The following is a 45,041-nucleotide window of genomic DNA, read 5'->3' as shown; positions in this document are numbered from 1 at the left end:
TTGCCGGCCTTCGAGGCGGTGCCTCTCGCGTCGACCATGCGGCGCCACTTGTGGACGAGGTTGGCGTTGAGGCCATGGGCCAGCGCCACTTGAGCCACAGACGCCCCGGGCTCTGCGCACGCCGCCAACACTTGCCGCTTCAGTTCGGCCGCGTGGCGCCGCCGGCTCACGCGCTTGGAGTCTTCCATAGGTGTCCACCTAAATCCTTGGTGGACACCATCGTCATAGACACCGGGGCCAAGCTCAAGACGGGATCACCGCGCGCTTACCGATAGCGGCCATCGTTGCCGACTCAGAGATGGGTGAGCCAACGGCGAATTCGTGGCTGTGACTGTGAAGCGGGCAACGTCCTGCGAATGACAGCAACCGCTGCAATGCGGAAGCCGCATTGATTCTTAGCTGAAATTACTCCGCTTTGGAAGTTCTGGTCGAATACAGGTTCCGAAATTCACTGAGCTCTGCGCGCAGGACGTGCGCTTGTATCAGCAAAGCGCCGTCTGCAACTCGGCTCCCACCAAGACTGGCTATCAAGCTTTCGCCTGCCCTCTGGAGGAATTCCGTGGGGTGCACATAAGGCACCTGCCCTCGCGGCAATCGAGACAGAAGTTTTCCTACGAAGCATGGAGCAGATTGCTCGGTTGACGCGCTACAACACGAAGATCTAGCATCTTCCTCTCACCTGCCCTGGGCGGGTGGTGTTCGCCTGTCAGAGGTGATGAGGAGTCCGCATGGCAGCCCGTTCAATCGCGTCGCTCACGCTCAGCTTCGGCCTGGTTTCGATCCCCGTGCGCCTCTACTCCGCCACGGAAAGCGCCAGCGAGATCCGTTTCAACATGCTCACCAAGAGCGGCGAGCGTGTGAAGCAGCAGTACATCTCCGAGAAAACCCGCAAGGTGGTCGAGCGATCGGAAATGGTCAAGGGCTACGAGTTCGAGAAGGACCATTTCGTCCTCTTCACCCCGGAGGAGCTGAAGGCCCTCGAGGAAGGCAGCAGCCACGTCATCGAGATCGTGGCCTTCGTTCCGATCAAGAACATTGACCCGGTGTTCTACGACAAGGCCTATCTCCTGGCCCCGGACAAGCGGGGCGGCAAGCCCTATGCATTGCTGGCCGAAGCAATGCGCAAGAGCGGCCGCTGCGCGCTGGCGAAGTGGGCATGGAAGGCCAAACAGCATGTGGTCCAGGTCCGCCCTGTCGAGGACGGCCTCATCCTGCAGCAGCTCCTGTATGCGGACGAGGTCCGCTCCCTGCAGGACCTGGGCATCGAAAAGGTCACCGTCGCGCCGGCCGAGTTGCAGCTCGCGCTTCAACTCATCGACCAGATCTCCCAGGACACCTTCGATCCCACCCAGTTCGAGGACGAGGAGAAGCAACGGGTTCTTGCGGCCATTGACGAAAAGATCGCCGGCAAGCAGATCGTGGCTTCCGCCCACAGCGAGGATGCCGCCACCGGCCAGGTCATCGACCTGATGGACGCACTGAAGGCCAGCCTCGGCAGCAAGGCTGCGTCGTCAGCCGCCCGGTCGAACAAGCCGACCGACAAGTCGGCGCGCAGCAACGTCACCCCGATGCTCGAGGCAAAGGAACGCAAGTCGGCACGGCGCGCGCCGGCGAGGGCCCCGGCACCCGCACCTGCCCCGGCGCCGTCCCGAGCACGAGCGAAGAAGTGAACGCCAAGGCGGCGGAAGGCTACACCGTTCGGAAGGTCCAGCAGATGCTCGGCATCTCGAGGGCCATCATCGACCGGCTCGTGCGTGCAGGCTTCGTGTCGCCGACGCGCGGGCGCCGCAACGAGCATCGCTTCGCGTTCCAGGACGTCATGCTCTTGCGCACTGCCTACGACCTCCAGCGAGCACACATTCCCCCTCGCAAGATCCTGCGATCCCTGCAAAGTCTCAGGGCCTCCCTGCCCCGAGAGCTGCCTCTCACGGGCCTGCGCATTTCCGCCGTGGGTGAGGAGGTCGCCGTTCGAACCAGGGACAGCACCTGGGAAGCGACGTCGGGGCAACTGCTGATGGATTTCGAAGTGACGTCGAACGACGGAGAGCTCGCGTTCATCGATCCGATGAACGCCGCGCGCACCACCAACCCGTCGCCGGCGGATCTCGTGAACCTCGGTGCGTCGCTGGAAGAAACAGACCCGGTGGGTGCCGAGGCGGCGTACAGGTCAGCTCTCGAGACAGCACCGGACTTCGTGGACGCCATCCTGAACCTGGGCGCACTGCTGTGCGAGCGCGGGCGTTGCGCCGAGGCGGTTCAGCTGTACGAAAAGGCGCTTCCGGCTGTCACCGCATCGGCGCCCGTGCACTTCAACTACGCCATCGCGCTGGAAGATGCAGGCCAACTCACGGCCGCGGCGCAGGCGTACGCCCGCGCGCTCGAACTCGACCCGGGGTTGGCGGATGCCCACTACAACCTCGGGCGGCTGCACGAGCAGCTTCGCAATCCCCAGGCCGCCCTGCGGCATTTCAGCGCCTACAGGCGCCTGACGCGCGAACCGCCGGCGCAAATGGATGACGAAGGTGTCTAGCCGCCTCAGCTACCTGCCCTTGAGATGCTTTTCGACCGCTTCGGCACTGGTGCCGACGACCTTCACCGCGGCCTTCAACTGTTCCGGTGTGACCTTGAGCTTCTTCGACCAATCCCGCAGCTCGTAGTCTTCGTTCGCGTTGATCCGCGTGCGGTCCTGGCCGCCCGGTTTGCTCTTGTCGTCTGCCATGGGGGTCTCCTGCTCATGGGCTGTTCGCCGACCATCAGGTCGACGGCGAGCCGCAAAGATCCCTCGGCCGCCGCAAGCGCAACGACGGACGGGGTCGAGTCCGGTTGGAAGGCAAGTCCCACAGCCGGATGCGCCGACGACCGTCCCCCGGATCATCGGCACATGCCCACAGTCCAGCGATGGCCGCCCGCGACACCACCGCCGACCCCCTCTCCCGGTACTGGGCCAAGCGGGACTTCGCGATCACCTCGGAGCCGCGCGGTCAGCGCGCCAGGCCCGGCAAGGCCTTGTCCTTCGTGATCCAGAAGCACGATGCGTCACGCCTCCATTACGATTTCCGGCTGGAACTCGACGGCGTCCTCGTCTCCTGGGCCGTGCCGAAAGGGCCCAGCTACGACCCTGCCGACAAGCGGATGGCGATTCACGTGGAGGACCACCCGCTGTCCTACGGCTCGTTCGAGGGGACCATTCCTCCGAAGCAGTACGGCGCGGGCACGGTCATCGTCTGGGATCACGGGACCTGGGAGCCCGTCGGCGATCCCCACGAGGGCCTCGCCAAGGGAAAACTGGTCTTCCGACTGCATGGCCAGAAGATGGAAGGACTCTGGGAACTCGTGAAGATCGCCAAGGGCGGCGAGAAGCAGGAGCCCTGGCTGCTGTTCAAGAAACGCGACGAGTTCGCCCGCGCCAAGGCGGACTACGACGTCGTGTCCGCGCTGCCGGACAGCGTCATCGCGAAACCCTTGCGTGCCCCGGCGCCGCCGGCGCCCGCACCGCGCACCAAGGACAAGACCGGCGCTCCCACGCCGACCTCGAAGAAAAGTGCCAAGGCACAGGCTGCCGTTCCCGGCGCGAAGAAGGCGCCCATGCCGGCCACGATGTCGCCCCAGCTTGCGACGCTGGCGTCCGGCGTACCGGCCGACGGCGAGTGGGTCTACGAGATCAAGTTCGACGGCTATCGTGTCATGGCCCGGATCCAGGGGGGCAAAGCCTCGCTCATCACCCGCGGCGGCCATGACTGGTCCGCCAAGATGCCGCGGCTGGTTCAGGAACTGGGGCAGCTGGGCCTCAAGTCGGCCTGGCTCGACGGCGAGATCGTGGTGCTGAACGAGGCGGGCCTGCCGAGTTTCAACGCCCTGCAAAAAGCCTTTGACCGTGGCGCAGGCAGCGACGCGATCGTGCTGTTCCTGTTCGACGTCCCGTACTTCGAAGGCCACGACCTGCGAGAGGTGGCGCTCGGCGCCCGGCGGCAACTCCTGAAGGCGCTGCTGGACGAACGGGCGACGGAACATGTCCGCTACAGCGCCGATTTCGAATCCGACCCGTCCTCCATCCTCAGCTCGGCCTGCCAGATGAACCTCGAGGGCGTGATCGCCAAGCGCCTCGACGCGCCTTACGTGTCCAGGCGCTCGGAGACGTGGCTCAAGCTCAAGTGCAAGCAGCGCCAGGAGTTCGTGGTGTGCGGCTACACCGACCGAACCGACGGATCGCCGCAGATCGGCAGCCTGCTGCTTGGCGTGCATGGTCCGAACGGCGAGCTGGTTTCCGTCGGCAGCGTGGGCACGGGCTGGGACTCCACGGAGGCGCAGGACCTCAAGCGCAAGCTCGCCAGGCTCGAAGTGCCCGAGCCGCCGTTCGCCGCCGGCGCCACCAAGCCGGGCCGGTGGTCGAAACGGGTGGCCGGCAGCGAACGATGGGTGAAGCCGGTCACGGTCGCCGAGGTCGAGTTCGCCGAGTGGACCCCCGAAGGGCAGATCCGGCATGCGTCGTACGTCGCCCTGCGTACCGACAAGCCCGCCAGCACCATCGTGCGCGAGACGGCGAAGCAGATGGGCCCCCGACCGTCGAAGCCTGCCCGCAAGGCGGCGGAGGGCAGCGTCAAGGTCAGCAACGCCGAGCGTGTCATCGACCCGAGCACGGGCCTCACGAAGCTCGACCTGGTGCGCTACTACGAGTCGGTGGCCGAATGGATGCTGCCGCATCTCCAAGGCCGCCCCTGTTCGCTGGTCCGAGGACCCACCGGTATTCAAGGAGAGCTGTTCTTCCAGAAGCACGATGACAAGCTGAGCATCCCCGGGGTCAAGGCGCTTGACGAGAAGCTGTGGCCCGGGCACGCGGGGCTGCTCGAAGTGGGCACGATGCAGGCGCTGGCGAATGCGGCGCAGATGAACGTCATCGAGTTCCACACGTGGAACTCGCTCGCCAAGAACATCGACAAGCCGGACCGGATGATCTTTGATCTGGATCCCGGCGAGGGCACCACCTGGCAGCATGTGCAGGAGGCCGCGATGCTCGTTCGCACGCTCCTCTCGGAGCTGGGCCTCGAGTCCTGGTTGAAGACCAGCGGGGGCAAGGGGCTCCACGTCGTCGTGCCGCTGGCGCCAAGACTCGACTACGACACGGTCAGGGCGTTCTCGCAAGCGGTCGTGCAGCATCTCGCGAGGGCCATACCGTCGCGCTTTGTCGCAAAGAGCGGTCCGTCCAACCGGGTCGGCAAGCTCTTCGTCGATTACCTGCGCAATGGGCACGGCGCGACGACCGCTGCCGCGTTCTCGGCGCGTGCCCGCCCGGGCCTTGGCGTCTCCGTCCCTGTCAGTTGGAATGACCTCGCCACCCTGAAAAGCGGTGCGCAATGGACGATCGCCACCGCGCGCGAACACCTGTCGTTCCAGGCCAGTGACCCATGGGAGGGGTACTGGAAAGCCAAGCAGACGCTCACCAAGCCGATGAAGGTGCTTGGCTTCACAAAGAAGGTATGAACGCGCTGTCCAAACGCCTCGAACTTGGAACCTCGAAACACACGAGGTCGTGATCGGCCCCGAGATCGCGAAGATGCGCCGCAAGACGGAAGCACATGCAGTATCTCGCCCGGCGATTCGCCGAGGGTCCGGCAGCCAATGCTCTGACCGGATCCGACGCCGACCAGCCGGCAGGACAAAGGTTGCCAGACTACCCTGCCCTCATAGCCGCACAAGGACTTTGCCTTCGAAGTTTCAGTCGTCCAGCGACCGCCGCCTCCAGGGCTGTCGGAACCGACATCCATCCCATTCGCACAGCGAGCCCACAGCCGCTGCATGAATTTCCTCACGGCGCCATCAAGCAGAAGACCTCCGCTGTTGATAACGTTCGAGATTTTTCTCGGTGTTCGGCATGCCGAACACCGAGAAATAGAGCCGGACAGAGAGGTGAATTCGGCACCCAGCGAATTCGCGGGGGAACCATCGATGGGCATCCGCGTCACCGCGCGCTGCGCGGCAGGGCCGCCAAGAGTAGCCTACTCCCGCAGCGTGAACACCACCGACAGGTAAGAGACCGGCTGGGTCTGAATGGCCTCGATCCCATGCAGTGCGGTCGCATCGAACAGCAGCGAGTCCCCTGCCCTCACCTCCGCAGTCCTGCCGCCATAGCGGTAGCGGACCTCCCCGGACAGGAAGTACAGGAACTTGAGTCCCGGATGCTGGAAGGTCACGTAGGGATCGGCGCCGGGCAGCAGCGTGACCAGGTAGGGCTCGACGAACAGGTTGCCCGACAGGAGGTGACCCAGCAGCTCGTAGCGGTAGTCCGCCACGGCGCCGATCCGATCGACCAAGACACCATGTCCTGCACGCACATGGCAGAAGTCAGTGCGCCGCGCCTGATCACTGAAGAAACGTGAGGTCGGCACATGCAGCCCCTGCGCGAGGCGCTCCAAGGTCTCCACCGAAGGCGAGACCAAACCGCGCTCGATGCGAGAAAGCATCGAAGCAGAAATCCCAGAGGCCTTCGCCAGCGAACCAGCAGACATCTCAGCCGCCATGCGAAGCGCCCTCACCTGCGTCCCAATGCGTACCGCGGACAGGCTGCGCACAACATGCGCCGGCTGCCGCGGTCGGGCTCGCGTGACCGAGACCGGCAACCGCAGAGGTCGGGTCGTTGGCAGAGGCGAGGCGACTTGTCGACGCGTCATTGGAATTGGCTGGCAAACCGCGATGTGGATCGCAAATTAAGAGATCTGCACCAAGAGAAGAAGTGATGAGTTAAAGATAACGTGGTTTTAATTGTCTCTAAATCCGAGCCTTCTGTCCATGCAGAAGCAAGTTACTCGGAGAGGAAGGCCACTTGGGGCAACAACATTTGAGGCCGAGCCCGCTCTTGCGTTTGGCGCCGTTGTGAGAGCGCTGCGGACGGCGGATGGCGTCGGACAGGAAGCATTGGCCTACCAGGCAGGCATCGAACGGTCGCACATGGGAAAAATCGAGCGTGGTGAACACATGCCAACACTCGCCATGATCCTGCGCATCGCGAACGCTCTCGGCCGTACAGCTGGCGAACTGCTGCTCGAGACCGAGTCCGTTTTGACCGAGCAGCAAAATGCCAGGCAGCAGTCGCAAGCAACGGACTCTTAATCCGTTGGTCGAGTGTTCAAGCCACTCACGGCCTACCACCAGGCATCGCTTCTGCTCGCATTTCGACCGACTCTTAGACGTCAGACTCTGTCGCGAATTCCGGTGTAACTGAGGCTTCGCCCGTCGACACAGCGTCAGGTATTTTCGCGCTAGGCAAAGATGAAGGAATTCCTTCCGCCCCGCGCGTAGGCTGCCGTTCGAAGCGGCAGACAACTTGGATAGCCTTCGGTTTGGCGGTACTCCATAGCCGGTATAAGAGGGGAAGGCCGGATCAGAGAAGTGGACGTTCGTTCCGCCCTCTGCTTTCCCCCGAACGTTGAGACGTTTCTGCCAAAGAAGTTAGGCACAAATGCCCATTGCTCGCGACCGACGACGATGGGATGCTCCAGACATCGCGTTCGCGAGTCCTGAGGTTCAAATTGGATAGAGTTCACGACATGGCACATCTCAGCCTCACAGAAGCATTCGCCCGATACGGAGCCACCCTCAAGAATCCGATGTGGTCAGTCTCTGCCTGGACGATGCAGGGAGAGCTAGTGGTGAGCCAATGGGCGCACCACTACCGGAAGGGGCCGGAGAATTCGGCCGAGTATTGGGGCCGCACCACGCGTTGGGAGGGTCCTGGGAAGAACGAATTCAAGGCCAATCTCGAAAGAGCGAAGGCACACGGAAGTCAGGTCCGCCTTGTGATCGTGAGCACAAAGGAGGTCGCGCGAGTCGAGGCTGGCGAGGACGCGAGCAAGTTGAAGAAGGAATTTGACGCTCGCCCTGAGTTGGTCGGAGAAGTGGCGGAGCTAGATGGGGATGACTATGTCATCCGCTTCCGTCGGGCGTGACCCCTTTGGGGTTCGGCGATCAACTGCCACCCCACCCCCCTCGATACTAGGCCAGCACCGGAGGGCAAACGAGTACACAACCTAGTCGAGCGGGGCGCGACAGGCTACCGTCGGCCAAAGGCGGTCCTCCGCGGCTAGGCTACCGTGGGTACCCTGTCAGAAGGAATCTAGGATGCTTGGTGCGTTCAAGGCGAATCCGGCCAAGCGTGTTGGCAGGCGCTCGTCATGGCTCGATCTTTGGATGAACTTGCTACCTCGTCGATAGGCAATGGACATTTCGATTGGGTGAGCATCCGCGCGACCAACTGTCCGTCTCACTTGCAAGTATTCAACGCGCTTGATAGAAATGCTGTGGGCCTCTAGAAACCGGAGGGCATATGTTAGACGACACCAAGAAGTGCAGCACCTGCGGCAGCATTTTCCCGCTAACACGGGAGTTCTACGGGCAGCAGGCCTCGACTGGTGGTTTCCGCGGCAGATGCCGGGTTTGTGACAGGGATGCGAAGGCGCGATATGCCGAGAACAACCCAGACCAAATTCAGGAAAAGTGGCGGCGCCAGAACGCCAGACGAAAGGCCGCCGGGCTGCCTTGGTCACAGGACGATGTGACTGTCATTCGCGCAAGACTGCGGGACCGATGCTTCTACTGTGGAGTAACCCTATTCGGTGGCGGGGAGGTCGATCACATGACCTCTCTTGCGGAAGGCGGTACCAACGAATTCCGTAACCTCACCCTGGCGTGCTTGCCTTGCAACAGAGCAAAAGGAAGCCTCGACGCCAGGGCGTACATCGAGTGGAGGAAGTCTCGTGGAGAGTATTGCCGGGACATTTTTTGGCCCACCCAGGAGGACTTGGGCGATATTCAGCAGGCCATCGAGACTCTGAGGCTGACCCTTGAGTGCAAGACTGACAAGCGGCCAACAGGCGCAAAGATTTTGGCGTTCAAACGCCGATAGAGCAACGACGATCGTCTCAAATTCAAAGATAGGGCGCCGCGCTTTCTACGCCGCGCCTCAGAGGATAGCGGGGACGATCGCCGCGTGCAGTAACCATGGAAGGGCTGTTGGCGGCGCCTTTCCAGCCAAGCATCAAAGTCCCCTGCTAACCACTGCGTGCCGCTTTGGCCAGCGCATCTCTCCGACGCGGCAACTGATCAGCGGATATCGGTCGACAACGAAAAGACCGGGATCGTTCCGATCTTGCCGGCCGACGAAGAACAGCCAAGCCTTCTCGCGGATACCTTTCTTTCCAACGACCTCCTTGCGCGCACGTTGAAGCTCGTGTCGCAGCGTGGCGCGTTGCAAGCCGGTCCAGCCCGACCAGTCGATGCGCACGCGGTACTGCACACTCGGCCGCTTGGCTCCTTTCGGCCACGCGCCAGCGTTGAGCGTCCATTCCTCGAGACCAGCGCCTTTGGTCGCGATGAACTCACGAGCAGCGGCACAATGGCCGACATAAGGAGAAGAGGATGAAAGATAAGAGATTCTGGCTTGGAGTGACTGCGTCGGCCATTTGGCTTGGCGTTGCCGCCTACGTTCTTTGCACTACCACGACGCGCCCAGACAAGTTGAATGAATGGGGCGATTTCATTGCCGGTTTTTCGGCGCCGCTGGCGTTCTTCTGGCTGGTTCTCGGCTACATGCAGCAAGGGGAAGAACTGAAGAACAACACTGAGATGTTGCGACTGCAAGCCGAAGAATTGAAGCACAGCACGGATGCTCTGCGACTGCAGGCCGAGGAGCTTAAGAACTCGGTCGAACAACAAAGCAGACTAGTTGACGTTTCCCGCGAGCAGGTTCAATTAGAAATCGATGCGAAAACCGAAGAGAGGCAGCGTCGTCGCGAAGCAGCTCGTCCAAAATTCGCAGCAGCACGCAACGGCAGTGCCGAGTCGAGCGGGGTTAAAACCCATGGGTTGAAGATCGTGAACATAGGCAACCTCGCCACGGATGTCAGCTTTAAGCTGTCGCCTCAAGCGAATGCTCTCGATGGCAATTTCCCAGTGTTCGAGAACGGACGAGAATTCAGAGCGACTATCACCTACGCAACTGATTTCGACTGCGAGGTGCGGATCAGTTTCAATGATGCAGATGGGTTCCCGGGAGAAGTGATCTTTCCTATTGCGGTCTCTCGGCAAAGAATAGATATCGGTGCAATCGAAAGAGTTACGTGATCAGGTTTTCGCCAAGGAAGGAGCATCCATGGAATTTTCAGAATACGAACTGTCGGCAATGCTGCAAGAAGTAGTTGATGCCGGCCATGTGACAGAGGGTTCGCGTGAGCATGGCATCGCGAAACTGGTCATCGACAAAGGCGAGGCCGCCCTAACGGATGCTCAGAAGACGATCTACCAAAGACACGTGCTCCCGTTCTTGAAAGCAATCGCGCACAGGCACGATAAAGAAGATCGCGTGTCGCGCTGGCCGGACTAGTTCGTGGGCGGACCGCTGGTCAGCGGGCTCGCGAGTCGAGCACGACACGAGCGGTACGCCTCGTTCAGTTCGTCGGCATCGAAGTCATCGACTTCCTCGTCCGCCTCTCGATCAGACACTGCTAGAAATAGCCCACTGTCTTCGGCTCCACCTGCTGCACGATGGTCGGCACCGGCGCCTGCGCGCACCTGGGGCGCTACCACCACCGCCCCACCTCCGGCTGCTTCGGCGGAGCGCTGCAGGCGCTCGCGGCGTAGGCGATCGCGCAGATCAGCGACAGTCGCAAGATTCGTTGCATCGGTCTTATCCTGGGCCAAGTAGGCCTCATCGACCCGTTTCTGTTGGGCCAGCACGGAAGCCTGCCGGGTGCAGCGTCGCGGCCGCCTCTGCTTTCTGCGCAGTCACAGCGTCGGCCAGGGTGTTGCGCTGGCCGACGCGCGGTGTCGCGCTCGCGCCGGGCCTCATCTCGCTGATTGGTCGCCAGGCCAGCGCGCGCTCGGCGCACCCCATGCCCCAGCCGGCTACAACCACGGCCAGCCGCAGGCAGATAAACGGAGTCTTCATATCTGGGAGCGTGTCTCGGCCTCATCTGCCCTTCGATTGGCAAGGCCCAGCACGAAGGTGCATTGCCGTCCGCCGCGCACCGTCTTGCAGGTGTAAAACCGACCAGCGTGCCATCGTCGCCGCGCGCGAGGCGCTGGCACCCTAAGGTCCACAGTTCCCGGTTCCACGCTGCCATCGCGCCGCTTCCGCACGTCGCAGCCGGGCCGCGGTTCCACGCGAGCGAGATCGCCATGTCGAAGACCATCTGCGACGGCGGTCGCTTGACGCATGGCGCCACGCGCAGATGCATGGCGACGACGGCAGTGCGTTCCTCGGTCTCGCACTTTGCCTCGCTCCAGCGCTCGCCCACGATGATCAGCGTCGTGGTGACGTGCTTGGTCAGGCCGTTGCAGACGGTGGGCAGGCCGCAGCATAGCTGTGCCGCCAAGAACAGCTTACTCTCTCAGCGTGAACACCACGGACAGGTAAGAGACCGGCTGGGTCTGAATGGCCTCGACCCCATGCAGTGCGGTCGCATCGAACAGCAGCGAGTCCCCTGCCCCAACCGCAACCGACTTGGCCCCGTAGCGGTAGGTGACCTCCCCGGACAGAAAGTGCAGGAACTTCAGGCCTGGATGCTGGAAGGTCACATAGGGGTCGGCACCGGGCAGCAACGTGACCATGTACGGCTCGACGAACAGGTTGCCCGACAGCAGGTGGCCCAGCAGCTCGTAGCGGTAGTCCGCCACCGCGCCGATGCGATCGACCAAGACACCATGTCCGGCGCGCACATGGCAGAAGTCCGTGCGCCGCGCCTGGTCCCCGAAGAACCGCGACGTCGGCACGCCCAAACCATTCGAGAGACGCTCCAGGGTCTCCACCGAAGGCGAGACCAGGCCGCGCTCGATGCGCGAGAGCATCGAGGAAGAAATCCCAGAGGCCTTCGCCAGAGCCCCGGCAGACACATCAGCCGCCATGCGCAGCGCCCTCACCTGCGCACCAATGCGAGCCGCGGACAGGCTGCGCAGGACAGGTGCGAGTTGCCGTGGTCGGGCTCGCGTGACCGAGACTGGCAACCTCAGGGGCCGGGCCGTTGGCAGAGGCGAAGCGACTTGTCGGCGCGTCATTTGAATCTCACTCCGCTCCAGATAGTTGAGCTGACGAAGAAGGAAATTTGATAGAAGCAAAACACACTTTGCGTTTTGTTTTCGGTAGTTTGCCAGAATCCGCCTCATAACCAAACTGATAGTTTGTGTACTCTTAGTGTTGGAGATTGAAAACTTGGGCGCATGCCCCGAGTCGTTGCAAACAAGCCCCAGCCACTGGACTCTGTGTCCGGCAAAGAGCTGGAGCGTCTGCAACAGGCATTTGGCGAGCATCTGCGCGCCTTACGGCACGACCGTCTCATCACCATCGAGCAACTTGCGGAGTTGGCCGGCTTGCACCCCAATTACGTTGGTTCTGTTGAACGCGGCGAGCGCAACTTGTCGCTCTTCAACATTTGGAGGCTGGCCGGCGCCCTGGAGGTCTCGGTCTCGCAACTTGTGGAAACGCTGCCCGCGCGGGTGGTCAAGCGTGTCCGCCGAGCCGGCTAGCTGCCCCAGTCCCACTCAGACAAAGTACCTCGCCGAGCCGAGTAATCCTCCGACGATCGACAGACAACGCAGGCATCTATTGACCGACCTTCTCACCCGCCTGCTGTGAAGGTGTTGAAGCGAGGGAGCTGCCATTGCTTCGGTGCAGAGGCGACATTGCCATCGACCTGCGCCGCAGTGTCTTCACTGTCAAGGTCAGCTGGCAGTCTGTGCCTCCAGAGAAGTGACGTGCGCTGGGTCAAGGCGTGTTCGCCAGACGCTTACTATCCAAAACCTGACTTCCCGCCCGCGAAACCGACATGAGCAGATTCAACCCGCACTTTCCTAACGCCGCCCAGGTCTTTGAGGCGGCCGACAAGTTCAAACAACGCTGCCTGCTCGACCAGAAGTCGCTGTTCTTGGACGGCCAGACCCTGTGGACGGCCGAGCACTTCCAGGCCCTGATCGACAACTACGTCAAGCAGCCCGACGTGGGTGATGGTGGTTTTTACGACAAGCTGGCCAGCCAGTTGGCCACCTGCCAGGCGCTGGACGTGGCGCTGATGGCCGAGGTGTTCTGGATCGTGCAGCTTAGCCCGACCAACCTGCGCGCGCCGACGAAGGCGAAGACGTTGGAACGCATTTGGAACATGAAGCCGGCTGCGCCGTTCCCTTCGACCTCGCCTTTCTTGGCGACGCCAGTGTTGTCCGGCTTAGGCAGCGCAGGCCCTGGCTACAACCAATATTTGCCAAATGAGATTGCGTTTGCCGTGGAGGCTTTCGCCGCCTTCGTGACCAAGTCACGCAGCGAGCGCGAAGCATTGTTGGATGACTCTCAGGACTTCGCGTTGTGGCTGGACAGCATCCCCTCGGGCAAAGGGCGTCAGCTCTATCACACGCTATGCCATGTACTTTTTCCTGATGCCTTTGAACGCATCTTCAGCCAGGGCAACAAGTACCAGGTGGCGCGGGCGCACAAGATTTGGACGCCTGCGCTGGGCGAGAGCCGCACGGCCATGGACACTGCCCTGCACGACCTGCGCAAGCGCCTGGAGGTACAGCACCCCGGTACGGTGGACTATTACGAGTTGCCAGTGGGCACGCTCGTCAAGCAACAGGGTCTCCAACCTGGCAAGGTCTCGAAAAAGGCTGCTGTCGGCGACGGCGAGACTGCAGGGGCCGCCCCGCTGTTTGCGCACGAGCCAGACCCGGAGTACGACGTCGAATCCGCAACCAACGCCAAGCCGACGCTGCGCTTGGCCGACAACCTCGTCCTGTTTGGCCCACCTGGCACCGGCAAGACCTACGAGATGCAGGTCCGTATGAAGGCGGCCTTCGACAGGGGCGAGGATTTCGCGTTCGTGGCGTTCCATCCCAGCTACGCCTACGAGGACTTCATCGGCGGCTTGCGGCCGGTGGCCGTCAAAGATGGCTCGGGCGTGGCGGTTGTCTTTCAGAAAGGTCCGTTCGTTATCCTCTGTGAAAAGGCCCATGCCAATCCGACGCAGCAGTTCACCCTTTTCATCGACGAGATCAACCGCGCCAACGTGGCGAAGGTCTTCGGCGAGCTGATAACGCTGATCGAGCCCAGCAAGCGCGTGATCGCCGGCAGCGAGGCCAACGACGCAGGTGCCTGGGTCACTCTGCCGGGCCTGTCGGCACCCTTCGGCGTGCCCGACAACCTGAACCTGGTAGCCACGATGAACACGGCTGACCGATCCATTGCAATGATGGACATCGCCCTTCGGCGGCGCTTCCGCTTCAAGGAGTGCCCACCTGAGCCCGAACGCATCGAGCCAGCGATGGTCGGGGCCGTAGATCTATCTGCGTTGCTCCAGCGCCTGAACGACCGGCTTGAATACTTGCTGGACCGCGACCACGCCATCGGGCACGCGGTCTTTATGGGAATCACATCGCTGGCTGGGTTGCAACAAGTGTTGGCGCAGCGTGTGATCCCTCTGCTCCAGGAATACTTCTTCGAGGACATGGAAAAGGTGCGCCTTGTCTTGACCGGCAATGGAAAGGAAAGCGTGTTTTTCAAGTCCCGGTCGCTTTCGCCGTCGGAACTATTTCCTGGCGCAAAGCAGGCGGTAGGCACCGAAGCACGGCCAACTTTTTTGGTGGGAGAGCCCAGTACCTGGAGTGAGGCCCACATCATGGGCTTGTACGGAGCGGTGCCGGTCGTTGCGCCGCCGCCAGAGTCTGCCCTCGATAGTTCGGGAGAAGGTGCTGGCACCACCCAGAACGCGGGGTGATGCAATGGGCGGCCTTCGCACCATCACCGTCTTGGAGCATGAAGTCATCCCTGTCATCGACGGTGGCGAGATGCCGAGCATGTCGACGGACGCCGCTCCGTGGCTTTCAGAGGCTGAGGCTCAGGCGCTTCTGCAACTTAACGAGCTGCGCCGGGGTTTCTGCCAGCGACTGTCGGGCGGCATCAAGCTCACGCAACACTGCGGGATCGTTCGCCTGCCGAGCTGCGTGGTGGAAGTACTGCCCAAGGTCGGCATGGTAGATGCCCGGGGGCCCGATGAACTGGAGCGCTCGCGCGGTGCGCTTCTGACCATGCTGCACAGCGCCCGGCAGGTGGCGATCACGAAAATCGGCCCTGTGCCGCAGCAGGCCGTGCACGCGCCGCTTCTAGACATCTTCATCGAGGCATTCCTGCAATGCGCGCTCGATCAGGCCCGGCGAGGACTGTTGAGCCGCTACGTGGCGCATGCAGACGACCTTCCCGTCATCAAGGGACGCTTCCAGGCCCATGGACATGTCCGGCGCAACCTGGCACGGCCGCACCTGCTGCACTGCGAGTACGACGAGTTCTCCGCCGATAACGCCTACAACCGGGCCGTCCGTGCCACGCTGGAGGCGTGCCGCACGTGGGTCAGCAGAGCCAGCACCCAGCGCATGTGGTTCGAGACCCATACCAGGTATGCCAGCATTTCGGCCGTGAAGATGTCGGCGGCCAATGTGGCGCGCTTACCGCGCGACCGCACGACACACCGTTACGGACCTTTGCTGACCTGGTGCGAATGGCTGTTGGCCATGGCCAGCCCGGCTTTAAGCGCGGGGGCATCGCAGGCGCCGGGGTTGCTGTTTGACATGAACAAGCTCTTCGAGGCCCACACTGCCAGGCTGGAGCAAGCCGGTGCCGGGCTTGAGCACATGGTGCTCACGCAAGGGCCCCCTCGGCACCTGGCAACAAACGGGCAGGCCGATGCGTTCCTGTTGAAGCCTGACATCACTGTCTGGCGCGTCGGCCACGATGGCGCCGCCGCAGGCATTGACCGCGTCATCGATGCGAAATGGAAGCGGTTGAAACCTCAAGCGTCGGACTTCGGCGTAGATGGAGGGGACGTGTACCAGCTGCTGGCCTATGCCATGCGCTACGGTTGCAGCTCGCTCGAACTGGCGTATCCGCAGCCCGTCGACACGGAAAACTTGATGAGACTTCCGGTATTCAAGCTCCAGGCTGCAGGACTGGTCGGCAGCGTCACGATCAAAGTGAAGCTGGTGCCCCTATGGTCGGCTATGGCGCTGGAGCACGACCGTGAGACCGCGCATTTAGTAGAGGCGAAGGCCGCATAACTGGGCAGCCCTCAACCCTCGCGTGATCCGGCATCTGCGATGCCGCCTGGCCCCCCGCACCGGCATGGCTTGGGTCACAGGATCAACAGGGGCCGCAGAATGAGTAGGGTGGCCGACGGGAGGCCCGCCAGCACCTGCGCCACTCGAAACCGTGATTGCAAACCACGCGAAGTGTCGCAGCGCGCTGGAGCGCTGCCGGCGGGTGCGACGCAGCCCACGATTAGCTGATTACTTTAGGGACACTTGGGTACTTTAGCTATCTGGTTGTCTTCCCCGTCGCAGCAGTATTCGGCTTCATCCCTCTGTTCATCTACGGGGCGTGGCTTGGCGCACAACTTAGAGCGATCTGACGGCGATGGCGACAAGGACAACAACTTATGAAAAAGGTTGGGCGAAACGAACCTTGCCCGTGCGGTAGCGGCAAGAAGTACAAAAAGTGCCACGGTGACCTCGCGCAGCAGGACCGCATGTCCGCCGTGATGGCGGACTTGTCATTTGTGCGAGCGCGCCATGAAGCGAGGGAAGTCCAACGCTCCAACCAGCAGGGTCTCGGGAGGCCGATCATCTCTACAAAGACCGACAGCGGGCATCAGTTTGTCGCGGTCAACAACCGTCTGTTCCAGTCAACGAAGTGGAGGACCTTCCACGATTTTCTGGGCGAATACTTAACACATGTTTTGGGCCCGGAGTGGGGCAACGCTGAGTTCCAAAAACCACAGGACCAGCGGCACCCGATCCTGGTCTGGTATCACATGCTCTGCCATCAGCAGCGCGCGATCCTCCAAGAACCTGGGCAGGTTTCGTCAAGCCGGATGACAGGAGCAGTCGCCGCATACATGCACTTGGCATATGACTTGTACGCGCTCGACCACAACGCAGAACTGCAGGCAAAGCTGATCGCACGACTTCGGAATCACGATAATTTTTTCGGGGCTCGGTACGAAGTCAAGGTTGCCGCCATTCTTGTGCGCGCGGGGTTCTCTCTCAAGTTCGTGAACGAGGACGACCGGAACTCGTCTCACTGCGAATTCACGGCGACACACCCTCGCAGCGGCAAGCAATTTTCAGTCGAAGCAAAGCGTTCAGAAAGCAAACGTCGTTTCAATCGCCAGATTGTCCGAGCCTTGGAAAAGGCAGCGGACCATACCCGCATCGTCTTCGTTGACTTGAACATGCCGGACTCGTCGAAAAGCGAGGAGCTTCCCGACTTCTTCAAGCGCGCCTTCAATCTACTGCGTCGATTTGAGGCTTTGGACCCCATGGCCCAACGGTTGCCGCCAGCGTACATGTTTATAACCAACGCTCCCTTCGAGCACCACCTCGACAGCGTCGACTTTCGCGTGCTGGCGATGGGCGACGGTTTCCACATAGACGAGTTCAAGCTCGATCATGAATTTCCCTCCTTGCGCGCGGCCATTGATGGTCGACGGGCGCATGCTGAAATGCATGACCTGCTCAACTCCATGAAGGCGCATTCGGACATTCCGGTGACCTTTGATGGCGAGAGCCCGGAACTGGCGTTTGGCGCCGCTGAGGCTTGGTTAAAGGTCGGTAGTCGCTATGTCGTCCCTGGCCCAGATGGCACCGACATCGAAGGAGTCCTTGCATCGGCCACAGTTATCGAAAAAGACATGGTTGCCGTTTGCGCGATCAACGCCCCTGACGGGCAAGGGATGATCTTTCATGCCGCGCTGTCGGACGCAGAACTGGCTGCATGGAAACGGCACCCGGACACATTCTTCGGTGAGGTCTCGCGCAACAGGACGGCTAACACGGTGCTGGACCTGTACGACATTTTCATGGAATCTCAAATCGGAACGCCGAAAGCCAAGCTCTTGGAGTTCCTGGCAAATGCGCCTGACATGGTGCACCTGGCCACGCTCGATCAGCCAGAGCTAGCCAGCGTGTACTGTGAGCGCATCGCCACAAGCGTATTCTCCAGAATGGGACCTGCGCCGGAGCCGGTTTTGCGGTCTAGATTGCGGCCTCGTCCGGGCGGACCACGCTCTCCCGCAGGTTAGAGCACGGCGCTTGCGGCACCGCCTCCAGCGGAACAGGTGCATGCAGGTGCGATGCCATCAGGCCTTGGAGGGCTGCCTTGGTATACGAAAGCGGGCACGCCTCGCAGTTCCAGGCGCCGCATCAGCCGCTCGACCGTGCAGCGCACCACCGCCGTGCCCTCGCGTGCCAGTTGCCGCCAGACCTTGTCGGCACCGTAGACCTGCATCTTGGCCTGCCAGACGCGGTGTATCTCTGGCACGAGGGCATCGTGGGGTCGCCCCCTGGCGCAGCGCCTGTGCGGCTCGCGCAGCAGTGCTGCGTGCCGCCGATAGCCCGACGAGGCGACCTGCAGGACCTTGCAGATTGGCTCGACCCCGAAGGTGGCGCGATGCTTGAGGTAGGAGTTGAACCGCTCGACCTTACCCGTCTTGGCGCGATAGGGGCGACACAGCCGAGGCTTGAAGCCGCAGCTCTGCGCAAGTTCGCGCAGTTCGGCGCTCCAGCGATGTTGACTCTCGCCGTAAGCGCCAGCTCGATGACGACGGCCTTCGTGTAGTCGAAGAGCACGTGTTCGGGCACGCCGCCGAAGTAATCGAACGCCTCGCGCAGTCCGGTGCAGAGGGTAGCGACGTCCTCGCCCGAGCAGGCCACGAACTTCGCGTAGCTCGCTCGGCTGTAGGCCAGGGTGGCCACCAGCGCGAGCAACGGGTCGACGACTCAAATTCCAAAGTATGGCTTGTGCGACGCGGCGACGCGGCGACGCGGCGACGGAATTATTGACACAGCAAAACCGAAGTCAGGACTGATGCACCGAAGAACTCTACTGCTTGCCGAGTTGCCGCACCTTCGCTATACTTCTGGCTAGTTGCAGTAGAACTCTTCAGCAAATGTCATCCAAACTCTCTGATCTCGCCCAGATTCACACAGCCGTGATCTTTCGCGAGGAGGCACCTCAGCAAGATCCAGAGGGCAACGTGCGCGCCTTGGCCATCCGCAATTTGGCAGCGACCAAGCCGCTGAACTGGCAAGAACTGCCGCGAATCCTGGTTCAGGACAAATATCTTGCTTATTGCCTGCAACCGGGCGACGTGGTGATCCCGTCCAGAGGTGACTACTACAAAGCATGGCTGTTCGAGGGTGCGGACGAGCCCGTATTTCCACTGGGGCAACTGAACGTCATTCGAACCCAGGTGCCGTTGGACGCTCGATACCTCGTTTGGTTTCTCAACCAGAAGTCGGCACAGGTGAAGATTGCATCGACGCTGACCGGCACTGGCATCAAGGCGTTGACGAAGACCGCCCTGCTCTCGTTGAGCATCGAAGTGCCTCCGATGACCACGCAGCGGCGAATCGCGGAACTGGACCAAACTACGCGGCGGATCGTGGCCATCCGGCACCGCATGAACCAGCTGGACATGGAAGAAATCGCCTATCTGACCCAACAGGTGCTGCGCGAAGGAGACGTCCATGCTTGATCGACAAGCCCGAGACGCAATCAGCGCAGCCATTTGGCGTGTATGCGACGTACTCCGGGGCGCATATGACCTGGGTGAGAGCAAAAACCTCGTGGTGGCGATGCTGCTGTTGAAATACGTTTCGGACCTCGCCCAACGGCGCCCGTTCTCCCTTCACGAACTCGGCGAGCGCATTCATTACACCGTGCCCGAGGGTGCCAGCTTCGATGAGCTGCTTGCAGCCCGCCATGAAGGCGACAGTGGCCTGCGGATCAACAACGCGTTGCGTGCCATCGAAGCATCCAACATCTCCCTGCGCGGGACCTTCCAAGGAATCGATTTCGACGCGACCCGCCTGGGGAGCGCTGAACAGAGAGAACGCCTTCTGGGCGCCTTGCTCGAGGCCTTCACGACACCGGCGCTGAGCTTTGGCGGCCCGCCGGACAACGCGGCTGCCGCAGCTGCCGCCGCCTGCGATGCCCTCATCGAATATGTGGCGGCCAGCGGCGGCCGATGGGCGGCAGAGTCATTCACTCCCTCCGAAATTTCGCAGTTGATCGCTCGGCTGATGCAGCCCGTGGGAGGGGACACCGTGGGCGATCCCTGTTGCGGCTCGGGCTCGATGTTGGTCACCTGCAGCCAGGTAGCCCGCGAAACATCGAACGGTCAAGGCTGCGTTCTGTACGGCCAGGAGGTCAATGGCAGCACATGGGCCCTGGCGAAGATGAACATGATTCTGCACAGCGAAAACCGGCACCAACTGGAATGGGGCGACACCCTGCGCAACCCCAGGCTGCTTGCTGCGGACGGCAGCCTCAGGAAGTTCGACATCGTCGTGTCCAGTCCGCCGTTCTCCCTACGGGACTGGGGGCACGAAACGGCTGAGCAAGACATTCATCAACGTTACTGGAGAGGGATACCCCCGCGCACGGCAGGCGACTATGCGTTCATCAGTCACATGGTGCAAACGCTCAAGCCCGGGATCGGCCGCATGGCCGTGGTCGTATCTCACGGTGTGCTGTTTCGGGGGGGCGCTGAGCGCCCGATCCGAGAACATCTGATCAAGGAGAACCTGATCGATACCGTGATCGCTCTGCCGGTCAAGATGTTCACCCACACCGGCATCCCGGTGGCGATCCTGGTATTGCGCAAGCACAAGACGGATGACAACGTGCTGTTCATCGACGCCAGTCGTTCGTTCCAACCCGGCAAGATCCAGAACGTCTTGCGCCAGACGGATCTGGATCTCATCGAGAAGACATCGCGTACACGCCAACATGTTCATCGGTACGCGCAATTGGTGCCTCAGGCCGAAATCGCTGCAAGCGACTACAACCTGACCGTGGCTCGCTACGTCGACGCCACCGAAGACGACGCCGGCATCGACCTGGCTGCACTGCGCGCCGAGCGCGACGTGCTCAAAGCCGAAATGGCGAACTTGGAGGCCAAGCTTGCCTCCCTGCTTCAGGAAATAGGCCATGTCTAGCACAAAGGAAAACGGCCGCTTACGCGGCCGCTCCCTCTTTTGCGTCTTGGAGCCCGGCGTCCGTCCGAAGAGGGACCAGCCAAGCCATGTTGCCCAAGCGCTTACGCCTCAATCATAACACGCATGCTCAAACAGATCAAAACCGACCCTGCGGGGAACCATGCGCGTATCCAGGCGCTGTCGCATGCCCGCTTGAGCAACTACCGCCGCTTCTTCGGCGCAGCGGACGATGCGGAGGCACTCGGACTCTACCAATGGAACGAGGACCTGACCTCCGTGCTATTTCGCACCATCTCCCAGGTCGAGGTGGTACTCCGCAATCAGTTTCACCAGGCCATGAGCCTCCGATATGGCGTGATGGGAGCCCACGGCGCCAAGGACTGGTATGAGCACGTCGCACTCGACGCCTATGCCAAGTTCAAGATAGAAGGAATCACCCATTACAAACGAGGCCGGCAAATGGTGCCCCGGATCCCGGCCCCCTCGCCGGACGACGTGGTCTCCGGCCTGACATTCGGCTTCTGGCCCCACCTTCTGGACCTGACGCACGATCTCAATCACCGTCCCGTCAATTGGGGCGACATCCTCGTCGACGTCTTGCCCGGTCATCGGCAGCGCCAGGCGACGCATTGGGCCAAGCTCAAGCACCGCGACGGCCTGTTTGCTCGCCTGGACCTGTGCAACGAGTTACGCAACCGCATCGCCCACCACGAACCAATCTGGAAGCTTGGCGCGCTACTTCGGGAAGCCCGACCGCGCAGCGGCGCGCCACTCCCGACAGAGGCGCCGGCACCCACCACACCTGCCGACGCATTGGCCCGCCTGCGATTGTTGTACGGTCGCGTGATCGAATTGCTGGGCTGGCTTTCGCCGGCGATCGCTGCTCAGCACGCAGCCAGCGAAATGCACCTGCGCTGCCTCAACCTCCTGCATCCGGACGCACTGGATACCTATCGTCGCGCGCTGCGACCCGCCGAAATCAACTTCGCCACGGAGAATGGTTGGCGCACCTTTCGAAAAGCACTGCGCTATGCCGCGCGCCGCAAGCAGCCCGTGCTCATCAAGGACGGCAACCGCCTGATCGGTTATCTGAACTGCAGCTTGGCTTGAGCTGGCACATTGGTCCTCGATGGCGTTTGCAGTTCTTGCCGCCCAACAACTCTGATCCGTCGTGGAGCGACTTGGACAGCCCCGCGCTGAGGTTACGGCGCTCTACGGGAACTCGGGCGGCGCATCCATGACCGTCAGTCTTCGGGAAAACGGCAGCGAGTAGGCAAGTGCCAATCCGACGAAGGACGAGCTTGCGCTGTTCAAGTCGCGAGGCGACGGCCTGCATGCGGCCAGATCATCAGAACGACGCGGAGCATTTCGGTCCGCATTGCCTCGCTAGTTGAGGCATACCCACGGTCCCAACCTCTGAACAGGCGTGTCGGGCATGTTGCCGTCCCGCTGCAGAGAGTTCAACCCAACCTTGGCCAGGGATCCTCGGCACAAGCTCGGGCCATCTCGTGACGCGCGTCCGCGTTATCGAGCCTTTTGGAAGAACTTCCCCAGTTCGTCCTTGCTCCTATTTACCAAGCACGGAAATTAGCGGCAGAGTTGATCCTTCGCCGTTTTGTAAGCCTGGAACGGTTTCGTTCGCCTTCAGAAGTTTTAACTATGCAGTCTCAGCTTCTTCATTGGAATTTTCAAACGGAAGATAGCCCTTATATACCAGCTGATTGCGCACCACGGAAGGGTGTACACCAAACCTCCGAGCCGCTTTTTCCATCATTTCGCGCGAAGGGTCGCTCACATCGATAACACTTTGCAGATCCTCGAAAGGGCAAAGAAGATTGTGGGCAAAGGCACGCTGAAACTTCTGCCGATCACTTTTTGAGCGGCTCACAATCCCAAAACCAGTGTCTTTATGCCATACGGCATCTCCGAACTGCCGGGCTAGCTCGAAGCGACGATCATATGGCTTTGAGGTCTGTAAAGCCACGCGGGATATTTTTTTGTCGGCTATCCTGGCCCCATATGGTAGCTTTCTCGCGGTAGCAGTGGCGGACTTTAAAGTATCCCAGCGTGTCCTGAAAATATCCGCAAACACTTTGTGTGTCAGCAAACCTCGTTCTATTCCAACGATGGCTCTAAGATTTCGTGCAGCCGCTTCTGCCATCTCCCACGGACTTGCGTAGCTCGGCAAATTTCTGTGAGCTTCGAGGGATGCCGCCAAACTCAGATCGACCTCTACACTCGACTCCCGCGAGGCCTCGATCGCCAAACTTAACGACTCCGCTGCACCTGTTCCGGGATGCGCGTGCGCCGCCTCCTCAACGCCATCCTCACCGGCGACATCTTCCAGATTGGACAAAGCGCCGATAACGTCATCCGGCGCGGCGTCTGGATCGAACCCCAAGCAGGCCTCTAAACGTCGCCAAGCTGCCAACTCCGGGTCATTTCGCTCGGTTGTAATTTGATGGAGTAATGTACGTAGAGCTTTGCCGTCTTGTGATCTAGCACAGTGCTCAATAACAGCACTGAAAAACTCGTCCAACTCCCGCTCGTATTCGTTGGCCGCAACCAATCCTATCTTAAATTCAAAATAAGACTGAGGACCATCGACTACCTTTTTTCCGACACTTGGCGCAAATGCAATGCGATCCCCGACGCTGAAAATCATCACTGGGGGCCAGAGCGCACCGCCGCTGGCGGAATTTAATTCATGGCGCAGGCGCCAGTCGACGGAAGGAAACCTAGAATCCGCAACGGTTTCCCAGCGCAACCGCCACCAATTGTCGGCCATCCACAATGCCAGACCAGTCGAGGAGGCGCGGAAGAAATCTCTCACCGTTCGCTTTTCAGTATCAGCAAGCCGAGAGATGACCCGGTCTCCAACACGAAGTGAAACTTCGGCCACGTCACCGCTGTCCGTCGGCCAATTGGCAGTGAATTGGAAAAATTTTGGGCTGATCATCTATAAAAGGCTTCGGCTGCCGCTATAGCGACGTGTGTGCTTGAGGCAAGGCTCACCGGGAATTCGCCTTCGTCAAAGGCAACCGCTCTAGCTCGGACCAAAACATGTCTTGCAAAGGCATCACCGGGGAGAACAGGGTAACCGTGATATTGCGACAGGCCCGGATTAGTGATCCGTAGCTCAAAAATCCATCCACTTTCGTCAAGAGTCCAGATCAGGCTCGGCGCGCCGCCGTTTAGTTGTTCTGACCAGAGGCCCAGCATCACGCCGCGTTCTAGGAGACCGGGAATCCGGTCGAACTGTTCCTTGCCAAAGTGGGCGTGCGCGTCGCAGTACGTTCGCTCCTCATCCAGCCCAGCATACGGTGCAAGCTTGTAGGCAGTTGGGTTAAATTTGTGCTTCGAGTACGCACCATATGCCACGACCGCGGCTAGCTGCAACCGTGCATCGGCGTCTGGTAAGGCGGCGATCAGCTTTCGCTTGGCGTTGTTTCGCGAGCGTTGCTCCACAATCCGGGGCGCCGGCTTCTTTCTGGGCATCAGAGTTCTTAATCCGTTCGAAGCACACTATGGCTCGCCGCTCGGTGATTGAGCGGCCAAGCGCACCGGACTAGCAAGGTGTCCTGCATTTCTATGGTACCTCACGCCTGCACGCAGGCGTGCCTGTCTGCGGGCTTCCCGCCACTAACCCTTGAGCGCCCGCAGGCGAGAAATCGTGCCAAATCAACACCCTTGGCGATCTGCGTCGGCATCGGTCCTCATTACATCGGGTGCGGGTAGAACGGCTGCCGGAATCCGACGCTCTGAAGCCGTTCGATTTTAGGCGGCACACTCCTCGGCTGACCAGCGAGGTCATCTACTCGGTCAGCCTCAGATCAGTGAATGCTTGCGACGCAAGTGTTCATCAAGGTCGGCGATACGTGCCTGATAGACATCGCGCTTTCGCGGCGGAATGTTGTCGACATTGCTATCGATCTCCCATCGAACACCTTCGGCCAGCGCCATCTGATACAGCGCGTGCCCATTCACTTCAACGCGGTGACCGCCTGGATAGATCACCTCCAGAACCCCACCGTCATCCTCAGGATCGGACAGGTCACCGAGCGGCAATACCCGCACTCCTGTCATCACATGAGTCAGGGGCCCTCGGTAATCTAGATTGTTGAAGTACTGCGGCAACTGCCGCATTGCGTTGATGTATCGAGCTGCAAGGTTCACCGTGTTCTCCAGACTAATTTCATCAAGGTAGGCGGCCAGGGATAGCTGAGATCGCAGCCACTCCGCCCCACCGAGATCGTCCAATTTGGCGCGTAGCTCGGCTGGAAGAAGAAGCTTGTACGGGCGAGCATCGTCGGAGATTGGCTTTCGCCCTTGACCTCTGCCTGCGCCTCCTCGCCCAATGAGTTCGTTAGGTGACATGATTTCATTATGCATTTGATTTAATGTCCTATCAATCAATCATCATCCGGACAAACATCATCTTGCCTAAAATTGATTTACAGGGCATGAATTCAAAGCTCACATCTTTCGTGAGACAACATGTTGAGCAAAGAATCCAAGGCGTCGTCCGACCTCAACGGAGCTGAGTGGCCAGACAGGTCATTCGCTAACCAGATCGCCCCAACAGCAGCTCAGGGTCGCCGAGCACGCGTTTGCCGGTGACCTGCCCCTCCCGGCCGTACCAGCGTGTTGGCGCCGACCGGAAATTGAGCCGGTCGCCCGGTTTTACTTCGGCGCGGACGTGTCGGGCACTTACTCAGTAGTCGATAATTTAGGCTACAAAATTCACCGCGGCGATCGGTTTGATGATCCAATAGTGCATGAAGCGAGATGGCCGCACGCTGGATCACAAAACGCTTGAAGAGATTCGCCTGATGGCGGTGGAGCGAGTTCGCGACGGGGAGAAGCCCTCTGCAGTGATTGCCGCCTACGGTTTCAGCCGCACAACCATCTACAAATGGCTGAAGGCCTCGTCGGGTCGAGGCAAGGGACTCAAGGCATTGCGCGGCACGCGCGGCACCGGGCGACCACGGACGCTGAGTGCCGCGCAAGAGCGCCAAATATTTCGTTGGATCAATGGGCGCGACCCGCGACAGTACGGACTGGACTTTGGGCTGTGGACACGCGCCATTGTCGTGGCGCTGATCGAGCAGAAGTTCGGCGTGAATATGGGGGTGACCGCAGTCGGTGCGTTGCTGGCCAAGCTCGGACTGACCCCGCAAAAGCCGCTGCAACGCGCCTACCAACGCGATCCTCAAGCCATCGAGCGCTGGCAGCGTGAAACCTACCCCGGCATCGCCACGGCTGCGAGGCAAAGTGGTGCCGACGTCTACTTCTGGGACGAATCGGGCTTTCGGGCTGACACCGTGCACGGCAAGACCTGGGCGCCCATGGGCAAGACCCCGGTTATCGAGCGGCCCGGCCAACGCCAGTCGATCTCCGCGGCATCGGCCGTCAACGCCAGGGGTGGATTCTGGTTTGCGACTTACCAGGGTGCGCTCAATGCCGAACTGTTCATCGAATTGCTCAAGAAGATGATGAAGGGTCGCAGCAAGCCGGTGCACTTGGTGGTCGACGGATTGCCGGCCCACAAGAAAGCCAACGTGCGCGAGTACATCGAATCCACTCAGGGCAAGCTGAGCATGCACATTCTGCCGGGCTACGCACCGGACCTGAACCCGGACGAACTGGTCTGGAGTCACGTCAAACGTACCGGCGTGGCTCGCAACCCATTGCGAGCTGGCGAGAAACTCGAAATCCGCGTCGACCAGCAACTGCGCAACATGCAGAAGAATCGCCGGCTTGTTCGATCATTCTTCGAAGCGCCCTCTGTCGCCTATATTTCCGACTGCTGAGTAGGTAGCTCGGGCGCCGAGCGACCGTCCAACCGAAGCCCCTTCCCCCAAGAGCTCAGGGCCTGGGTTTGACGCCTTGCGCGGCCCCTGTACGGGCAACCGCGCGATTTGGCGGGCAGAATGCAACAGAACGTGCCGTGATGCTGAATCGGCTCCCGCAAGAATAGATTTATGAATCAAGTCGAACAACAGTTTTTCAACGACCTCGAAAAGAAGCTCTGGACATCCGCCGATAAATTGCGCTCCAACCTAGACGCCGCCGTCTACAAGCACATCGCGCTCGGCCTACTGTTCCTCAAGTTTGTGTCTGACGCCTTCGACGAGCGGCGGAAGCAGCTGGTTGCTCAGTTCCGCGACCCATTCCATGACTACTACATGGATCCGGCGGACTTTCCCGAAGACTATGAGGCGAACGTCGCGGCCGAGCTGGAATTGCGCGACTACTACACCGAGAAGAACGTGTTCTGGGTACCACTCGAAGCCCGCTGGCAGACCCTGGTGGCCTGCGCTCAACTGCCACCCAAGACCCCTTTGTCGTGGAACAAGCCCGGCAAGGACGAACCCGAAGAGATGCGCAGCGTCGGATGGCTGATCGACAACGCCATGGAAGCGATCGAGCGCGAGAACGCAAAGCTCAAGAATGTGCTGAACAAGAACTTCGCCAGCACTGAACTGGCATCGGCCAAGCTGGCCGACCTGATCGCCTTGTTCTCGGACACGAATTTCCACGCCACCGAGTACAAGGGCCAACCGCTGAACCTGCAGGCCAAGGACATCCTGGGCCACATCTACGAGTACTTCCTGGGCGAGTTCGCGCTGGCCGAAGGCAAGAAGGGCGGCCAGTACTACACGCCTAAAAGCATCGTCAGTCTGATCGTGATCATGCTAGAGCCCTTCAAGGGCCGGGTGTATGACCCGGCAATGGGCTCGGGCGGCTTCTTCGTGCAAAGCGAAGACTTCATTGAGCAGCACGCCGGCAAGAGCGCCAACGGCCAGGGCAATAAGGCCAGCGGCCAGATCAGTGTCTACGGCCAGGAGAGCAACCCCACCACCTGGAAGCTGGCCGCCATGAACATGGCCATCCGCGGGATCGACTTCAATTTTGGTGGCGGCCCCGGCGATACGTTGCAGAACGACCTTCACCCCGACCTGCGCGCCGACTACGTGATGGCCAACCCGCCCTTCAACATGAAAGAGTGGTGGAGCGAGAAGTTGGCGAACGACCCGCGCTGGCTAGCCGGCACACCGCCGCAGGGCAACGCCAACTTCGCCTGGCTGCAGCACATGCTGTACCACCTGGCGCCCACCGGCAGCATGGCCCTGCTTCTGGCCAATGGCTCAATGAGCAGCAACACCAACAACGAAGGCGAGATCCGCAAGCGGCTGGTGGAAGACGACTACGTGGAATGCATGGTGGCCCTGCCCGGCCAGCTGTTCACCAATACGCAGATCCCAGCCTGCATCTGGTTCCTCACTCGCGACAAAGTCAACGGCATCAACCTCAGCAAAAAGAAGCGTGATCGGCGCCGGCAATTCCTCTTCATCGATGCCCGTCAGATGGGCTACCTGAAAGACCGCGTGCTGCGTGACTTCACTGCGCAGGACATTCAAAAGATCGCCGACACCTTCCATGCCTGGCAGCAGGGCGAGGGCTACAAAGACATCAAGGGCTTCTGCGCGTCAGTCTCTTTGGGCGATATCCGCAAGCACGAACATGTGCTGACCCCTGGTCGCTATGTGGGAGCTGAAGAGCAAGATGATGATGGCGAAGCCTTCGCCGACAAGATGGCGCGTTTGACGGCGCAACTGGCAGAACAGTTCGCGGAGAGCGCGGAACTGGAAGTCGAGATCAAGAAGAATCTTGCGGGGTTGGGGTATGCCATCTAACGCACCGGCAGGGATCACAACCTCGTGGCCGACAGTGCGGATAGGAGACGTGGCAGAAGTCTTCGACGGTCCGCACGCGACACCCACCAAGACATTGGACGGGCCAGTTTTTCTCGGCATTAGCTCGCTGAACCACGGCCGGCTCGACTTGTCAAACACTGAGCACCTTTCTGAAGAAGAGTTCGTCAAGTGGACAAGACGGGTCACCCCTCGGGCTGGAGATGTCGTTTTTTCTTATGAAACCCGTATCGGCGAAGTCGCAATCATTCCGGAGGGGCTTCGCTGTTGTCTCGGGCGCCGTATGGGACTCGTCAGGACTGAGCCCTCCAAGTTAGACCCTCACTTCTTCCTGTACCAGTATCTTTCCCCAAAGTTTCAAGAGTTTTTGAGCTCGCGAACTATTCACGGCAGTACCGTGGACAGACTTGCACTGAAGGAGTTTCCGGACTTCGAGATAGCTCTGCCCCCACTTCCGTTGCAACGGGAAATTGCCAAAGAAATGCATGACGTCGACGCAAAGATCGACGTGAACCGCCGCATCAACCAAACCCTCGAAGCTATGGCCCAAGCCATCTTCAAGTCGTGGTTTGTGGACTTCGATCCTGTCAAAGCCAAGATCGCCGCCAAGGCCGAAGGCCGTGACCCACTGCGCGCGGCCATGAGCGCCATCAGCGGCAAGCCCGATGCTGAACTCGATGCTCTGCCCGAGGACCAGCAAGTCCAGCTCGCCACCACCGCCACGCTGTTTCCCGATGAGCTCGTTCAATTGCCATCCGGTGAAGCGCCTGCAGGCTGGTCCGTGAAGCCACTCGCGGAGTTGACCGACAAGATCGGAAGTGGCGCGACCCCGCGCGGTGGCAAAGAGGTGTACCAGGACGAGGGCGTCGCCCTCATTCGCAGCCAGAACGTGTACGACAGCCGGTTTGTGTGGGAGGGCTTGGCACGGATCACAGATGGGGCCGCCGACCAACTCAGGGGCGTCAGCGTGCAAGAGGGCGATGTGCTCTTGAACATTACCGGTGCGTCCATCCTGCGCACCTGCGTCGTGGTACCTGATGTCCTGCCCGCGCGCGTCAACCAACACGTAGCCATCATCCGCGCCAAGACCGCAGTTCCGCCACGATTTCTGCATCAACATCTGCTTCTGTCCGAGACCAAGAATTATCTGCTTGGCTTAAATGCGGGGGCATCACGCGAAGCAATCACCAAAGGCCACATCGAGTCACTCGAAGTGCTGGTTTCGTCTCCCGAGCTGCTGGCTTTGTTTCAGACATTCACCGACCCGCTGTTCCGTAAAGTCGAGTGTGGCGCGCAACAGATGAGGGCGCTGGCCGAGATGCGCGACACGCTTCTGCCAAAGCTGCTCTCTGCCGAACTGCTTGTCAATTCGGTTTCTGACGCAACTGAAATCTTGGAAGCGACCTGATGGACATTCAGAAGCTCCGGGATAGCAAGCTCATCGTCGACAAGGTCGAGGAGGCCTTGCAGGCGGCCTACAACTCCAAGGTCGAATTCAATGAACTGCTGGATCAGGCGGACCCGGTCGTGCTCAAGAGTTTAAGAGACCCTGATCACGAGTACGTAGTCAAAGTCAGCGACGTCCTGTACTGGGCAGAGCGCGACGCCTACCTGGATGAGCTGGACCATTGGGAGGGTAAGCGGCAAGCCGATGAGCATGAAAGCGCCGTCGATTTCATCCGCGATTCGGACCAGCGCGCGGTGTTGCTGGACTTGGTTGATGCGGTCCGGGGTGGGCGGGTTGCGCCCTTTGTCGGTGCAGGCTTGTCCAAGGCCTGCGGCTATCCCATGTGGGGGGAGGCGCTGCACAAGATGGCACTCAAGCCCTGGAGCCTGGGTGCGCAAGACATCGAGCCGTTGATGGCGCAGTACGACTACCTGCAGGCCGCGCAGGTGTTGCACGATTTGGCTGCCGATCAGGTGCGGCACTTCATCAAAACTGAGTTCCGTCAACGTGGTGCCATCGTCGGCCCGGTCGGGTTGCTCCCGGATCTGGCAAAGGGGTGCATCGTCACCACCAACTTCGACACCGTCATCGAAGACCTGTTCCGTGACCGCGGTCAGCCATTGGATGGCTACATGCACGGCACACAGGCCGGGAACAACTTCGTGCAGCGCCTGCTGCGCGGAGAGCGGTGCATCCTCAAGCTGCATGGTGATGCGGGGCAGGACAACACACATGTGTTTACCCGATCGCAGTACGAAGTGGCGTATGGTGAGCCGCTCGCATTTCAGAACCAGCTCCCTAGGGCGCTGCGGCAGATCTTCATCAGCCACTCGCTCCTATTCATCGGATGCAGCTTGGAGCAGGACAAGACTCTGGAATTGTTCCAGCGGGTAGTGGACGAGGCCGCTTTCGAGATTCCGGATCACTTTGCCGTATTGAACGAGCCCGAAGAAGCTGCACTGAAGGCGCAGAAGGAGGCCCGCCTCTTGCACCTCAAGGTGCGCCCGATCTGGTACCCCACCCCGCTGTCAAGCGACGGCAAACCGGATCACGGTATGTTGGAGCAGATCCTTCGCCTTGTGGTTGCGGTGTCGCGTCGGCAGGTTGTGTTCGATTGACGAGAAGTTGAAGCGACCCATGATGCTGAACGAACATCAACTCGAAGAGCAATGCATCCGCTGGTTTGAAGAGTCCGGCTGGCGGTATGTGCACGGCCCGGACATTGCGCCTGAGGGGGTGAACGCCGAGCGGGCCGACTATCGGCAGATGGTGCTACTTGGCCGTCTGCTGGCAGCCCTGGCGCGCATCAACCCGCACATTCCGCCGCAGGCGCTGGAAGAGGCAGTCGATGCCATCGCCAGGGTGAGCGAGCCGCTGCTAGTGGTGCGCAACCGCGCTGTGCATAGGCTCTTGCTGAGCGGCGTGGAGGTGAGCTTCCCCAAGCCTGACGGCGAAGGCAAGGCCACGGATCTGGCCAGCCTGATCGACTTCAACAACCTGTCGAACAACGAGTTCCTGGTGGTAAATCAGTTCACCGTTCAAGGTAGCAAGCAGCCGCTGCGGCCCGATCTGGTGGCCTTCATCAACGGCCTGCCAGTGGCGGTGATCGAGTTGAAGAACCCGGCCAACGAGCAGGTGGACATCTGGGATGCCTTCAACCAACTGCAGACCTATAAGGCAGAGGCCGGCGACCTATTCAATTGCAATGCGGCGCTGGTCATTACCGATGGCTTCACGGCCCGCGTGGGCTCGCTGACTGCAGACGCCGAGCGAATGCTGCCCTGGCGAACCATCGCTCGCGAGGACGATCGGCCGCGGCTGCAGATGGAGCTGGAAACGATGGTGCGCGGCTTCTTCAAGCCGGAGCTGTTGCTGGACTATCTGCGGCACTTCGTGCTGTTCGAGCAGGATGGAGACATCCTGATCAAGAAGGTGGCAGGCTACCACCAGTTCCACGCAGTGCGCGAGGCAGTGGCCGCCACGGTGATCGCAGCTCAGGAGGCCGACAAGGGCCTTCTAGAGGTGCAGGAAGAGCGCGCCACCTACGGCAAGCAGGTGCAGCCCGGCTCGCGCAAGGCGGGTGTGGTGTGGCACACCCAAGGCTCGGGCAAGAGCATCACCATGGCCTGCTATGCCGGCAAGCTATTGCAACAGTCGGCGATGAAGAACCCAACGCTGGTGGTGGTCACCGACCGTAACGATCTCGATGGCCAGTTGTTCGGTACCTTCTGCGCGGCCAGTGACCTGCTGAAGACCACACCCCTGCAGGCGACCGGCCGCGCTGATCTGCGCGACATGCTGGCCTCACGCCAGGCCGGCGGCGTCATCTTCACCACGGTGCAGAAGTTCGCGCTGCTGGAAGGCGAAGAGCTGCACCCCGAGCTGTCGGCGCGGACCAACATCGTGGTGATGTCGGATGAGGCCCACCGCAGCCAGTACGGCATGAACGGGCGGCTGAACACCCAGACGGGCAAGTATGTGTTCGGCTTCGCCAAGCACATGCGTGACGCGCTGAAGAATGCCACCTTCATCGGCTTCACCGGCACTCCCATCGCGCTCGAAGACAAGGACACCCGGGCGGTGTTCGGCGACTACGTGAGCATCTACGACATCCAGGATGCGGTGGATGACCGTGCCACGGTGCCCATCTACTATGAGAGCCGGCTAGCCAAGCTGGATGTGAACCAGGCCGAAATTGACCGGCTGAATGCACAGGTCGATGAAGTGGTGGAGGACGAGGAAGACGTCGCCAGCCGCGAGAAGACCAAGAGCGAATGGGCGACGCTGGAAAAGCTGGTGGGCGCCGACCCGCGCCTGAGGCAGGTGGCGATGGACTTAGTGCAGCACTTTGAGGCGCGCATCAGCACGATCGATGGCAAAGCCATGATCGTGTGCATGAGCCGCGAGATCTGCGTGCGGCTCTACGACGCTATCACGGCGGTGCGGCCAAGCTGGCACAGCGACGACCCTACAGAAGGCGCCATCAAGGTGGTGATGACGGCGTCATCTGCTGACAAGGCGCTGCTACAACCGCACCGCTACACCCATGCAGTGAAGAAATCGCTGGAGAAGCGATTTAAGAACCCGGCCGACTCGCTGAGGCTAGTGATCGTGCGTGACATGTGGCTGACGGGCTTTGACGCCCCTTGCTGCCACACGATGTACGTGGACAAGCCCATGAAGGGCCACAACCTGATGCAGGCCATCGCCCGAGTAAACCGGGTGTTCAAGAACAAGCCCGGCGGCCTGGTGGTGGATTACATCGGCATCGCCAACGAGTTGAAGGCGGCGCTGAAGACCTACACCGACGCGAAGGGCAAGGGGGATCCGACGCACAACGCTGCAGAGGCGTTGGCGGTGCTACTAGAGAAGATGGACGTGCTGCACGGCTTGATGCACGGCTTTAACTACAGCGCCTACGAGGCTCAGGCGATGGCGCTGCTGGTGCCGACAGCCAATCATCTGCTGGGTCTGAAGGACGGCAAGCAACGTTTCCTGGATGTAATGACGGCGGTGAGCAAGGCGTTCTCGATTTGCGGCACACTGGATGAGGCGGTGGCGCTGCGCAAGGAGATCGCCTTCTTCGCGGCGGTCAAGGCGGCCATCACCAAGTTCACCACGGTGGACAAGAAACGTACCGCCGAAGACAAAAACAGCGCGCTCAAGCTGATCCTAGACAACGCCATCTTGGCCGACGGCGTGTCGGACATCTTCGCGCTGGCCGGCCTGAACAAACCCAATATTGGCCTGCTGTCCGACGAGTTCCTGGAAGACATTCGGCAGATGAAGAGCCGCAACCTGGCCGTGGAATTGCTGGAGAAGCTGCTGCGCGACGAAATCAAGGCCCGCGCCCGCAACAATGTCGTCCAGGAAAAGAAATATGGCGACCGGCTGCTGGAGACGCTGCGACAGTACCACAACCGCGCGATCGAGACGGCCCAGGTCGTCGAAGAGCTGATTGCCATGGCCAAGGAGTTCCAGGCCGTGCTTGAACGCGAGGCCGCGCTAGGCCTCGGCCATGATGAGATCGCCTTCTACGATGCGCTCGCGAACAACGAAAGCGCGGTGCGTGAGCTGGGCGACGACACCCTCAAGAAGATCGCCACCGAGATCACCGAGAAGCTTCGAGCCAGCACCACGGTGGACTGGCAGGTGCGTGACAGCGTACGTGCCAAGCTGCGCATCTTGGTCCGCCGCACGCTGCAGCGTTGGAAGTACCCGCCCGATCAGCAGGCTGACGCGGTGGAACTGGTGTTGAAGCAGGCCGAAACGCTGTCGGACGAGTGGTCCAAGTAGGTCGAGATGGCAGCCAAGCGCTTTGGCACAGGCTGCACGCAACCTCGATGTGCGCGAGAACTTGTTGCGCAAGTGGGTGCGCCTGCTGCGGTCGACCCGCAGCAGGCGTTTCCTGGACAAGGCGTGATGAAGCACGAACAGGCCGAGCTCGTAAGCACTGCTGTGCTGAGGTCTCGTGCTTGCTAGGAAGCTGCCGCGCGCGACATGTGCGCAAATCGCTCGATGGAAGTACGCTGCTCGAGCGGCAAACCAAGGCACTCAACGAAGCACGTCCGCCTGTGCTGTCGCCCGATGTCATCCATCACAAGGATCGGCCGAGCCCGTGTGCCGGTGAATGGGTGGGAGCCGACTTCGAGGGCAGGCGGCACATGGAGATCATTCGTCCGCCTTGTCTGCGGGCCGGCTGGCACTGGATCGAAAACGGTGCGCGCCTGCAAATCCTCCAGGCCTCCAAGATAACAAGGAATGAGGGGTGCCAAGCGCGATAGTTTTGGGCTACTCCAGCAAAGCTGCGCCGTGGTCATGCGCGGTGCGGTCCGCCTTACCCGGCTGTTGTTGGGCCTCAGTTGTGCACCTATTGCGCCTCGAGTTAGCGTGTGCTAATGTTCCTCAACGGACGTTTGCAGTGCACACTGCCTTCCGCCGTGTCATAATCGCCGGTTAATTTTTTGAGGTCCTCATGTCACTGGTTCTGTCGTTAGAGCTGAAAGGCGCCGAGGGCTTGACCAGCAATATCCGCGATGTGGTTCGGCAGGCTAGCGCTAGGCCCGGGACCGTGTTTGAGGTCGAAAAGGTTGTTGCTGAGCGGTTGTGCGAAGAGCTAACTGCAAAGACCGCTGCGGAGCTGGTGGAAGTACGCAAACGCGAACGATCCCTGCCGCCTCAGGTTCTAGCATTTCAATTTGGCTAGTCCGCATAGTCGGTAACAATCGGGTGCATGCCCTTTCGTTACCGAATTATCGGCTTCGGTGCCGCTGAAGTAGCAGACCCAAAGTCGCTACTGGCCGCCATCGGTGGCTCACCTCTTCCGGCCACTCGTCTATTTGGACAATGGAAAGAGTTGGTCGAACACCTTGGAGCAATTGGGACGACCACGCTGCTCGTTCAGGACGGTGTTCGCGATCCCGACTTTTTGCAGGAACACGAGGCTTTCTATTCCAAACAGCATCGGACGATTTCGCGCCATTGCGTTCGCATTCATGCATTTCGTCAACCGCTTCCAGCGGTAGGTCCGACTGCCGACCGGACAGAAGTTCTTGCTTTCATTGATGCAGCTGCGAGAAATGATGGCTGCTATCTTGGTTTCACAACTGTTCGACCGCTTCGGCATGCGCCAGTCGGCGCCACAATCGTTGCGCCCTTAGACGCAAAGCCTACCCTTTGCCGGGACATTTTCCCCGTGCACATTGCAGGGACTGCGTTCGAGGTGACCGGGACGCCATACCTGCAGCAGGACAACGCAGTCGGTGCCTGCGCCCAAGCGAGCATTTGGATGGCATTACGAACGATCCGGAAGCGATCGGGTAACTCCGCGTACTCGCCCGCTGAACTTACTCTCTCTGCAACCCGCTATCTCACTTTGGACCGTGTATTTCCCGGACGGAAAGGTCTCACCATCCAACAAATGGTCGCGGCCATTACCGCAACTGACCACGATCCATTGGTGATCCAGCTCGCAGAGCCACCTAACCGAGCCAATGCAGACCATGTGATCAGCCAAGCGCTGCCTTATCTTGATTCAGGGCTTCCAGTTATTCTGGGTCTTATGCATCCCACCTCTGGTGGTCACGCAGTGGTGGCCATTGGGGTCGATGCGGCGCATCAGAACTTCCTGCCGATCAGCTTGGTGATTCATAACGACAACCGAGGACCGTATCGCCTACTGCCGAAGGCCACACAGCAGGGCTCGGATGAATATGCGCTGGATCAGGCGTTCACTCTAATCGTGCCATTGCCCCAAGGAGTGTTCATGTCCGCGGCAGAGGCGGTTCCTCAAGCAATAAGCCACCTCGACTTCTGGCTCACGGCGTTTATGTCCGCGCCGTTGGCGCCCAATGCGGTAAGTCCCGTAGTTCCCATGGTATTGCGCACGTACTTGTGCCCACGTCACACCTTCCGCAGATGGGCAAAGGACTGCGTAGCATTGGATCCGATCGCTGCGGACGTATATCGAACGGCTGAAATGCCGAAGCTAGTCTGGGTCGTGGAGATCCACGATGCAGCCAGCTTCACCCCGGCGAGCGCCTCGCATCCCTCGCGTCTTGGCGAGGTGGTCCTGGACGCCGCCGCAGATGCGGAGCACGGGGACGCGCTTGTTTTTATACGCATTGCGTCCCAAATGCTCACTGTTCCCACTCAGTCTCCTGGGATGTTGATTGTTCAGGAAGCTATCACTACGACCGTCGCACTCACTCGGTCTATTCCTTGCGCGGGTCTCACGCAACAGTGGGACCAGTAGCGGGATCTCGCCGGGCACGCGAAGATTTGCCGGTACTTTTGTCGGTATCTTTTCGAGAAAGATTAGGCGAGCCTAGCATTCACGCCACTTAGAGCTTAATTTTCGATTCCTGTCGAAGCACCAAAGACCCGAATCACGGCGTCTCACCCCACATCAAAAACCCGCACGCTCCTGGGCGTAGCGGGTCGACGGCCCGGTCGCCGGCCGGCAGTTCAGTGCGGGATCAGGTCCAGGCATTGCCGACGGCGCCACGCGGCGCTGCGCACGGTTTGGCTGTCGTCGAACACGACTTTGTACTGGCATACGAGGTAGTTGGCCGATTGCGGCATCTGGAACTTGAACTGGTAGTCCCACTCAGTGCCGAGCGCGCCGCGCTGCTGCCTCAGCGCCTGCCCGAGCACGGCGAGCACCTGGGCCTGATCGATCCCGGGCTTGATCTCGCGAAAGCGCTCGGGCCGCGACACGATGCCGTCGCGCAGAAAGGGCTCCTTGAAGTCGGGGCGGCGCGCCTCGACGTCGCGATAGTCCAGCTTGTCGGGGTTGCTCACGGGGTCTACAGGGTTATCGCGCGCCGCCACATGGGTGGCGGTGCCGAGCAGCGCGGCGGCGAGCGCGAAGGCGGCAACGGTGGGTGATGCGTGCGGGGTCTTTTTCATGGCTGGCTTCCTCTTGGGTCGGATGGGATTCTTGGGAGAGATGAGCGCGCGCGAATCAGCGCTCGCGCATGGCTTCGCGCGCCTTGTTCAGCGGCTTGGTCAGGTAGTCCCACACGGTCTTGCGGCCGGTGCGGATGTCGGCGGTGGTCACCATGCCAGGCACGATGGGCATGCGGCGGCCGGCCTTGTCGGTCAGTGCGTCGGAGTCGGTGCGCACGAGCACGGGGTAGTAGACGATCTCGGGCTTGACCTCGTCGCGCTGCGTGTCGGGTGCGATGGTCACCACACGCCCTTTGAGGCCGCCGTACACGGCGTAGTCATAGGCGGTGACCTTGATCTGCGCCTCCTGCCCGGGCCGCATGAAGGCGATGTCGCGGGGCGAGATGCGCGCTTCGACCAGCAACTGGTCGTCCAGCGGCACCAGGGTCAGGAGCGAGCCGTTGGGCGGCACGACGCCGCCGATGGTGGTGACCTGCAAGCTCTTGACGATGCCGCGCACGGGCGAGTTCAGGGTGAGCCGCTCGAGCGAGTCTGCACGCCCGCGCACCACGGACGACAAAGACTTCACCTCGGCATCGGCCTTGGCGAGTTCTTCGCGGCTGCGCACCATGTAGTTCGATCGCGCCTCGGAGATCTTCAGCTCCAGGTCGGCGGCCTGGCGTTGCAGGCGGATGAGCTCGACGTTGCTGGCCGCGCCGCTCACCTGCAGCGAGCGCGTGATGTCGAGCTCTTTGCGCACGAGCGCAAGCGCCTGGCCCAGGCCTGAAACGGTGTCGCGCATGCTGCCCTGCCGCGAGCGGAAGAGCGCGCTTTCGGAGTCGACCAGCTGCGCGTACGCCTTCAGCTCGGCGGGGAACTGAAGGGTGCTATGCCCTTCCACCTCAGCGCGCAGGCGCACGCTGCTGGCCAGCGCGGCGCGGTAGCGCGCGGCGGTTTCTTCCACGCTCGATTCGCCGCGCGTCGGGTCGAGCTGCGCGAGCACCTCGCCCTTCTCGACGATCTGGCCTTCGTGCACGCGCAGCTCGGCAAGGATGCCGCCTTCGAGCGACTGGATGCGCTGCTCACGCGAGCTGGGAATCACCTTGCCCATGCCGCTGGACACTTCGTCGATCTCGAAGCACCAGGCCCACACGAAGAACGCGAGCAGAAAGAGCGCGACGAACCACACGACGCGCGCGGAGCCGCTGGCGCGCGCCTCGTCGAAGTCGCCGGCGCCGCCGGGGCCCCACACGGTGGCGGTGGATACCTGCGCAGGCACCGGTGCCTTGGTCAATGTCACGGCGTTCATGCCTGTGCCTCCTTGCCACGGCCCGCGAGGGCCGTTGTCTCGCGCGATACGGCCGCGCCCTGGCGCAGCCGCGCCATCACCTGGTCGCGCGGCCCGTCGAGCACGACGGCGCCGCCGTCCACCACGAGGATGCGGTCCACCGCATCGAGCACGGCCGGGCGATGCGTGGCCAGCACCAGCGTGCGGCCTGCGGACAGAGCGCGCAGTTGTTCGATCACTTCGCGCTCGGCCACTTCGTCGAGCGAGGCGGTGGGCTCGTCGAGCAGCAGCACGCTGGGGCGGCGCAGCATGAGCCGCGCGAGCAGCAGGCTCTGGCGCTGCCCGCCCGAGAGGCCGCGCCCGCCTTCCAGCAGCGGATGGTCCAGCCCGGTGGGCAGGCGGCGCACGAAGGCCCAGGCGCCGGTGGCTTGCAGGGCGGTGATCAGTTCGGCATCGGTGGCATGGGGCGTGCCCATCTGCAGGTTCTCGCGCAGGGTGCCGTGAAACAGGCGCGCGTCTTGCGCGAGCAGGCCGACGTCGCGGCGCACGTCGGCGGGGTCGATGTGGGCCATCGACACGCCGTCGAGCACCACGCTGCCCGCGCGCGGTTCGATGAGACCCGACAGCGCCTGCAGCAGCGTCGACTTGCCCGCACCGTTGCACCCGAGCACGGCAATGCGCTCGCCAGGGCCGATGTGCAGCGCCTTCACGTGCAGCGCGGTGGTCTGGCCGTCGTGGCTGAAGACGGCGTCGCGCAGCGTGTAGTCGCCCTGCACGGCGGGCCGGTGCACGCGCGTCTCATGGGGCGGGTGGTCGACCGGGAGCTTCATGAGCTGGTCGAGCGATTCGCCGGCCACCTTGGCCTGCTGCCAGCGGTTGAGCACCTGCGTCACGCCGGCCAGCGGCGCGAGCATGCGGGTCGACAAAATCGATGCGGCCACGAGCACGCCGGTGCTCATCTGCCCGTCCATCACCAGCGGCGCACCGAAGAACACGACGAAGGCAAAGGCGCCGCCCTGCACGGTCTGCGACCAGTTGCTCAGGGTGTTGAGCAGCGCGCGCAGTTGCAGGCCCGAGTCGGCGTTGACGGCGTTGTAGTGGTTCCACTGGTTCTGGAAGCGCGGCTCGGCCTGCAGCACCTTGATGTCGTCGATGCCCTGCACGGCCTCGACCAGCATGGCGTTGCGCAGCGACGATTCGCGCATGCCCGCCTGGGCCAGCGCGCGCAGGCGCGGCTGCGCCAGCAGGCTGGGCACGAGCAGCAGCACGCACGCGGCCAGCGGCACGAGCACGAGCCAGCCGGCAATGAACCAGAAGAGCACGCAGAACACGAAGAAGAACGGCAGGTCGGCCACCGCCGCCACGGTGGTCGACGTGAGCATTTCGCGCACGGGCTCCAGCTCGCGCAGCTGCGAGATGAAGGTGCCGGTGGCGCGCGGGCGCGCCGAGCCGCGCACGCGCAGCGCGTGGCCGAACACGCGGTCAGAAATGCGCAGGTCGGCGCGCTTGCCCACCACGTCGGTGATGCGCATGCGCGCGCCGCGCATGACCCAGCTGAACGCGATCGACAGCAGCACGCCGCCGAACAGCACATGCAGCGTGGGCAGCGACTGCGCGGGCACGACGCGGTCGTACACCTGCATCGAGAACAGCGTGCCGGCGAGCGCCATCAGGTTATAGGCGAGCGATGCGACAAGGATGTGGGCGTAGGGCCGCCAGTCCGCCAGCACGATCTGTCGCAGCCAGTGCGGCTCGACGGGGCGGATGTAGGCATCGACGCGCGAGTCGGGTGCGGACTGCGCGGGCCGCAGCACGGCCATGGCTTCGAGCGCGGGCTGCAGCTCGTCGATCGTGCAGACGGTTTCCGCGCCCTGGTCGCCACCGAGCATCACGCGCAGGCCCTGCGCCGAGATGGCGGTGACCACGGCCACCTGTCCGTCGCGCAATTGCAGCACCACGGGCAGCCGCCAGGGGTTCAGGGTGTCCAGTCGCGGCGCGACCTGGCGCACGGTGAGCCCGGCCTGGCGGGCCATCTGGCGCACGCGCTCGCCAATGTCTTCGTGGCCGCTCCACGCGGCAGCGCCGCGGATGCGCTCGCGCGAGGTGTCCAGGTGGTAGTGGGCGGCCACGGCCAGCACGGCGTCGACCCAGCCGGCGAGCAGCTCGGGGCCGCGCGCGGCAGAAAGCTCGGGCATCGTGGTGGCGGTCATGGCTGGCCTCCGGCCACGAGCTCGCCCGCATCGACCAGCCCGAAGGCCTCGCGCAGGCGGCCCGACTGGTACAGGCACTCGACCGCGAGGCGCTGCACTTCGTGCACGCTCTCGGCCTGCTCGAAGCGCGCGCCGTGGAACTCCTGCTCGGCATTGAGCAGGTCGAGCAGCGAGCGCGTGCCCAGCTGCAGGTACTGCTCGCGGTACAGGTCGCGCGTGCGCTGCGTGCTGTGCACGCGCGCGGCGAGCACGGGCAGGCGCTGCGCGTGGCCTTGCGATTGCACGCGCGCATCCTCGAGCCGCTGCCGCACGTTGAGCTGTGCATAGCCCAGCGCGGCCTCCGCCGCTTCGACCGCGTGCACGGCGGCGCGCTGGCGGGCCTGGCTGCGCCCGCCTTCGTACAGCGGCGCGCTGAAGTTCACGGTGAGCGTGCTTTCGGTGCCGGACTGGCCGGCAAGCCGCGCGCCCGATTCGAGCCCCCGGTTGACGCCGGCGTTGAGCGACAGCGTGGGCAGCAATTGCGCATCGGCACCGCGCAGTGCGGCCTGTGCCATGTCGCGCTCGGCCTGCGCCATCTGCACGGCCGGTGCGGGCAAGGCCGTCTGCGGGTGCGCGGCGCAGGCGCTCGCGAGCGGCGCCGACGCTTCGCCGGCAATGTCGACCGGCATGCGGCCCTGGGTCAGATGCATGAGGTTGAGGCGCCAGCGCTCGGCCTGGGACGCAGTGTTGAGTTGCTGGGCACGCGCGGCCTCCAGGCGCGACTGCGCCTGTGCCACGTCGGACTGGCTGGTGGCGCCCTTGGCCTGGCGCTCGCCCACCAGGCCGGCCAGCGACTGCACGCCCTTCACCTGGGCCTGCGCGATTTCGCCGAGCGCCTGCTGGCGATGCACTTCGATCCACGCCTGGGCGGTGTCGCGCACCACGTCGTCGACCGCCAACAGCAGCTTGGCGCGCGCGGCCGTGGCCGAGGCCTCGGCCTCGTTCACGGCGCTCGACACCTTGCCGAAGTCGTACAGCATCTGGGTCACCGACAGCGAGGCCTGGTGCACTTGGCGGCGACCGTCGGTCTGCAACTGCCGGTTGCCCGTGCGTGCGCTGAGGCCCGCGCTGACCTGCGGGTAGTAGCCCGAGCGCGCGTCCGCAATGCCCTCGCCCGCCTGCAGCGCTTGCCCGACGGCGTTGCGCACGGTCGGGTGCGATGTGGCGGCCAGGCGCACGGCCTCGGCCATGCCCAGCGGGGTGGCGGCGCTCGCTTGCGCAAACGCCCCCGTGCCGGCGAGCAGGAAGAAAAGGCCCGCGGCGGCGGACGGAAGGAGACGGGAAGCAGACATGCGTAAGAACGTGCGGACAGCGTGTGGACCACAAGGTGTCGACGCCGCAAGCGGCGCCGACGCCCCGGTGGGTCAGTGGTGAAACGCGAGGCCCATGTGAAGCTCGTCGTCGAGCGAAGGGGCCACGGGCGGTGCGTAGGCCGTGAGCGAGTCGGCCGACGACGCCAGGGCCAGCACCGTGGGCGATGTCTGCGTGCTCGCAAAGGCCGGCGGGAACGCGGCCTGCAGCAGCACCTGCAGCGACTCGGCCGCGTTGTAGGCATGCAGCATGTCGGACAGCTGCGTGCCACCCCACGGGCTGTCGCCGTAGGGGGAATGCGGCGCGTCGTGCGGTTGCTGCTGCTCGAGCGACACCGTCGCTTCGTCGACGCCGGCCAGCCCCAGCGAGTCGGCCGAGGTGAAGAGCGCTGCCGCCCCCGCTGCACCGGCTGCGGGCGTGTAGTTGACGTGCAGCGTCTGCGTGGCCGCGTTGCTCGCATCGCCGTCGCGGTCGACCACCTGGTAGCTGAGCGTCTCGTCGTAGTTGTGCGAGCCGCTGGTGCGCGGTGCCACCTGGTAGCTGAACTCGCCCGAGTCGAAGTCCACGACCAGCTTGCCGCCCTGCGCCGTGGCAATGGTGACCTGGTGCGTCGCCGCGTCGTAGCTGTAGTCGCTGCCGGCGGCGGGGCCGGTCTTCGTCATCAGGCCGGTGCTGCTGTCGAAGGCGTAGGTGGTGCCGTCGATGCTCAGCGTGGACACATGGCCGCCGTCGGCACCAAAACCCGACGAGCCGCCGAGGCCGCCGGTCAGCAGGTTGCTGACGGTGGGTGGCACGCTGATCGTGCCTTGCAGCACGTCGTTCAGCTGGCTCGTGTCGGTGATGATCTGGCCATTGGTGTTCGCGCCGGTGTTGCCGTTGTAGGCGATGGGGTCGATGAAAGCCTGTGCCTCCGCGTTCAGGCTCGAGCCCAGGCCCAGTGCGAACGAGTTGATCTGGTGGGTGTTGAGGAAGTTCGTCCAGATCGCTTCTTCCCCGGCCTGGATGCCCCTGTCGGCCGTACTGCTGTTGCTGCTGTTCGCCAACTGCGCCGTATTGCCGTCGCCCAGGGTCGGCTCGCCGTCCGTGAGGAAGTAGGACACGTTCTGGGCCCCGTCCAGCTTGCCGGTGGCCGAGAAGCCGTTCATCGCCGCAGCCAGGGCCGCGTCGTAGTTGGTGCTGCCAGCGGCCTGCAGGTTCTGCACCAGCGCCTTGGCTTCGGCCGCCGTCATCCAGGCCTGCTGCGAGGCCCCGGTCGTGCTGAAGGTGACGAGCTGCACCCGCACGTCGCCGTACAGGTCGTAGCCGTCGATCAGATTCTGGATCGCCTCTTTCGCACGGCTGAGGCGTGTCGGGGTTTCCTGGCCCATGCTCCCGGAAAGGTCCAGGATCACCATGAGGTTGGTATCGATCGGCGCCACGTCGACGGCCTGCTCGCCGTTCACGAGCACCGGCGCATCGTCCTTGACGGGCACCTCGAAGCCCACCGGCGCGCCGCTGGCCTGGCCATCGCTCACCACGGCTTCGAAGTGCAGGTTCGACACGCCTTCGCCGTTGCCCGGCGGATGGTCGATCGGCGCCTTCAGCGTGACGGTGTAGCCCGCCTCGAACTGCCCCGCGCCCGTGGCGCTGACATTGCCCACCGCCACGGTCATCACCTCGGTGGTGACGCCGCCGACGGTGACGCTGCCCGTGAGCGTGTGCGTGCCCGCGTCCCAGGTCCACGACACCGGCTGGCCGCCGGAGGTGACGCCGTTGGGGCCACTCAGCGACACCGACAGGTCGCCGGCCGCGCTGTCCGGGTCCGCGATGGAAATGGTGCCGGTCGATTGCAGCGGCGGCTCTCCCGCAGCCGGAATGCCGCCGGGCAGGCTGCCCTCGGAGACGGCTTCTGCGTTGTTCACCGTGGCCGATGGCGCGTCGTTCACCGGGTTGACGGTCACGTTCACCGTGCTGGTGGTCGTGCCGCCGTGGCCGTCGCTCACCGTGACGGTGAAGCTGTCGGTGCCGTTGAAGTTGGCACCGGGCGTGTACGTGTACGTGCCGTCGGCGTTGACCGTGACCGTGCCATGCGACGGATCGCTGCCCTTCACGTAGGTCAGCGTGTCGCCGTCGACGTCGCTGCCGACGACCTGGCCGCTGACCGGCGTGTCTTCGTCCGTGGTCTTGGTGTCGCCGGGCGCCGTCGGTGCTTCGTTGAGGTTCTGCTCGTTGAGCGTGACGGGGATGGACGTCGTGACCGTGCCGTCGTTCGCGCCGACCACCAGCGCGTGCGCGTTGGCGCCCGCTTCGTAGTCGTTGACGAACGCCGCAGCGCCTGCAGCCGTGAGGCTGATCGCGCCCGTGACCGGGTCGATGGCGAAGTAGCCGTTGTCGTTGCCCGAGAGGATGCTGTAGGTGACGGTCGCGCTGTCGACGTCGGTGGCGTGGACCGTGCCGAGCACGGTGCCTGCGGGCCGGTTCTCGTCGTAGCCGAAGACGTAGCCGTCTGTCGTGTTCACCGGGGTGCCGCCACCGTCGACGAACACAGGGGCGTCGTTGACGGGGTTGATCGTCACGGTCACCGTGCTGGTGGTCGTGCCGCCGTGGCCGTCGCTCACCGTGACGGTGAAGCTGTCGGTGCC

General features: G+C 62.2%; 35 protein-coding genes, 1 tRNA gene and 5 pseudogenes. 25 read left to right on the top strand and 16 right to left on the bottom strand.

Features of this window, described 5'->3' with window-relative positions; translation table 11 throughout:
- The coding region (locus AC1DMS_RS31225; protein ID WP_478182119.1) for a transposase at positions 1–188 on the bottom strand (188 nt) is incomplete at its 3' end.
- Positions 189–728: 540 nt separating this feature from the next.
- On the opposite strand from AC1DMS_RS31225, the gene ku reads away from it, so the two are divergent.
- Both ku and AC1DMS_RS31215 read left to right on the top strand, forming a co-directional pair.
- Positions 729–1,670: a non-homologous end joining protein Ku gene (ku, locus tag AC1DMS_RS31220; RefSeq protein ID WP_478182118.1), complete on the top strand. Its 942-nt coding sequence runs from the start codon at positions 729–731 to the stop codon at positions 1,668–1,670.
- Positions 1,667–2,530 carry a tetratricopeptide repeat protein gene (locus AC1DMS_RS31215; protein ID WP_478182117.1) on the top strand — a complete coding sequence of 288 codons (864 nt, stop codon included), beginning with the start codon at positions 1,667–1,669 and terminating at the stop codon, positions 2,528–2,530. Before ku ends, AC1DMS_RS31215 begins: the two co-directional genes overlap by 4 nt.
- Before the next feature lie 9 nt (positions 2,531–2,539).
- On the opposite strand, the gene AC1DMS_RS31210 is transcribed toward AC1DMS_RS31215, so the two are convergent.
- Positions 2,540–2,719, bottom strand: a complete 180-nt coding sequence (locus AC1DMS_RS31210; RefSeq protein WP_478182116.1) for a DUF3606 domain-containing protein — start codon at positions 2,717–2,719, stop codon at positions 2,540–2,542.
- A 179-nt stretch (positions 2,720–2,898) separates the two neighbouring features.
- Here AC1DMS_RS31210 and ligD point away from each other — a divergent pair, with 179 nt between their 5' ends.
- On the top strand, positions 2,899–5,478 hold the full coding sequence (gene ligD / locus AC1DMS_RS31205; protein WP_478182115.1) for a DNA ligase D: 2,580 nt from the start codon (positions 2,899–2,901) through the stop codon (positions 5,476–5,478).
- A 515-nt stretch (positions 5,479–5,993) separates the two neighbouring features.
- Here ligD and AC1DMS_RS31200 read toward each other — a convergent pair.
- Positions 5,994–6,566, bottom strand: coding sequence for a helix-turn-helix domain-containing protein (locus tag AC1DMS_RS31200; RefSeq protein WP_478182114.1), 573 nt, complete (start codon positions 6,564–6,566; stop codon positions 5,994–5,996).
- A gap of 217 nt (positions 6,567–6,783) precedes the next feature.
- Between AC1DMS_RS31200 and AC1DMS_RS31195 the strand changes: the two are divergent.
- From AC1DMS_RS31195 to AC1DMS_RS31180, 4 genes and pseudogenes are all read left to right on the top strand, one after another.
- Positions 6,784–7,020: pseudogene (locus AC1DMS_RS31195) on the top strand (helix-turn-helix domain-containing protein); the annotation flags it as partial.
- Positions 7,011–7,142, top strand: a tRNA-OTHER gene (locus AC1DMS_RS31190). The pseudogene AC1DMS_RS31195 and the gene AC1DMS_RS31190, both read left to right, overlap by 10 nt.
- Positions 7,143–7,541: 399 nt before the next feature.
- On the top strand, positions 7,542–7,940 hold the full coding sequence (locus AC1DMS_RS31185) for a hypothetical protein (protein WP_015867313.1): 399 nt from the start codon (positions 7,542–7,544) through the stop codon (positions 7,938–7,940).
- A gap of 377 nt (positions 7,941–8,317) precedes the next feature.
- A complete protein-coding gene (locus AC1DMS_RS31180) occupies positions 8,318–8,896 on the top strand; it encodes an HNH endonuclease (protein ID WP_478182113.1) in 579 nt (192 codons plus the stop codon).
- A gap of 132 nt (positions 8,897–9,028) precedes the next feature.
- Here AC1DMS_RS31180 and AC1DMS_RS31175 read toward each other — a convergent pair whose 3' ends face one another.
- The gene (locus AC1DMS_RS31175) at positions 9,029–9,274 is read right to left on the bottom strand and encodes a hypothetical protein (protein ID WP_478182112.1); all 246 of its coding nucleotides are present in this window, start codon (positions 9,272–9,274) and stop codon (positions 9,029–9,031) included.
- Between the two features lie 134 nt (positions 9,275–9,408).
- Here AC1DMS_RS31175 and AC1DMS_RS31170 point away from each other — a divergent pair, with 134 nt between their 5' ends.
- Both AC1DMS_RS31170 and AC1DMS_RS31165 read left to right on the top strand, forming a co-directional pair.
- On the top strand, positions 9,409–10,113 hold the full coding sequence (locus AC1DMS_RS31170; RefSeq protein WP_478182111.1) for a hypothetical protein: 705 nt from the start codon (positions 9,409–9,411) through the stop codon (positions 10,111–10,113).
- A 28-nt stretch (positions 10,114–10,141) separates the two neighbouring features.
- On the top strand, positions 10,142–10,372 hold the full coding sequence (locus tag AC1DMS_RS31165; RefSeq protein ID WP_478182110.1) for a hypothetical protein: 231 nt from the start codon (positions 10,142–10,144) through the stop codon (positions 10,370–10,372).
- Positions 10,373–10,696: 324 nt separating this feature from the next.
- On the opposite strand, the gene AC1DMS_RS31160 is transcribed toward AC1DMS_RS31165, so the two are convergent.
- The 3 genes and pseudogenes from AC1DMS_RS31160 to AC1DMS_RS31150 form a co-directional block, all read right to left on the bottom strand.
- The gene (locus tag AC1DMS_RS31160) at positions 10,697–10,936 is read right to left on the bottom strand and encodes a hypothetical protein (RefSeq protein ID WP_478182122.1); all 240 of its coding nucleotides are present in this window, start codon (positions 10,934–10,936) and stop codon (positions 10,697–10,699) included.
- A gap of 136 nt (positions 10,937–11,072) precedes the next feature.
- Positions 11,073–11,363, bottom strand: a pseudogene (locus AC1DMS_RS31155) (glycoside hydrolase family protein); the annotation flags it as partial.
- A 7-nt stretch (positions 11,364–11,370) separates the two neighbouring features.
- Positions 11,371–11,943: a helix-turn-helix domain-containing protein gene (locus tag AC1DMS_RS31150; protein WP_478182120.1), complete on the bottom strand. Its 573-nt coding sequence runs from the start codon at positions 11,941–11,943 to the stop codon at positions 11,371–11,373.
- A gap of 303 nt (positions 11,944–12,246) precedes the next feature.
- Between AC1DMS_RS31150 and AC1DMS_RS31145 the strand changes: the two genes are divergently transcribed.
- The 5 genes and pseudogenes from AC1DMS_RS31145 (at position 12,247) to AC1DMS_RS31125 (ending at position 18,098) form a co-directional block, all read left to right on the top strand.
- Positions 12,247–12,510, top strand: a complete 264-nt coding sequence (locus tag AC1DMS_RS31145) for a helix-turn-helix domain-containing protein (protein ID WP_478182109.1) — start codon at positions 12,247–12,249, stop codon at positions 12,508–12,510.
- 299 nt (positions 12,511–12,809) lie between these two features.
- Positions 12,810–14,744, top strand: coding sequence for an McrB family protein (locus AC1DMS_RS31140; RefSeq protein ID WP_478182108.1), 1,935 nt, complete (start codon positions 12,810–12,812; stop codon positions 14,742–14,744).
- A 31-nt stretch (positions 14,745–14,775) separates the two neighbouring features.
- Positions 14,776–16,077 carry an McrC family protein gene (locus tag AC1DMS_RS31135; RefSeq protein WP_478182107.1) on the top strand — a complete coding sequence of 434 codons (1,302 nt, stop codon included), beginning with the start codon at positions 14,776–14,778 and terminating at the stop codon, positions 16,075–16,077.
- A gap of 377 nt (positions 16,078–16,454) precedes the next feature.
- Positions 16,455–16,532 (top strand): annotated as a pseudogene (locus AC1DMS_RS31130) (SEC-C metal-binding domain-containing protein); the annotation flags it as partial.
- Positions 16,533–16,544: 12 nt separating this feature from the next.
- Positions 16,545–18,098, top strand: a complete 1,554-nt coding sequence (locus AC1DMS_RS31125; protein ID WP_478182121.1) for a hypothetical protein — start codon at positions 16,545–16,547, stop codon at positions 18,096–18,098.
- 95 nt (positions 18,099–18,193) lie between these two features.
- Here AC1DMS_RS31125 and AC1DMS_RS31120 read toward each other — a convergent pair.
- Positions 18,194–18,472: pseudogene (locus AC1DMS_RS31120) on the bottom strand (IS3 family transposase); the annotation flags it as partial.
- A gap of 493 nt (positions 18,473–18,965) precedes the next feature.
- On the opposite strand from AC1DMS_RS31120, the gene AC1DMS_RS31115 reads away from it, so the two are divergent.
- The 3 genes from AC1DMS_RS31115 to AC1DMS_RS31105 all read left to right on the top strand — a co-directional run bounded on the left by AC1DMS_RS31115 (position 18,966) and on the right by AC1DMS_RS31105 (position 22,128).
- Positions 18,966–19,553, top strand: coding sequence for a restriction endonuclease subunit S (locus AC1DMS_RS31115; protein ID WP_478182106.1), 588 nt, complete (start codon positions 18,966–18,968; stop codon positions 19,551–19,553).
- Entirely contained in the window at positions 19,546–21,018 is a 1,473-nt protein-coding gene (locus AC1DMS_RS31110) for a type I restriction-modification system subunit M (RefSeq protein WP_478182105.1), read from the top strand. The genes AC1DMS_RS31115 and AC1DMS_RS31110 overlap by 8 nt, the downstream gene beginning before the upstream one ends.
- Positions 21,019–21,141: 123 nt before the next feature.
- On the top strand, positions 21,142–22,128 hold the full coding sequence (locus tag AC1DMS_RS31105; protein WP_478182104.1) for an Abi family protein: 987 nt from the start codon (positions 21,142–21,144) through the stop codon (positions 22,126–22,128).
- Positions 22,129–22,675: 547 nt separating this feature from the next.
- On the opposite strand, the gene AC1DMS_RS31100 is transcribed toward AC1DMS_RS31105, so the two are convergent.
- The 3 genes from AC1DMS_RS31100 to AC1DMS_RS31090 form a co-directional block, all read right to left on the bottom strand.
- Positions 22,676–23,977 carry an ImmA/IrrE family metallo-endopeptidase gene (locus tag AC1DMS_RS31100; RefSeq protein ID WP_478182103.1) on the bottom strand — a complete coding sequence of 434 codons (1,302 nt, stop codon included), beginning with the start codon at positions 23,975–23,977 and terminating at the stop codon, positions 22,676–22,678.
- Positions 23,974–24,516 (bottom strand): hypothetical protein, encoded by a 543-nt coding sequence (locus AC1DMS_RS31095; protein ID WP_478182102.1) that lies wholly within the window; start codon positions 24,514–24,516, stop codon positions 23,974–23,976. Before AC1DMS_RS31095 ends, AC1DMS_RS31100 begins: the two co-directional genes overlap by 4 nt.
- 330 nt (positions 24,517–24,846) lie before the next feature.
- Positions 24,847–25,395 carry a hypothetical protein gene (locus tag AC1DMS_RS31090; RefSeq protein WP_478182101.1) on the bottom strand — a complete coding sequence of 183 codons (549 nt, stop codon included), beginning with the start codon at positions 25,393–25,395 and terminating at the stop codon, positions 24,847–24,849.
- Between the two features lie 401 nt (positions 25,396–25,796).
- Between AC1DMS_RS31090 and AC1DMS_RS31085 the strand changes: the two genes are divergently transcribed.
- From AC1DMS_RS31085 to AC1DMS_RS31050, 8 genes and pseudogenes are all read left to right on the top strand, one after another.
- Positions 25,797–26,831, top strand: a complete 1,035-nt coding sequence (locus AC1DMS_RS31085; RefSeq protein ID WP_106561526.1) for an IS630 family transposase — start codon at positions 25,797–25,799, stop codon at positions 26,829–26,831.
- 171 nt (positions 26,832–27,002) lie between these two features.
- Positions 27,003–28,718, top strand: a complete 1,716-nt coding sequence (locus AC1DMS_RS31080) for a class I SAM-dependent DNA methyltransferase (protein WP_478182100.1) — start codon at positions 27,003–27,005, stop codon at positions 28,716–28,718.
- Positions 28,708–30,144: a restriction endonuclease subunit S gene (locus AC1DMS_RS31075; protein WP_478182099.1), complete on the top strand. Its 1,437-nt coding sequence runs from the start codon at positions 28,708–28,710 to the stop codon at positions 30,142–30,144. The genes AC1DMS_RS31080 and AC1DMS_RS31075 overlap by 11 nt, the downstream gene beginning before the upstream one ends.
- The gene (locus AC1DMS_RS31070; RefSeq protein ID WP_478182098.1) at positions 30,144–31,301 is read left to right on the top strand and encodes an SIR2 family NAD-dependent protein deacylase; all 1,158 of its coding nucleotides are present in this window, start codon (positions 30,144–30,146) and stop codon (positions 31,299–31,301) included. Before AC1DMS_RS31075 ends, AC1DMS_RS31070 begins: the two co-directional genes overlap by 1 nt.
- Positions 31,302–31,320: 19 nt before the next feature.
- The gene (locus tag AC1DMS_RS31065) at positions 31,321–34,479 is read left to right on the top strand and encodes a type I restriction endonuclease subunit R (protein ID WP_478182097.1); all 3,159 of its coding nucleotides are present in this window, start codon (positions 31,321–31,323) and stop codon (positions 34,477–34,479) included.
- Between the two features lie 19 nt (positions 34,480–34,498).
- A pseudogene (locus tag AC1DMS_RS31060) lies at positions 34,499–34,629 on the top strand (transposase); the annotation flags it as partial.
- A 529-nt stretch (positions 34,630–35,158) separates the two neighbouring features.
- A complete protein-coding gene (locus tag AC1DMS_RS31055; RefSeq protein WP_478182096.1) occupies positions 35,159–35,389 on the top strand; it encodes a hypothetical protein in 231 nt (76 codons plus the stop codon).
- Positions 35,390–35,416: 27 nt separating this feature from the next.
- On the top strand, positions 35,417–36,937 hold the full coding sequence (locus tag AC1DMS_RS31050; RefSeq protein ID WP_478182095.1) for a hypothetical protein: 1,521 nt from the start codon (positions 35,417–35,419) through the stop codon (positions 36,935–36,937).
- Positions 36,938–37,149: 212 nt separating this feature from the next.
- Here AC1DMS_RS31050 and bamE read toward each other — a convergent pair whose 3' ends face one another.
- The 5 genes from bamE to AC1DMS_RS31025 all read right to left on the bottom strand — a co-directional run.
- On the bottom strand, positions 37,150–37,593 hold the full coding sequence (bamE, locus tag AC1DMS_RS31045; RefSeq protein ID WP_478182094.1) for an outer membrane protein assembly factor BamE domain-containing protein: 444 nt from the start codon (positions 37,591–37,593) through the stop codon (positions 37,150–37,152).
- Between the two features lie 55 nt (positions 37,594–37,648).
- Positions 37,649–38,881, bottom strand: a complete 1,233-nt coding sequence (locus tag AC1DMS_RS31040; RefSeq protein ID WP_027729693.1) for a beta-barrel domain-containing protein — start codon at positions 38,879–38,881, stop codon at positions 37,649–37,651.
- A complete protein-coding gene (locus AC1DMS_RS31035; protein WP_478182093.1) occupies positions 38,878–41,070 on the bottom strand; it encodes a type I secretion system permease/ATPase in 2,193 nt (730 codons plus the stop codon). The genes AC1DMS_RS31040 and AC1DMS_RS31035 overlap by 4 nt, the downstream gene beginning before the upstream one ends.
- Positions 41,067–42,401: a TolC family outer membrane protein gene (locus tag AC1DMS_RS31030; RefSeq protein WP_478182092.1), complete on the bottom strand. Its 1,335-nt coding sequence runs from the start codon at positions 42,399–42,401 to the stop codon at positions 41,067–41,069. The genes AC1DMS_RS31035 and AC1DMS_RS31030 overlap by 4 nt, the downstream gene beginning before the upstream one ends.
- Before the next feature lie 72 nt (positions 42,402–42,473).
- Positions 42,474–45,041: tandem-95 repeat protein (locus AC1DMS_RS31025; protein ID WP_478182091.1), on the bottom strand; the 2,568-nt coding region annotated here is incomplete at its 5' end.

The sequence above is a fragment of the Variovorax sp. 05T418 genome, assembly GCF_056396385.1.
This window is presented reverse-complemented; position numbering and strand designations above follow the sequence as displayed.

Bases quoted from the DNA above. Each gene is read 5' to 3' on its own strand.
- ku (WP_478182118.1), top strand. From the start codon at position 729: ATGGCAGCCCGTTCAATCGCGTCGCTCACGCTCAGCTTCGGCCTGGTT.
- AC1DMS_RS31210 (WP_478182116.1), bottom strand. From the start codon at position 2,719: ATGGCAGACGACAAGAGCAAACCGGGCGGCCAGGACCGCACGCGGATC.
- ligD (WP_478182115.1), top strand. From the start codon at position 2,899: ATGGCCGCCCGCGACACCACCGCCGACCCCCTCTCCCGGTACTGGGCC.
- AC1DMS_RS31185 (WP_015867313.1), top strand. From the start codon at position 7,542: ATGGCACATCTCAGCCTCACAGAAGCATTCGCCCGATACGGAGCCACC.
- AC1DMS_RS31180 (WP_478182113.1), top strand. From the start codon at position 8,318: ATGTTAGACGACACCAAGAAGTGCAGCACCTGCGGCAGCATTTTCCCG.
- AC1DMS_RS31170 (WP_478182111.1), top strand. From the start codon at position 9,409: ATGAAAGATAAGAGATTCTGGCTTGGAGTGACTGCGTCGGCCATTTGG.
- AC1DMS_RS31165 (WP_478182110.1), top strand. From the start codon at position 10,142: ATGGAATTTTCAGAATACGAACTGTCGGCAATGCTGCAAGAAGTAGTT.
- AC1DMS_RS31160 (WP_478182122.1), bottom strand. From the start codon at position 10,936: ATGAAGACTCCGTTTATCTGCCTGCGGCTGGCCGTGGTTGTAGCCGGC.
- AC1DMS_RS31140 (WP_478182108.1), top strand. From the start codon at position 12,810: ATGAGCAGATTCAACCCGCACTTTCCTAACGCCGCCCAGGTCTTTGAG.
- AC1DMS_RS31125 (WP_478182121.1), top strand. From the start codon at position 16,545: ATGTCCGCCGTGATGGCGGACTTGTCATTTGTGCGAGCGCGCCATGAA.
- AC1DMS_RS31115 (WP_478182106.1), top strand. From the start codon at position 18,966: ATGTCATCCAAACTCTCTGATCTCGCCCAGATTCACACAGCCGTGATC.
- AC1DMS_RS31110 (WP_478182105.1), top strand. From the start codon at position 19,546: ATGCTTGATCGACAAGCCCGAGACGCAATCAGCGCAGCCATTTGGCGT.
- AC1DMS_RS31105 (WP_478182104.1), top strand. From the start codon at position 21,142: ATGCTCAAACAGATCAAAACCGACCCTGCGGGGAACCATGCGCGTATC.
- AC1DMS_RS31100 (WP_478182103.1), bottom strand. From the start codon at position 23,977: ATGATCAGCCCAAAATTTTTCCAATTCACTGCCAATTGGCCGACGGAC.
- AC1DMS_RS31095 (WP_478182102.1), bottom strand. From the start codon at position 24,516: ATGCCCAGAAAGAAGCCGGCGCCCCGGATTGTGGAGCAACGCTCGCGA.
- AC1DMS_RS31090 (WP_478182101.1), bottom strand. From the start codon at position 25,395: ATGTCACCTAACGAACTCATTGGGCGAGGAGGCGCAGGCAGAGGTCAA.
- AC1DMS_RS31085 (WP_106561526.1), top strand. From the start codon at position 25,797: ATGAAGCGAGATGGCCGCACGCTGGATCACAAAACGCTTGAAGAGATT.
- AC1DMS_RS31080 (WP_478182100.1), top strand. From the start codon at position 27,003: ATGAATCAAGTCGAACAACAGTTTTTCAACGACCTCGAAAAGAAGCTC.
- AC1DMS_RS31075 (WP_478182099.1), top strand. From the start codon at position 28,708: ATGCCATCTAACGCACCGGCAGGGATCACAACCTCGTGGCCGACAGTG.
- AC1DMS_RS31070 (WP_478182098.1), top strand. From the start codon at position 30,144: ATGGACATTCAGAAGCTCCGGGATAGCAAGCTCATCGTCGACAAGGTC.
- AC1DMS_RS31065 (WP_478182097.1), top strand. From the start codon at position 31,321: ATGATGCTGAACGAACATCAACTCGAAGAGCAATGCATCCGCTGGTTT.
- AC1DMS_RS31055 (WP_478182096.1), top strand. From the start codon at position 35,159: ATGTCACTGGTTCTGTCGTTAGAGCTGAAAGGCGCCGAGGGCTTGACC.
- AC1DMS_RS31050 (WP_478182095.1), top strand. From the start codon at position 35,417: ATGCCCTTTCGTTACCGAATTATCGGCTTCGGTGCCGCTGAAGTAGCA.
- bamE (WP_478182094.1), bottom strand. From the start codon at position 37,593: ATGAAAAAGACCCCGCACGCATCACCCACCGTTGCCGCCTTCGCGCTC.
- AC1DMS_RS31040 (WP_027729693.1), bottom strand. From the start codon at position 38,881: ATGAACGCCGTGACATTGACCAAGGCACCGGTGCCTGCGCAGGTATCC.
- AC1DMS_RS31035 (WP_478182093.1), bottom strand. From the start codon at position 41,070: ATGACCGCCACCACGATGCCCGAGCTTTCTGCCGCGCGCGGCCCCGAG.
- AC1DMS_RS31030 (WP_478182092.1), bottom strand. From the start codon at position 42,401: ATGTCTGCTTCCCGTCTCCTTCCGTCCGCCGCCGCGGGCCTTTTCTTC.